Source organism: Ruminococcus sp. RTP21198st1_G1_RTP21198_201120 (assembly GCF_040924265.1).
In the GTDB taxonomy this organism is placed as follows: Bacteria; Bacillota; Clostridia; order Oscillospirales; family Ruminococcaceae; genus Hominimerdicola; species Hominimerdicola aceti.
The window spans coordinates 1-52,649 of the sequence record NZ_JBCOMH010000021.1 but is presented as its reverse complement, the minus strand read 5'-3'; the positions used below and the strand labels follow the sequence as shown (position 1 = coordinate 52,649).

Below are 52,649 nucleotides of genomic sequence, written 5' to 3'. Positions count from 1 at the left end.
TTGGTGGGAACAACAGGGCTCGAACCTGTGACCCTCTGCTTGTAAGGCAGATGCTCTCCCAGCTGAGCTATGCTCCCTTTTAGCTGGTTTGTTGTTTTCAGGACTTTGTTTTGTTGTGTCCCTCACAACAGTATCTATTATACACTATCCCACCCTGTTTGTCAACACTTTTTTTGATATTTTTTATGTTTTGTATCATTTTACAATGCTAGTCCGATATTTTTAAAAACTTATGTGCATTTGCAACATCAGAGCCGCATTTTTTGCCTTGAAATGGGCTTTTTTCATCAGGCTTCCCTCAAAAAAAAATCCGCCGAGCCACACGCCCGACGGATAATTTTTTTCAAGAATTATTTTTTATCAAGCTGTTTTTTGAGCTTTTCCTGCTCCTGCTCCATAAGCTTCATAAGTTCCTCCAAGGAAGCTGACGCTGTCTTTGTCTGCTGTGCAGGCTTTGCCGCAGGTTTTGCCTTTGGCACAGGCTTTTTCTCAGGCTCAGGGGCTACAGTATCCTCAGTTGAAGCCGCCTCGTCAAGAAGCTGTGAAGCTCTCTCGTAGTAAGAACGGTCTATCTCAGCACGCTCTTCCTTTTCCGCAGGTCTTTCAAATATAGTTTCCTCGACCTCTTCTACTTCCTCGATAACTTCCTCCGTTTCAGCCTTCTCTTCACCCTCAGGCTCAGCCTTGTGGTGAGAAGCTATCTCGTCGTCAACGTGCTTGCGATGTTTTGCGATCTGCTCGCCCTCGTTCTCGCCGCCGAACAGGAAATCGTCAAGAGTAACGCTCTCTGCAGGTTCTTCCTCGTCATCGTCCTCTTCCTCATCATCTGAAGAATGAGTAGCGATAGCAATTATAAGCTCGATAACAACGAGCAGGAATATAGGAACAACAGCACACACTATCATGCCGAATGTTGACGACATAAACGTAAGCACCTTGCCTGCTGTCATGTAATATGTAGAAGCTACGCCCACAACGTTCTTTGAGCTTATCTCATAAAGCTTTGCAGGGTCTTTTTCCTGATAAACAGTGTAAACAACGCCGTTGTTATCGTCAGTTGAAGTGATGTCATAAAGCCAGAACACGCTTGTTCCAATATCAGGCACGTTCTCGCACACAACTGCCTCGCCTATCTTGTCTGTGCTAGGGGTCATGTTCGATGTGATAACAAGTGCGCCGTCAGGAACTCTGTCACCCATGCCGTCACCATTCATTATGTACAGGCTGTAGCCTGCAATGCTCGGTGTAACGTTCTTGTTTTTGAAAACACGTCCCACTCCCACAACTATAAGCATTTCCAGAATAATAAAAACAATAAAGAATATCAGCACGTTCTTGCCTGCTGATGACTTCTGCTTAGTAGCACTGCTCATACTAAAAATAACATTCCTTTCCAAGATATATCCAAAATATCATATTTTATCGCACTAATACATTTATTATATCACAAAGCACCGCAAATTTCAACACATTTGAGCATATTTTTTGCTTTTGAGAAAATTATTCATTTTTGTAAAGTATTATCGTGACAGTACACAGTTCGTCATTTTTTATGACCGCATATTTCGAGGTAGACCAATCTCCCCCAGCCTGACTGTATGCACGCCTCAGCACGTCAAAGATAACACCGCTATTCTCATCAAAGAGAGTATCCACAGCCTTGTCATACATTTCACTGTCAGCACATTTTAGCCTTGCATATCCACTGTCAGCCATTGCTTCCGCCACAGAACGGCACATCATCTGAACGACATCATCACCGCTTTGAGCATATAGACCGTTTCTTCTGTAATAATTTGCCCCCGAGGAAAATGCCTCAGGATAGTTCAAAAACTTGTTATCGTCCGCTGTATGGTCTTTTGCACACTCGGCGTCAGTGATGCCAAAATAGTCATAGCGGATATAGTCCTCCCCTGCATCTGTCACAGGATCGTCCCAAGTGAGGTCAACGTTCGTCCATTCACCGTCTATCATGACCTTATTCCACAAATGTGGCTGAACAGCTCCGCCGTCATAGGCTTTGCCTGCCACAGGTATGCACTTTATACCTGCCTTGGTACAAAGTATCTGCATTGCCTTTGCATACCCCTCGCACACAGCCTTACCCTCTACAAGACAGCCATATGCAGAATAGCAATTTTTTGCTGTATCGTCATAGTTGCACTCAAGAATTATGCTGTCATGGAAATACAGCACCTTGTCATAATCCGACCAGCCCTGCTCAATGCCTGCAAGTATCTCCCCGACCTTTTTATCCAGCTTTTCTTTCTCTGCCTGCGCTTCCTCAGCGGTCTTGTCATATGTGACCTCCACAGATGTCACATATCCATCTCCGTCAATGCAGATAGTATACTGTGAACCCATATAGTCGATATAAGGACACGCCGAAGTAAGCATGGAGATAAACGCACCGATATCGTCCTTGCTTATAACTCCCTCAGCCAGCTCCACAGAGCTTTCAAATTCGCTCAGCCCTTTGTAAAGCTGTGAAAACACACGTTTTTCGTCAGTACAAAGAAAATCGGCGATATACTCTGCCGTGTCAGGTATCTCAAGTGCCGTAAAGCTCTCATTTCTGCTGTCAAGCCCTGTTTCAGTATGTCTTTCCGAACTGGCTTCAACATACGCATGAGTGTTCACAAAAGTATTTTTTGAACGGTTTTTATTTTTCTCTCCCGTTCCGCCTAAACTGCACCCCGATGTGCAGATAAGCACTGCCGCTGTGAGTGCGGCGACCATTTTCTTTTTTTTCAATTTTTGTCCTCGATTTTTACACAAAATTCTGTCTGTATCTTTCAGCCCTTAGTCCGTGATCTCTTCATTATCTCTTTTTATCACAGCCCTGAGCCGTTCTATTTTCTTTTCATGTATCGACAGCACCTTAAACTCAACGTTTTCCCAATGCACTGTCACCTTTTCGTTATCCTCAGGCACATGGCCCAGCAGGTCCATAACGAATCCGCCTATAGTGTCATAATCCACCTCGCCGTGATACTCCTTGCCAAGAGCCTCCATAACGTCGTCAAACGCTGCTGTGCCTACCATATCATAGCAATCAGAAGATACTTTCTGTATCTCCTCCGTTTCATCATCATATTCGTCCTGAATACTACCCACGATAGTTTCAAGCAGATCCTCCATAGTAATGATACCGGCTGTTCCGCCGTAATCATCCACCACAACTGCTATCTGTGTCTTATCTTCAGTGAACTCTTTGAAAAGCTCACCACACTTGTTGCTTTCAGGCACAAAGGTTATATCTCTCATGAACTCCTTTACAGGACGTTCTTTCTTATCCTCTTCAAAAACCAGCCTGAGCAAGTCCTTTGCGAATATAACACCGCTTATGTTGTCGGCATTGTCGCAGTAAACAGGTATTCTCGAAAAGCCCTCGCCTATAACAAGCTTCACAGCCTCCGAAAGCGTGGAATTTTCTTCTATGGCAACCATTTCTGTGCGGTGTGTCATAACTTCACGAACTTCGATATCGTCAAAATCAAAAATGTTGCTTATCATTTCCGCCTGACTTTCTTCGATACCGCCAGTTTCGTTTACAGCGTCCACCATCATGAGTATCTCTTGCTCAGTGACAGAGTCTGCCTTGTTTGTGGACTTAACGCCGAACAGCCTTAAAATTCCTGCCGAAACCGCTCCGCTCACAGCAGCCAATGGGCTGAATACCGCAAGAAACACTTTGTATACGCCGCAGTTGTTTAAAATGAACTTCTCGCCCACCTTGCCTGAAATGCAAAGCTTTTTCGGTATGCCTATGCCAAAAGTGCATATAACAAGGGCAAGCAGACAGCTTATTATAACAAATGAACATATGCCGCTAACATAATACGGTGCCTGATAGTTAAAAAGCGTATAAAGCCCGTCAGAAATCGGCTCGTAGAAGAATATGACTCCCACCACCGAAACTACGATTATCATAATAGAACGTGCAATGAGGTTTGTTGCAACTACCCTGCCCGTTCTTTTCAGCAAAGCCACAAGCCTTATTGCCTTCGGGTCTTTGTCCTCCTCAGCCATTTTCTTTAGCTTTGCGTCATTGAACTCCACAGCCGCATTTTCGCACAAGGTAAGAAAAGCCATAAGCAATATTACCGCCGCACAAACACCTATTCCCGTCCACAGTCGCCCGACATCGTCCATAAAAAAAATACCGTCCCTTTCACATAGGCGAAAAAGCTCGCCTTTTTATCATATACTATTTATTATAGGCAACATATGCTCCTTTGTCAATAGATATTGTCACAATTTTTCACATTCTGCCTGAATTTCATATGGACAATTTTAGTTATGAAAAAAGCAGACGAGCCGCAAAGCCCATCTGCTTACATCAAACAATATTATTTCTCTGCCGCACCTATCTTGGAAACTGCGTCCCTAGTAGTGTTTACGTCCTTAAGGCTCTTTGTAAGCACCTCAGCCGCCTCAGAAAGCGACTTGTTAAGATTTTCAGAAAGTGCCTCACGGATAGCCTTGTCCTTAGCCTTAGCCTGCTCAACGATATCAGCCGCCTGCTTGTTAGCCTCTGCAGCTATCTGCTTTGCATAGTCAGCCGCCTGCTTGATGATCTCCTCCTGAGCCACAAGCTTCTTAGCCTCGTCCTTAGCCTTCTTTACGATCTCCTCGGCTTCCTTGTTGGCCTCAGTAAGGATATTTTTCTTATCTCTTGTCATATCCTTTGCACGCTTTATCTCACCCGGAAGGTTAAGTCTTATGCTGTCGATGTATTCACGCATCTGCTCAACATCGATCATTTTTTTCTGTGAAAACGGTACGCTTGAAGACTTGTCAAGCAGTTCGTCCATAAGTTCAAGTATTTCCTCTACCGTCATTTTAAACACCCTTTCATTACTGATCTATATTATTGGCAGGCTTATAGAGCCTGTCAGTGATCTTGCTCTGTATCTGTTTCGGCACAAAGCCTGTGATATCTCCGCCGAAGCTTGCGATCTCCTTTACAACGCTTGACGAAAGGAACATATTCTCTCCCGTAGTGGTGAGAAACACCGTTTCAGCGTCATTGTAAAGCTTTTTATTTGCAAGAGCCATCTGGAACTCATACTCAAAGTCAGACACAGCCCTAAGTCCCTTTACGATAGCATTAGCTCCTGTTTTTTGCAGATAATCCGCCAGCAGACCGTTATAACAATCCACCACCACATTATCAAGGTGCTTTGTGACCTCGATTATCATTTCCATTCTTTCTGTAGGTGTGAAAGCAGCCCTTGATTTATTAGCATTAAAGGACACCAGCACTATCACCTTATCAAAAAGCTTTGAAGCTCTGTCGATTATATCCAGATGACCCAGCGTAACAGGGTCAAAGCTTCCCGGGCAAACAGCGATACGCATCAATAGTCCACTTCTTTCATTGGTATCTTATAGACCGTCAAAGCGGTCTTACCGTATTTATATCTCTTATGAAGCTTAAGTCTGCCGTAGCTTTCTCCAAGCTCAAGCTCCTTTTCATGCTCGCACACAATGATAGCACCATCATTGAGCTTGTTCTCCACAAGCTCCAAAGCCTTTTCAACTATACCCTTTCTGTAAGGCGGGTCGATAAAAACTATATCAAGCCCGGCTTTGGCAACTTTAAGATATTCCAGACTATCCATGCAAAGCACACGGGATTCCTTATTGAAACCGCATGAATCCACATTATCCTTGACGATAGCCACAGCCTCAGGATTGCTGTCCACGAAAACGCAGTGACTAGCCCCACGGCTGAGAGCGTCTATACCCATTTGACCGCTGCCTGCAAAAAGGTCAAGCACCGAACTTGCTGGTACATCAAACTGAATAATGGAAAAAACAGCCTCTTTTACCATATCTGTGGTTGGTCTTGTATCCAACGACTCCAAAGTTTTAAGCTTTTTTCCTCTGCATGAACCTGTAATAACTCTCATAAAAAATAACTCCAAAATAAAAGTATACAATCATTATACTATATTAATTACCATTTGTCTAGACTATTCGCCGATATTTTTTTATTTTTTATACCACACACAAAAAGGGACTTCACAGTGGAAGTCCCTTTAGTTATTTTAATTACGTACTCTAAGAAACAAGTCCTCAGTTAAGATTACTTTCTCTTAGAAACTACGATAGCTGCACCTGCGAGAGCGATACCTGCAAGAGCGATACCTGCTGTTGCGCCTGTAGCTGCTGTTTTGTCAGAAGCTGCGCTTGAAGATGTAGCATTTGTTGTGCCTGTTGTACCAGTCTTTGAAGAAGTTGTTGCGGCTGTGCTGTTAGCCTTTGAATCAGTCTTGCTGTCAGACTTAGAATCTGTCTTGGAATCATCCTTTTTGCTGTTTGAATCTGTGCCAGAAGTAGCAGGAGCAACAGGAACAGCGTTAGCAGCCCATATCCAGCCCTCGTTTGTTGAGCCGTCATCGAACTTCTGAGCCTCAGCGTTTACAGTACCTGACTGAGCGATAGAAATTGTGTAAGAGCCGTCGCCGTTGATAGCAGTATCCTGGCAGTCAACGTTTGTGTCGAATCCACCTGCGCCACCTGCGATACCTACGCACTTGTTAGGGAAGTAAGCTGGCTGTGCAACCTTATCCTTTTCTTTGTCATCTGGATTTCTGAAATCCCAAGTGCCGTCAGCTTGGAAAGATACACCAGCATTACCTGTTGTGTCACCAAGACCTTCAATTGTGAAGTCAATAGTGATGTACTCACCAGCGCCTGCTACAGTGTAGTCAGTGATCTCTGATGTGAACTTGCTGTTCCACTTGTTGATGATCTGGAAGCAGAGCTTGTCTGAATCAGACTTGCCAGGAGCAGCACTTACGTTAAACTCCTGTGAACCGATCTTTACCTTAAGATCCTTACAAGTAACGACCTGACCATTTACAAGAGCCTCATCGTTATCGTTGTACTCACATGGGATATCTGTAGCGATGAACAGATAGTTGTAAGCTGTTGAATCAGCTGCGAAAGCTGTTACTGCCATAGCTGTTGTAGCTATAGCTGCTGCAGCCATGCCTGCGAAAATCTTTGTAAGTTTCATTTCTAAAACTTCCTTTCTTAAATAACTTTACTTACATTGTACTTTATTTTCCGAAAAAATTCAATCGGCCGATTTACCAAATATGATAACGTTTTCTTATGCAATCACAACAATTTGTACTATTGATTTTTAGAAGTATAGCCCAATTTTCGCACTTTACAAAACTTTTTTATCTTATGTAAAAATACTAAACCGTCATTTATCAAGCTTTTTCTTCTGCACCTTTCCAGTCATTTTCAGCACGATACCTCTAGGAGCAAATTTAGCCCCTGCATAAAGTGCCTTTATAGACTTCTCAGGGATAATGATGAGCTTTCTGCCGAACATTCCCTCAAGAGCCTTTTTTGCACAAAACTGTGGTGTTATGGAGCTTACGCCGAACTTGCAGTTTGCAACGTCATTGAACTCCGTATCCACAGGACCCGGGCATACCGCACAAACGTGTACCCTGCTGTTTCTCGCCCTCAACTCCTCATATATTGCGCTGGTAAGGCTCACAACATAAGCCTTTGAAGCATAGTATGTTGCCATCATCGGGCCGCCGTACATAAGCCCTGCCGAGGAAGCTATATTCATTATATAACCCCTGTCAGCGGCAACAAAGTCTTTCAAAAACAGCTTTGTGAGCATATGCACCGCTGTAACGTTGGTGTCTATCATTTTAAGCTCAGTGTCCAGAGGAAGCTTGTCAAAGCTGCCCACTGCACCAAAGCCTGCGCAGTTCACAAGCACTGATATCTTCTCGTTCTTTGTTTCCTCATAAAGCCGCAGACATTCTTCCCTGTCGGAAACGTCGCAAACTATCACCCTTGTATTGTCACCAAGCTCCTCCGCAAGCTCTCTGAGCCTTTCCTCACGTCTTGCGCTGAGTATCACACGAAAACCCCTTGCAGATAGATCTCTCGCTATCTCTCTGCCAATTCCCGAGCTTGCGCCTGTTACCAAAGCCGTCTTAGCCATTTATATCATCCTCCACCCTTTTCAGGGATATTATTTGATTTTTGTCATATCAGTATATCACATTAGTATCACCCTGTCAAGTGTAAGAAAGATGTAAAATACGCAGAAAAGCATCGCAAAAAACTGAATAAAAATGTCAAAATCTCTTGACATTTACTTTAAAGTATGGCATAATGTTAATATAATTTTAAGAAATAGAATAAAATTAAACTGAGAAATCAAAGAACAAAGAACAAGGAGATAAAAAATTATGAGTTGTACCCTTTGCATACTTGCCGCAGGTCTTGGAAGTCGCTTCAAAGGCGGCATAAAACAGCTTGAACCTTTCGGACCAAACGGCGAGATAATAATGGATTATTCTATCTATGACGCCGTTGAGGCAGGCTTTGACAAGGTCGTATTCATTATAAGAAAGGATATCCGTGATGCCTTTGATAAAATGATAGGCGACCGTATCTCAAAATACGTCAAGATAGATTACGTTTATCAGGAGCTTGACTGTCTTCCGGAGGGCTATTCCGTACCTGAGGGACGTGTTAAGCCGTGGGGTCACGGTCACGCAGTCTGCTGTTGCAAGGGCGTTATAAATGAGCCTTTCGCAGTAATAAACGCTGATGATTTTTACGGCAAGGAAGCTTTTGTGAAGCTCCACGATTTTCTCTGCAATGAAAACTCAGATCGCAAAAAGCTTCATCTCGGCATGGCAGGCTTCATACTGAAAAACACTCTAAGCGACTTCGGAGCAGTGAACAGAGGCGTCTGTGAAGTGAAAGACTCTATGCTCACAGACGTTGTTGAAACCTACAATATCCGCCGTGAGAATGACGGCAAGGTCTATTCAGGCAAGGAAGAAACAGCCGAGCTTGACGAGAACTGCTATGTGTCAATGAATATGTGGGCTTGCCCTGACGGCTTTATAGATAAGCTCAATGGTATGTTCACAGACTTTATGAAAGAAAATAAAGACAGCCTGACAGCGGAGTTTCTCCTTCCTGCGGGTATAGACACAATGATAAAAACAGGAGTTGCAGACTGCAAGCTTCTGGAAACTCACGATAAGTGGTTCGGCGTTACATATAAAGAGGATAAGCCAACCGTTAAAGCCGATATCGCAAAGCTTATAGAGGCTGGCGTTTATCCTGAAAAGCTTTGGAAATAAAACTTTTTCAAACAAATAAAACAGAATAATTTGTCAACAATAAGTCGGGCAGAACAAATTCTCCCGACTTTTTTGCGTCTGTTTGTAAAAAGTGAAGAAAATCCTTAATTCGACTAAAAAGCACTTGAAAAAGGCTGTAAAATGTGTTATGATAATCTTTGAAACGGATCTGCATTTTTGCAGGTCAGGAGAGATAATATAAGAGGTAGTATAATGGAGAGCCAACACGGTAGCAATTTGAAAAATATAAGAAAAAAAAGAGCCACAGCACAGCAAAGCATAGTGTCATTGAGTTGTCTTGTGTGCATAGCATTTGCGGCAATATGGGGCTTCCATGCAGGAAGCGGCAACAGCAGGGCTGTGGAAGCAAAGAAGATGTCAGCTTCAAGCTCTGTGGCAGAGAACGAAAGCTCCGAGAGCAATGCAGACAACTCTTCTCAGGCAGAAAGCATGGTCGATGAGAGTAGCATAGATGAAAGCCTTACTGACAGCTCAGTTACCCATGATGACGCCGACGACCTTTCCGACGCAGTTTTCATAGGCGACTCACGAACAGTTGGTCTGCAAAACAACTGCGATAAACCAAAAGCAACGTTCCTTTGCTCTGTGGGAATGCACATCGACACCGTTATGACAGACCAGAACATCACCCTTTCAAACGGCAATGCAGGAACTGTTATCGACGCTCTTGGAGAAAGACAATATGGCAGAGTGTATATAAACCTCGGCACTAACGAGCTTGGCTGGCCTTATATCGACACCTTCAAGGATTATTATACACAGCTTATCACAAAAATTCAGGAGATACAGCCTGACGCTGTTATCTATGCTGAATCTATCCTCCCTGTAACAGCTTCAAGAAGCTTGCAGGGCGACGCCATAAATAACACAAATGTAGCCACATTCAATCAGGCTATCTCAGAGGTGGCACAGCAGACAGGTATAAATTATCTTGACTGTACCTCCGCTGTAGCAGGCGCAGACGGCACTCTTCCGGAGGAAGCCTCCTCAGACGGAATACACCTTATGAGTGAATACTGCGACAAGTGGCTCAACTATATAATCGACAACACATAAGAAAGGAAAGAAAAATTATGAAAACAAAGAAGATACTCTGCACTCTTATGGCAGTTATGTGCATAAGCACAGCAGCACTTACAGGCTGCGGTTCAGACTCTGACAGCAGCACAGCAAACTCCGCAAATTCAGCGGCAGCCGCTCAGACAAACGAAAGCGTTGACGTAACAGCCGTTGCGGACAAGCTCAAGGACGGCATAGAGTTCAAGGACGAGCTTGCAGAGCTTGACGAAGCAAAGATAGAAAAGATAATCGGCATATCAGCAGACAGCTATACAAAGGCTAAGGTCTATGTAAGCTCATCAGGAGGAACAGCCGAGGAGATAGACTGCTTTGAAGCCAAGGACGCAGACAGTGCAAAGGCTATCGCAGATACACTTACAGCAAGAGTCGAAAGCCAGAAAAAGGTTTTTGAAAACTATGTCCCTGAGGAAATGACAAAGCTTAATGACCCTGTTCTTGTAACCAACGGCAATTATGTTTACCTCTGTCTTTCAAACGATAACGATAAAGCAAAAGAGATAATAGGCTAGGAGTAATAAATATATGCTTTTTTCAAGTACAACATTTCTGTTCGCTTTCCTGCCTATTGTACTGATAACGTATTATATCGTCCCACGCATAACACGCAATCTGGTGCTGTTTATCTTCAGCCTTGTGTTTTACGCATGGGGCGAACCTGTTTATATCGTCCTCATGATAGCTTCCACTATCGTTGCGTATATAACAGGACTATTGGCAGACAAACAGCGTAAAAACGCAAAAAAATACACTCCGCTCATCGCAATGATAGGAGCGGTGGTGTGGAACATCGGGCTTCTTCTGTTTTTTAAATATACCGACTTTTTCATCGGTGCGGCAAACAGCATTTTCGGCACGCAGATAAAGGCCTTGGGTCTTGCCCTCCCTATCGGTATCTCATTCTACAGCTTCCAGACCCTTTCCTACGTTATCGACGTTTATAAGGGCGAAGTAAGAAGTCAGAAGAACTTCCTTGACCTTGCCACCTATGTTGCCCTTTTTCCACAGCTTATCGCAGGTCCTATCGTAAGATACATCGACGTTGCGGAACAGCTCAAAAAGCGTAACGAGAGCATAGAGCATTTTGCACAGGGCGTGTGGAGATTTTCCATAGGTCTTGGCAAAAAAGTCATTCTCGCAAATACTATCGGCGAGCTTTTCGACACTATCTCAAACTCAGCGCAATCCGAACTGAGCGTTGCCGCAAGCTGGCTTGGCATAATAGCCTATACCTTCCAAATATACTTTGACTTCTCAGGCTATTCCGATATGGCAATAGGTCTTGGCAAAATGTTCGGCTTCGACTTTCTCGAGAACTTCAACTACCCTTACATCTCCACCTCTATCACAGACTTCTGGAGACGCTGGCATATGTCACTTTCAAGCTGGTTCAGAGATTATGTCTATATCCCACTTGGCGGTAACCGCAAGGGCAAAGCAAGACAGTGCCTTAACATCATGATAGTATGGTTTCTCACAGGCTTCTGGCACGGTGCAAACTGGAACTTTATGCTATGGGGTGTGTACTTCGGTGTGATACTCCTATGTGAAAAGCTTTTCTTGGGCAAAGCCCTGAAAAAGATACCTGCATTTTTCCAGCACCTCTATGCACTTCTTTTTATAGTCATAGGCTGGGGAATATTCTCCTATGAAGATTTCGGCAAGCTCACACAGAACTTCAAAAATATGTTCGGTGCTGGGGGACTTCCTCTCATAAATCACCAAACAGTGTTCTGGCTCACACAGTATGCAGTAACAATAGTGATACTTGTGATAGCTTCAACACAGCTTCCAAAAAAGCTTTGCCTTAAGCTTCAGATCAAGTGTCCTGAGATATGCGGCTGTATACTCCAGCCGCTGTGCGCATTAACACTTTTGGCAGTTTCCACCGCCTACCTTGCAGGTAATTCATTCAATCCGTTCCTGTATTTCAGATTTTAAAGGAGGACGGCAGATATGAAAAAACAACTTAAAAACTATATTATGATAGTGTGCTTTCTGCTGTTCATATTTGGCTTTTCAGTGGCAAGCTTTATTTCCGAGGACCGTGAATTCTCAGAAAATGAGAACCGCTATCTCCAGCAAGCCCCTGAATTTTCATGGAAAAGACTTGAAAAAGGCGAGTTCACTTCCGATATCGAAAGCTATATGTCCGATCAGATATTTATGAAAGACCAGCTTGTGAGTCTTAAAACAGTCACCGACCGCACGCTTCTGAAAAACTATCAGAACGGTGTATATTTCGGCAAGGATGGCTATTATCTCCAAGACTATCAGGAAAACAGACCTCTTATCGAGAAAAATATAAGCTGTCTTAACGATTTTGCTGACAACCTTGATAAATCCGTCGACGTAAGCTTTCTTCTTGTGCCGAATGCAGTTTCCGTTATGTCAGACAAGCTCCCTGCGGTCACACAGACCGACGATCAGCTTGAAAGCAAAAAGTATATAAGCTCTATCCTCAGCGACAGGATAAACCTCTGCTTCCCATATGACCAGCTCAAAGACGCCGCAAAGTCCACGCAGGTTTTCTATAAGACCGACCACCATTGGACCGCCGAGGGCGCAAAAGTGGGATTTGACGCACTTATGACAGCCATGAATGAAGATATCCCACAGGCATCCTACAATATAGAAACTGTAAAGGACTTTCATGGCACACTTTATTCAAAAGCCCCAACAGACTTCTCCGCTGCTGACGAAATGCACTTCTACTCAAACCCTGACAACAGCGTAAAGGTAAATTATGTTCAAGAAAACAAACAAACAGACACCCTTTTTGACGATTCATTCAAGACCAAAAAGGATAAATACTCCACATTCATGGGCGGAAACTTTGCCCTCACGGAAATAGAGACAAACGGTGAAAACGACGAACACGTCCTTATTATAAAAGACAGCTATGCAAACACCGTCATGCCGTTCTTTGCCGACAAGTATAAGCACATCACAATGATAGATATGCGTTATTACCACATCATGGATAAGACCGTCAGTGAGTATGTAAAAGATAACGGCATAACAAAGGTCATTTTCCTTTATAATATGGACTTTGTGAACACCGATAACAACTTCATATGGCTTGAATAATTCAGCAACAATTAGGGGCGGCCATTGGTCGCCCGCTATTTTTATCACACCCATACAACACACAGAAAGAAGGACTTACAATGACACTTACCCCCTACAAAAGAAAAGCCTTTTATTATGAAACAGACCGCATGGATATAATCCACCATTCAAATTACGTCCGCTGGCTTGAGGAAGCCCGTGTTGACCTTATGGAACAGCTTGGCTGCCCTTTCCACGAAATAGAGGCAAGAGGGATAGTTTCCCCAGTGCTCTCCGTGGAAACACACTATAAATATCCCGTCCGTTTCGGAGACGAGTTTGAAGTGCGCTGTAAGCTGTCAAAGTTCAACGGCTGTGCCTACGAGCTTGACTACGAGATCTTTGACCTTACCACTCAGAAAACAGCCTGCCTTGCCCACACCTCCCACTGCTTCACCAACCCCGACCTTAAGCCTGTAAGACTAAAAAAACATTATCCCGATATCTACGAGAAATTCCTATCCGCATATCAGGCAAGTGAAGAATAAGCAAAAAAATGTACAGCTCCCGAGTTTCTTCTCAGGAGCTGTACTTTTGTGTAAAAAATGACAGACGTGACCTGTCACGAAGAAAGCAATCCGTCAACGCCCTCACGCCACTTTTCAAAGCTGCACAAACCAAGCTTTGCCCAGCGACATTCCGAGCATAGTATATCAAATACCTTTTTATCCATTTTGCTTCTCAGCCTTGTCAGCGCACTGCGATAATTCTCTACTGAGTGACATTCTATCTCAGAAAGTCTGCAAACCTCACTGTCTTTCTGTGCCACCGTTCCACCACAGCCGTCAAGCAAACAACCGTCCTCCGTCCTGTTTGGGCAGTGCTGACATATCATATCTCCGCTGCACACAAACCGCACCGCAGTGTCCTCGCTCTCCAATCTGTCTTTCACAGACTGCATATTCACCGAAAAACCGTCACTGTAGCCTTTCCCCTGAAAAAGCGGCAGGCACAGCAGATGATGAAATCTAAGCTCAGGCTCTCTTGTAAGCATAGCAACCTGTCTTTGCAAGTCTGCTTACAAGCTCGATGCTGATAAGGTAAGCAGCAACAACAGAGATAACGTCCTTTACAAGATAAGGAACAGAAACAAGAAGGATAGACTTGCCAATAGAGATATTAGCAACGATAGCGTACTGGATAGCACCGAGCAGGTGGTCGCAAGCAAGACCTGCGATACCAAGCACGATAGCGATGACCTTACCGCTTATCTTGTCAGAGCAGAACTTTGCGCCAAGACCGCAAAGAAGAGCCATAACGATAAATCCGTAAATGAATCCACCTGTATACCCTACGATAACGGAGAAACCGCCTGACCAGCCTGCAAACACTGGCACACCGATAGCGCCCAGCAGACCGTATACCAGTGCAGAGACCGCACCGCCCTTCCAGCCAAGGAAATATCCTGCGAGAGCCACAGCAAAAGTCTGGAGCGTAACAGGAACGTGAGTAGGAAGCGGAATAGTTATCTGCGAAAGCACAGCGATTATAGCCGTCATAACTCCGATACCGACTATTTGTTTTGTTTTGTTTTTAGCATTGTTATTCATTGTAAACCTATCCTTTACTTTTTATTTGACAATTAATATTGTATCACATACCAAGTCCATTGTCAACCAAAAATATTTATTTCGGTATACAATTATAAGGCATCGGTAAACGATAGTTTTATACAAATTTAATAACAAACAGCGAAAACACGGCATTGCCCTTCCGAATGGGCTGTCGCATTTCGGTGAAACAGAAATTGAGCCAAGCCCCTACAGTTTATTCGGGCAACTTCATACCACCGCAAAATCGCTACGCTCTTTGCGGATTTACATTTTGCTAAGGGATAGGGAAAACGGTGCAGATTTTGTACTCCGATACTACATCTATATAAAGCACAACTTCTGCGTGCTTTTTCTCATTAAATCTGCACCTAGTCGGCTGTCGCCGATTGAGGCTTTGCCTCAAACTTCACAAGGGACTCTGTCCCTTGACCCTGCAAGCCCTCTAGCGCCGGGCTTGAGCCTGCGTTTTATCTCTCGCTACGCTCGGTGCTGTCTTTTACTTCGTACTTGAGCACTACTCTGTTCAGCTTTGCCAATTCCTCATTCCTCACTCCTCATTCCTCACTCCTCATTCCTCACTTCCCCTTGTGCATTTTGCCCTTAAATCCTACTAAATTGATAGAATTAATATCAGTTTTCACAAAAATGCGAAAAATCATCTTAAACCTATTGACATTCCTCTATGGGTGTGGTATAGTATAGATACGCTAAAACATACTAAACGACTAGGATTAATATGAATTTGAAATGAGGCGTTGAAAATGAGTGTAAAAATACTGAAACTGAAAACAGCGTACGATTCACGAATGTGTATATGCTGTATGTGTTGCTGTTAAAATCAGCATAAAGTTCAGTAACAAAAAATTTTTATCGGATTTAAAAAAACATTAATTTAATGAAAGAGGTAATTTAAAATGAGCGCAATAAACGAAAGAAATCTTAAATTTGAAACACTCCAGCTCCACGTTGGTCAGGAAACAGCAGACTCTGTAACAGACGCAAGAGCCGTTCCTATTTATCAGACATCATCATACGTTTTCCATAACTCACAGCATGCCGCTGACAGATTTGCTCTTAAGGACGCAGGCAACATCTACGGCAGACTTACAAACCCAACTGAGGACGTTTTTGAAAGACGTATCGCAGCTCTTGAGGGCGGCACAGCAGCTCTTGCAGTTGCATCAGGCGCAGCAGCAGTAACATACGCTATTGAGAACGTAGCCCTTGCAGGCGACCATATCGTAGCTGCAAAGAACATCTATGGCGGCACATATAACCTGCTTGCACACACTCTTGTTGATTACGGCATCACAACAACATTTGTCGATCCGCTTGACCCAGCTAACTTTGAAAAAGCTATCAAGGAGAACACAAAGGCTCTCTATATCGAAACTCTTGGCAACCCTAACTCAGACGTAGTTGATATTGAAGCTATCGCAAATATCGCACACGCACACAATATCCCACTTCTCGTTGACAGCACATTCGCTACTCCATATCTCGTAAGACCTATCGAGTACGGCGCAGATATCGTTATCCATTCTGCAACAAAGTTTATCGGCGGTCACGGCACAACAATCGGCGGAGTTATCGTTGAAAGCGGCAAGTTTGACTGGAAGAAATCAGGCAAGTTCCCACAGCTCACAGAACCAAACCCAAGCTACCACGGCGTAAGCTTTGCAGACGCAGCCCCTGGCGCAGCATTTGTAACTCGTATCCGTGCGATCCTTCTTCGTGATACAGGTGCAACACTTTCACCTATCCACGCATTCATCTTCCTGCAGGGTCTTGAAACACTGTCTCTGAGAGTTGAACGTCATGTTGAGAACGCACTTAAGGTAGTTGACTTCCTTAACAAGCACCCAAAGGTAGAAAAGGTAAATCACCCTTCAGTATCAGACGATCCAAGCCAGCAGGCACTTTACAAGAAGTATTTCCCTAACGGCGGTGGTTCTATCTTCACATTCGAGATAAAGGGCGACGCAAAGACAGCTCAGAACTTCATCGACCACCTGAAACTCTTCTCACTCCTTGCAAACGTAGCAGACGTTAAGTCACTGGTTATCCACCCAGCATCAACAACACACGCAGAGCTTAACGAAGCAGAGCTTGCAGATCAGGGTATCAAGCCAAATACTATCAGACTTTCTATCGGCACAGAGCATATCGACGATATCATCTACGATCTCAGCGAAGCATTCGACGCTATCTAATAAAAACCTTGCCATTACGGTTTTTACCTAAAAATACAAACCTCAATATAGAAACGGCTGACAGGCGAAAAGCTTGTCAGCCGTTTTTGTACCCATAAAAAAAGCAGGGCAACAACAAGCCGCCCTGCTCCATAAAGCAAAAAGTCAGAAAAAAATCCTTCGCCACAAGGCGATACCTTAATTCCTCACTCCTAACTCCTCACTACTTCTCCAGCTCAGAGATCTTATCCACTCTCCTCTGATGTCTGCCACCCTCAAACTCCGTTTCAAGGAAAACGTCCACCAGCTCGATAGCCAAGCCTGCCCCCAGCACTCTCGCACCAATGCAAAGCACATTTGCGTCATTATGCGCTCTTGTATACTTAGCAGAGAAATAGTCTGAACAGCAAGCCGCTCTTATTCCCTTTATCTTGTTTGCGCTCATTGACATTCCAATACCAGTTCCGCATATGAGTATTCCCATTTCGTATTCGCCCGAAGCCACTTTCTCGCAAACTTCCTTTGCCTTGTCAGGATAGTCCACTTTCTCTCCTGCCTGAATACCAAAATCAGTGTATTCCACACCCTTTTCGTCCAAATGTGCCAATATCTCCGCCTTAAGCTCAGGACCTGCATGGTCACAGCCAATAGCAATTTTCATATTAATTTCCTCCTATTTATCCCTATGTGCCTTATCCTTTTCCGCCTTTGTAGCCTGCAAATATGATACCTCCAGCCTGTCCGCCGAAACCATTATCTCAGGCTGAGCCTCCACCGCAAGACACAGTGACGAAGCCCTCTGCAGCCTGTTCACATAGCTTGCAAGCTGAACATTTTCGTTGTCAGCGAAATATTTCGCCTTTATCTCTGCCGCACAGTCACCCACAAGCATTGTTTTTTCAGAAAACTCTCCCGAAAAAACTTCCTCTTCAGGGCAAACTCTGTCAGCGGATATCCTCGTGATAACGCCGTTTTTGCACTGAAACTCGCCTGCGTAAACTATCTTAGGCCTTGCCCTCATAACAGAAATTATCCTGCCCTCAAAATCTATGCAGTTGTACGCCAGCGAAAGCAGAGTGGAAACTCCTGCGCTTTTTAAACTCTCACAGCCAAAGCACATTCCCTTTACAGCCGCCACGCCTATCCTAAGTCCCGTGTAAGACCCCGGACCCTTTGCAATAGCCGCACAGTCAAGGTCAGCGTAAGTAAGCCCTGTTTCCTCAAGAGCCTGCTTCACCATAGGCAATATCACCTGCGAATGAGTGAGCTTTGTGTATACAGACTTCTCCCAAAGAAGCTTCTCTCCGTCCGTCACCGCCACTGAAGCGACCTTTCCGCTTGTGTCAATAGCTAATATCTTCAAATCTATCATCTCCCTCAGGTGCAGTTATGCTTATCTCCCTGCTGTCCTCGTCAATGCGCTGAATATCTATCCTCAAAGCGTCCTCAGGAAGCTCCTCAGCAATATTCTCCGACCATTCCACCGCAAGCACAGTGTCTTCGTCCATGTAGTCAAAAAAGCCTGTAGTTTCCAGATCGTCCGCCGAATTTATGCGGTACATATCAAAGTGTATAAGGCTGAGCCTGTCCCCACGGTATTCGTTCACCAGTGCGAACGTGGGCGAAGTCACCTCGTCGCCAAGTCCCATGCCAATAGAAATTCCCCTTGTAATAGTAGTCTTTCCTGCACCAAGACCACCGCTGTAAGCGATAAGATCGCCGCCTTTCAGCCGTCTGCCTATCTCCTCACCCAAAGCGATAGTTTCCGCCGCAGATGATGTTTTGTATACCTTTGTCAACCTATCACCTCATTTGACCGTCATCTTCCGTGTAGCCCACAATAAAAAGGCTGTTTTTATTCATAAGCTGATAAATGCTCTCCACCTCTGTCTTGTCCGCCGCTGAATTGTAGCAGTTGTAAACATACAGCCTGCCCTCCTCTTTAACAGCGAAAACCGTGTGGATACCGCTGAAAATATTCAACCCGCTATGGAAAGAAGCTATCACAGGCTTGCCCTCTTCAACAGCCGCCTGAGCCTCATCAGCCTTATAAAATCTCTTGTATCCCACTCCCATTGCCTTAAAAAGACCGCTTATTTTTCTAGGATTAGACCCCAGCGAGCCGTCCGCCGCAATAAGAGCATTCTTTTCAAAATCATAAGCAAGCTTTGCCATGTCAGGCTCAAAGCCCTCGTATGTGAGATAATTATAAGCCGCAATGACCTCACAGCCTACCCCTGCGAACCTGGTTTCGCCAAGCATCAGATCGCACACAGGGGGATTTTCCTGCCCGTATTTCACAAAGCCCTCTATATTTATGCCCTTGTTGTGAGCATAATTTTCCGCAGCCCTGCCGCTGTCAGTTTCCTTATAAGTGTCCTCAAAAAGCCGCCACTTCATATCGTCCTCCGAGCTGTCGCCCTGAATATCGCTCTCATTACCGACCTGCGAGCTTTCGTCAACTTCCATGCTGTCACTATCCACCACAGAGCTTTCCGCAGTAGTGGTAAAAGCCGAATCATTGAGCCTTTCACTGTCCGCCTTGTTTCCGCATGAACTGAGCATTATCCCGAGAAACAGAATGACCGCAAGAATTTTCATCACAGCTCACCCTTGTCCTTGAAGTAGTTTAGCATAAGATCCACCATTCTGCCATAGGACTGCTTGCCATCCTCAACGCCATTGAGCTTCAGAGATTTTTCCATTGCCTTGTCAGATATCTCCCCCACCGCCTCGCTGTCGAAAACAGTGTCCTTAGCCTCGTCAACGCTCCGCCAGTAGTCCCAGTTTGCTTCCATATCAGCCCACACCTCGTCGCAGATAGAGCTGTCAAATTCTATCTTCTTATCGTCAGAAGCATAGTCAAAAATCTTGTTTCTAACCTCGCCAAGCGCCGCCAGATAGCCCGAATAGCGGTAATCAGCATTGTCCGATCTGTCGCACGCCATAAAAGCGATAAAATTCGCCTCGTCCTCCTGAATGTAGCCTTTCGTATGAGCAAGCTCATGACAAATGGTGTCAGGAAGCTTCGCCTTATACATATCCTGATTGTAGTTAGCCTCCATAGAGAACGGGAAATAGATGCCCATAAGGTCCATCTGGCTCATAAAGAACGAGCATTTTATAGCTTTCGGAGTGACATAAAATCCCCCGAGATTTTTAAACTCGCTCCCAAGCCCACGCATGGCCTCCTGAGCCGTCTTGTCAAGGTCAGCGGTCAGCACGAATTTTCCCTCGCTGTCACGCTCCACCTCTTTGCTAAGCGCATTTATCTCCGTAACAAGCTTGTTGCCAAGAGCTTCAAGCTCCGTCCTGGTGTGCTGTTCCGTTGGTATGCCGTTAAGCTCTGCAAAGCTTGAACAATGATAAATAACAAAGCAGTTAAAGGTCTGCACCGTCACCACAAAAGTGACTATCCACATATAAACAAGCCCGAAAATTTTCGCAGTTTTCTTTCTCTTGCCTTTTCTGACTATCACAAGCACCAGCATAGCCACCAGCGAAAGCGGAATACCAAAAACCGCCACCGCAATAAGCAGTTCCCCGAAGGAAAACGGCAACAGCGAAGTGAGCCTGCCATATGTATTTTCCCAAATTGGAAAAACGTGAGCCGTATACCAGTCGCAGAACGCCGTACTTTTCCAGGCGATCACGTTCAGCACCACGCTGACTGCCACAAGGCAAACGCAGGCAATGACCTGCCAAGAGAGATGTTTTTTCTTGCCGTTCTCAGGCATTTTCACACTTTCCGCACTCTTTTTCACCGCTGTATCTGTCACTGCCGCTCACCTCGGTTCATGTATTTTACTCTGCTATCTCAACGCGCCTGTTTACCCGACTTATTATCTGCTTACCTACAAATTATCTTATCGCACAAATCGTGTAGGGGCGAACAGCGTTCGCTCGTCTTGGTCGCCTACATGGTTTGTATAAATTCAAACCTCGTCGCTCCCAAAAACGGGACGTCGAGGGCGCCGTCCCCTACATTTGCCACGCCGCAAAATCGCTCCGCTCGGTATTTACTCTATCAAAGTGACTTGTTCGGTCGGCTATGCCAATTCCTCACTCCTCACTTAAACGGCTTAGAACAATCCGTAGATATTGCCCTCATTATCGCAATCGATATTATAAGCCGCAGGCTTCTTAGGCAGACCAGGCATTGTCATAATATCGCCCGTATAAGCTACCACAAATCCTGCACCGGCTGAAAGCCTTACATCTCTTACTGTTATCTCATAATTCTCAGGCTTGCCAAGCTTTGTCGGGTCGTCAGACAGTGAATACTGCGTCTTAGCCACGCAAACAGGGATATCCCCGAATCCAAGGTCAGTGATCTCCTTTATAGCCTTTTCAGCCTGCTTTGTATAGATCACGCCGTTTGCACGGTATATCTCTTTCGCAAGTATATCAAGCTTATCCTTGATAGGGAGCTTCTCGTCATAAAGTGGCTTGAACTCAGACGGCTTTGTTTCGATAGTCTTGCAAACCTTTTCCGCAAGGTCGATACCGCCCTCAGAGCCTTTTGCAAAAATCTCAGCCAGTGAGAACTCAACGCCCATTTCACCGCAAACTCTCTCGATAACAGCCAGCTCAGCCTCAGTATCAGTATGGAATCTATTTATAGCCACAACTACAGGCACACCGAACTTGTGCATATTCTCAATATGAGTTTTCAGGTTTACGATACCCTTTTCAAGAGCCTCAACATTTTCGTTAGTAAGCTCAGTTTTCGGAACACCACCATTGTATTTCAATGCCCTTACAGTAGCCACCAGAACTACGCAACTTGGTTTAAGACCAGCGTATCTGCACTTGATATCAAAGAATTTCTCAGCGCCAAGGTCAGAGCCGAAGCCAGCCTCAGTGATAGTGTAGTCAGCAAGCTTCAAAGCAAGCTTTGTGGCTCTTACTGAGTTACAGCCGTGAGCGATATTAGCGAATGGACCGCCATGGATAAGAGCAGGATTGTTCTCAAGCGTCTGAACAAGGTTAGGCTTCAAAGCGTCTTTCAGCAAAGCAGTCATAGCACCGCAACCGCCTATATCCTTAGCATAAACAGGCTTTCCGTCAGTTGTGTAAGCAACGAGTATCTTCTCAATTCTAGCCTTAAGGTCAGCCAGATCGGAAGCGAGGCAAAGAATAGCCATTATCTCAGAAGCGACAGTTATCTGGAAAGAATCCTCTCTAGGAATACCATTCACCTTTGAGCCAAGACCGATAACGATATCTCTCAGCGCTCTGTCATTCATGTCAAGGCAGCGCTTGAAAAGTATCCTTCTCTGGTCAATGTGAAGCTCATTTCCCTGCTGCATATGGTTGTCGATAAGGGCGCAGAGCAGGTTGTTAGCCGCAGTTATAGCGTGCATATCTCCCGTGAAGTGCAAATTGATGTCTTCCATAGGAACGACCTGAGCGTATCCACCGCCAGCCGCACCGCCCTTGATACCAAAAACAGGGCCAAGAGAAGGTTCTCTCAGAGCGAGTATAGCTTTCTTACCTATCTTGTTCATAGACTCAGCCAATCCAACGGAAATAGTGGTCTTGCCCTCTCCTGCAGGTGTAGGGTTTATAGCGGTAACAAGAATAAGCTTACCATCTGGATCATTTTTAGTTTTAGCATAAAGCGACTCAGAAAGCTTAGCCTTGTAGTGACCATAAGGCTCATATTCATCTTCTGAGATGCCGAGCTTAGCAGCGACCTCCCCAATTTTGAGCATTTTCGCCTGCTTTGCGATTTCGATATCTGACAGCATTTAGATCAAGTCCTTTCGGAAAAATTTTTAGTATATCGGTAAAGACCCATATAAAATATCATACGCTATGTATTATATCACATATCCGTGATGATTTCAATATTTCATATGTAAACAAACTATATAAACCGACACATTTCCGAACATCGCCCCACAAAAAAGAGCCGCCCCGCATTCCGCAGGACGGCTCAAAATAACTATAAGAATTATTTCTGAATATCGTTATCGTTAAATGGATCTCCACATTCTGGGCAGAACTTAGGAGGATTTTTCGGATCTTCAGGCTCCCAGCCGCACTTGTCACACTTGTAAAGCGGCTCTGATGCAGGCTTTGGCTTTCCGCACTCAGCGCAGAACTTGCCCTTGTTCACTGCTCCGCATGAGCAAGTCCAGCCTACTGGCTGCTCAGGCTTTGGTGAACCGCAGTTTGCACAGAACTTTCCTGTGTTCTCTGTGCCGCATGAACACTTCCAGCTGTCTGCTGCCGGCTTTGGCTCAGGCTTAGGCTGTCCGCAGTTAGCACAGAATTTTCCTGTGTTTTTTGTTCCGCAAGCACAAGTCCAGCCGTTCTCAGGTGCAGCCTGTGTTGGTGCAGCCGCTGGAGCTGCCTGCTGTGGAGCTGCCTGTGCAGCCTGCTGATTCATCATGTTCTGCTGCATCTGCTGCTGATACATTGTTGCGTCCATTGGCTGACCCATCATGCCGCCTGCCATGCCCATGCCCATAAAGCCTGCCATAACACCGTTTGAGTTGCTTGCCGCTGCCTCTCTTGCCTTGTTGATAGACATTCTGTCCATAGCATAGAGCATTGAAGGATCACTTCCAACAGTTTTTGCCTCCTGGAATTTTGCGATTCTCTGCTTTGACTCTTCGTCCACGTTCAGCTCAATAGCAAGGCTTGTTATCTTAACACCCTTTGTAGCCCACTTTTCTTCAAGCTCTGCATTCATTGCTTCAGCAAGCTCATCAGGATAAAGACCAAGCTGATCGTATGGTATTTTCTGAGCGGATATCCTTGTAAGAGCCTTCTGGAACTTAGGTGTCATATCAGCCTTAAGCTGGCCGAGAACTGCCACGCCGTCAGGGCTGTCAACAGTAAGTACCTTATTTACGTTCTGAACAACGTTCTCATAGAAGTTCATAGGGTTTACGATCTGAAGCTCATACTGACCATGACCCTGTGCGTTAAGAGTGAGGTTCATTTCGCCGTCTCTGAAAGGTATCTTGCCGAAGCCTATCTTGTTTCCAGGCAGAGGTCTGAGGTTTATGTAGATAAGACGCATGGTGTTCATAGCCTGACCACCTGCTGTAAATCTTCTGCCTATCTCCTTGATAGAAGCGCCAAGGTCACCCCAGCCGCCGCCAAGAAGTGACGGAGATACAGTTGAATCATACTTATACTGACCCGCTGTTTCCTGTGTACCAATAACAAAATCGTGTACTCTGCCATTCTCGATAAGCAAAGCCGCCTGATTTACCGCAACGTCAAAGCGTGAACCGTTTGAGATAACGCCCTCTGTGCCGTTGTTCACAGTCTTTCCTCTCTTAACAAGAGTAGCCGGCTGGCAGAGTATCTTAGTTGACATATCCTCACATCTGAAGTACTCTACTACCTGATCGGCAAATGTTGAGCCGACTGCTGATGTAAACATCTTAATAAGTCCCATAGTTAAATTCCTTTCGTTGTCTGTATTATTTCACCCCAAGGGGTTTTAAACTTGTCTATCTCAGCATGGATATCCTGCTGACTTTCCATGTGCGCTCTACAGAGCTGTGTATCTCAGAACCGCAGTAAGGACAAACTGAGCCTGCGGTGTCCACAGGTGCTCCACAGAACTGACATATAAGGCTGGCGTTTTCGCCCTCTATCCCCATTGAAAGATAGTATGAATAATCCGCCTCATAAATGTGCTGTGCCTTTATCCCGTTGAGCTTGTATTCAAGAGATACCTGAAACTTTGCCGTTGCAGCGTCATGATCTCTATGATAAGACGCCACCTGCGACTTGTGGATATGTATATCATCATAATGCTTTGGCGTAACCGTTGACAAGTTGTCTTTTGCCATCGTGGCTGCTCTCTGCTTGAACGCTTCGGTACAGTATTCAAGCTGATTCTCGCTTGCTTCTCCGTTTATAACAAGAAAATATTTCATCACAGTGTTTTCCACTATGCTCCTTGCTATATTTTCATCATAGTCAGGAAAATCTCTCTTTATGTTGTTCACCACATTAGGATCAACATAAGTAAACTGCATGGCGTTGTTCTGTCTTTCCTCAGTTGCGTCATTTATGGTCCTTAGCAGGTCGTTGGCACGGCTCAGTTGTCTGCCAATGGTGTTCGATACCGCTTTTTTCACAGAATATATCACCGCTATACCACCGCCTATAGCGACCACTATAACTATTATTTTTATTATAAGTGCCGTTGATATTTCAGGCATTTAGCTGATACCCCCTACTAGAATATTCCCATTATCTGAAGTATAGCTCCGATAATATATCCGCCCACGCCTCCAAGAAGCGAGTAAGCCACAAGCTTTCCCTTGCTTATAGGCAGGTTTCCGATAAATTTACCTGTCTGACCATTCATTGCAAAGAAATAAGGCTTATCCTGATAGGTTGTATACAAAAGCCATGTTGGAAGCATAGCGTATTTAACGTCCTTTATCTCGGTGTGCTTTTCATATGACTGAACGTTTACGCTGTTGTAGTTACAAGTATTTCTAAGTTCGTCACGAGTTGTGTTCTCGATACGTTCTTTAGCCCTAGGCAGGCACTTATCCTTATCCTCGTCATATCTTTCTGCAAGATATCCCGAAAGATAACCTGGGTTGAACGCTGTCATTTCCGAGTAATCAAAAGGCTCGATAGAGTCCATAGCGTCATCGTCAGTCTTTGAAGAAGCATCCACAGGAACAGCTTTGAAATTGAGATTTCCGTTTCTGTAAACTGAATAATACTTTTTCTCTGTGTATCTGTAATTTCCCGAAGTCCATGTTCTTGTGTTTATACCCTCTGCAGTAATAGAGCCTTCGCAGTTTCCTGAATAGAGCCAAAACGGGATATAAACACCCTGCATCTTGTCCACTACCCTATCGCAGTTGAAATCTTTCGGTGTAAGAGGCTTCTTGCTGAATTTTTGGAAAGTGTCCATTACCTGATTTTTCGGCACTTTAAAAGGTATAACATAGTCAGGGGAGAAATTGTCTATTATCTGCTCTCCCATTATTACCGCATTTCCGCAGTAAACGCAAACTGTTGCTGCAGTTGAGCGGTCGGTGATTATCTCCGCTCCGCAGTGTGAGCAGGTATACTTTACAAGGTCATTTCCTACAGTTCCGTCATTTGACATACTGTATTCGTCCTTATCGACCTCTTCATGCTTTTCAACGTTATCCTTGTTGAGTTCCTCCGCCTTTTTAGCGTCACCGCCTGCTTCTTCAAGGTCTTTTAAAGTAAACTGTCCGTCGCAGTATTCACATGCCCAGCAGTTTTTGTCAGCACTCCAGAAAAGCTCCGCTCCGCAGTTAGGGCATTTATAAGAAATATTAACAGCCATTTTCCGTACCCCCTATCAATCGTCTTTTATCTTAGTCTTATCAGTGGTGGTACGCAGATAGGTGTCGTTACGCCCATTGAGTTTAAGATTACTCTTTATGTATTTATCTGCCTTGGTAGCTTTCTGTTTTGTGCGGCTCATTGAAACAAGCACAAAACCTGTTATAAGTCCTCCCGGTATAGCAAAGCACATATTTGTTCCCACGCTCACACTGCTGTCGGCATATGCCATGACAGGGGTGAAAAACAAATTGCAGGAAATAAGTGCAAAGCCTAATGTGCGGTATAGCTTTTTCAACATTTTTTCTCCTCCCAACTCCATATTTTACATAAAAGTAAAATATGTTCACATATATTTATGATAACAGAAAACGCTTTTTATGTCAAGAAATATGTCATACAACGTTCAAAAAAAATTCTTTTTTGTCCATTTAAACATATTTTTATACCTTTCATTGGTGTTTTTAACGATTAACAGCCGTTCTGTCAGGAATCGGCGTTATTCAGCGGTTTTCTGCTCGTCAAGGTCAAAAGATATCAGAGGGTTTGCGTCATTGGCTACCTTAGGCAGAACGCCGTCCCACTTATCGATGGTCTGATACTTTATAAGCTCGTTTGAAAGAGATTCAGAGATAGTCTTGTTGGCTTCTGCCTGAGCTTCAGCCTTGGTCTTTATGGAAGTTGCCTCAGCGTCTGCGGCAATAACCTTTTTCTTAGCCTCCGCCTCAGCTACAACTATAGCCTGCTCCTGCTCGGTCTTTGTTTTCAAAAGATTCTGCTCTGCTACCTGCTTTGCCTCTATGGCTTCATTAAATTCAGATGAGAAATCAAAATTCACAATGTTGAATTTCTCTATCTCGATACCATATTCATCCACCTTTGAAACGAGCTGTGCCTTTATTTCCTCGCCCACCTGCGCTCTGTCAGTGATAAGCTGTTCAGCCGTATATTTTGCACATACCGACTTCATACATTCCTGCACCGTTGGCATAAGGATAACGTTCTCGTAATCTGAGCCGATATTCTTGAAAATGCTTGCAGAAGAAGCCGACTTTATTCGGAAGTTCACCGCTATGGTAGAGTTCACAGTCTGCAAGTCCTTTGAAACTGCGTCAGCGTCAGCCTGATAAACTTGTATCTTGTTTGACACTGTTGTTACACGCTGTGCAAAAGGCACTTTCAGATGCAATCCTTCGTTGAGTGCAGTGTCTGATACCTTGCCGAAGGTCGTCACAACGCCCGTACAGCCTGCCGGAACTATGGACACGGATGATACGACCACTATTATAGCCGCAACTGCCGCCGCACAAATGCCAACGATCTTTCCTGTTTTTCTTGTTGAAATGTCAATGACCTTTTCTTTGCTCATGATTTATTCCTTTCGTATAAAACAAAGTCTTTCGACTTGCCGTCTAACCAAAGGCTTTCTGCCATTTGGTTTAATATGATTATATCATAAGCCTTACAAATTAGCAAAGTCCGACAAAGTTCGGGGAAGTCAGCGGAAGTCAGCAGTGAACAGATTTTTTGATTTAGCTCACTGTATCTCTCGCAATCTCGCCTATTCTCGTTCGTTCAAATCCGCTTGTTATTTATGGGCGAAAAAATTTGGCACAGGTCTATAGCCATATTTCAATATATGTAAAAGCTAATATGTTTATATCATTGCCTGCAAAAAAGGCATAAAAAAATCGGACTCATTTTACTGCGTCCGAATTTTTTATCAATGTATTGATGAAAGAGCGGGCGACCCAAGGCCGCCCCTACAGATAGGTTTGTTAGCTCTTTTTCTTTGCACTGGATTTTACCGCTGTGAAACTCCACACAAGTCCAGCCGCGATCCAGAAGTATGGTGATGAGGTAACAGAACTTATGTTGAAAAATGCCTGTATCAGATAGCAAAGAACCGCCGCTGATACTGCACAGCCTGTCCAGCCGTTTTTGTCTTTCATAAAGCCTGCTACGAGCTTGCACATTTTTACTATAGTCATAATAAGGAATACTATTGTAAGTGCGAAAATGATGAGTCCTCTTGACTGCAAAAGGTCGATATACTCATTATAAGAGCGGTCTATTATAGCACCCGACTCGAATATCGTTCCCCAGTTGTCTGGGCCGGTTCCCCAGATAAGGTTTTGCTCGGCAGTATACATTCCGTCGTCCCACAGATAAGGATATATCCACTGTTCGGTATCATCGCCTCTGCCAGTGCCTGTGATAGAAAGTCTGTCGAAGCTGTCATGGAAGATTATTTTCTCGTCCATAAGTCTGAACTCGTTTGAGGCGAAAAGTCCAGCAAAGATCCCTCCTGCGACTATAAAAGCCACAAGGCAGGCTATAAAAGGTTTCTTATCCTTTGCAAAGCCCGACTTTACAGCGGCAATAATAAGAGATATAACATAAACCGCACCAAGTCCCAAGATAGCAGGGACAACGCAGGCGAGGATATCAGCCGCTGTCATAAGGGCAAGGGAGATAGCATAGAATATCTTTCTTACCTTTTTATCATCATAGAGCATACCGTTAAGCGCAAAGGCAGATATCACTGTAAGCACTGCCGCCAATGCAAAAGGCGTACACAAAAAGCCTGTTGCGATATATTCTTTTGTATAGGTCATACCGCCTGATGAGAAGCCCGAGAATATCTCTTTGAAATAGTTTGGAACTATTTTTGCGGTAGCAGGTATAGCCTGCAAAATTCCCACGATAGCTTCAAATGCGCCTATTCCTACGATAAAGTCTGAAAGCTTTATCCTGCGGTCGTCAGCCGTAACTGTCATTCCTGCGGCAAAAAGTCCCCAATAACCAAGTATGGTGAGCATACCCTCGGAGCGGTCGAGATAGCCGTAGAAAGATGTGAAAATATCCGCTGAAAGCAAGCAAGATATCACCGACAGAAGCACAACCGCAAGTGGTACGATAAGGCTCTTGTTGTCTTTAAGCTCCACCTGCTTTTTCATGTTGGCAATAAGGAAAATGATAAATCCAACAAAGCCGACCGCAAGCACAGCGGCAGATATAAAGAATATAAATTTTTCGTTTAGATAAAGAGTACGGTTGACGCTTTCGTCCATACCGTATTTGATATTCTGTGTGAAATAATACGGAATTGTGATAACGCACAGAACAAGCACAGCAATAATGCTGTAAACTCCGCACAGCTTTTGTGCAGACTCGGCAGACATATTCAGAATAAAATCCGACTTTTCCGAACTGCCGAAAAGGTGCTTTTTACCTTGATTGGTAGTGACCTCTTTTTTCTCTTTTGCTTTTGACATAAAAAATCCCCCAAAAAGCATAGATATTTTATTATTTTATAATTGAAAATTAAAAATACATCGCCGCAGGCGATACCTTAATTCCTCATTCCTCACTCCTAATTCCTCACTAAAAGCGAAGCGGAGTGTGGTGGGGAAATAAAAAAAGCAGGCAAACCCTAAAGTCTGCCCGCTGTTTACACAATTTACTTTGCGTATTCGATAGCTCTGCTCTCACGGATAAGATTGACCTTGATCTGTCCCGGATAATCCATTTCAGTTTCGATCCTCTTAGCGATCTCACGAGCAACGAGCACCATTTTTTCATCGTTGATCTTCTCAGGCTGTACCATGATACGAACCTCACGGCCTGCCTGTATAGCAAAGGATTTCTCAACGCCCTCGTAGGACGTGCAGATCTCCTCAAGCTTCTGGAGCCTCTTGATATAGTTCTCATAGTTCTCGCTTCTTGCTCCCGGTCTAGCGGCGCTTATTGCGTCTGCCGCCTGAACAAGTGCCGCAACAACAGTTCTTGTTTCAACGTCGCCATGGTGAGCCTCGATAGCATGAATAACTTCAGGGCTTTCCTTGTACTTCTTACATACGTCAACACCTATCTGAACGTGCGAGCCTTCTATCTCATAGCTGAGAGCCTTTCCTATATCGTGGAGCAGTCCTGCTCTTCTTGCCAGATTTGCGTCAACGCCAAGCTCTGACGCCATCATTCCTGCAAGGTGAGCGACTTCAATAGAGTGGTTAAGCACGTTCTGTCTATAGCTTGTTCTATAGCGCAGACGTCCAAGAAGCTTAACAAGCTCGTGGTTCACACCGTGAACATTGGTTTCGAGAATAGCTCTCTCGCCCTCCTGCTTGATCTTCAGCTCGACTTCACGCTTAGCCTTTTCTACCATTTCCTCAATGCGTGTAGGGTGTATACGTCCGTCCTGGATAAGCTTTTCAAGTGCGATCCTTGCGACCTCTCTTCTCACCTGATCAAAGCACGAGATGGTGATAGCCTCAGGGGTATCGTCAATGATAAGATCAACGCCTGTGAGAGTTTCGATAGTTCTGATATTTCTTCCCTCACGTCCGATTATCCTGCCCTTCATCTCATCATTAGGCAATGCAACGACTGACACTGCTGATTCAGACACCTGATCGGCAGCACACCTTGAGATAGCAAGCGAGATATACTGTCTAGCCTTAGCCTCACAGTCCTCCTTCACCTGATTTTCAAAGTTTGTGACCCTCACAGCCTTTTCATGCACCAGATCCTCGTCCAGCTTTGAAAGCAGATAATCCTTAGCCTGATCAACAGTGAACTGAGATATCTTTTCAAGCATATCGAGCTGTGACTTCTTGATCCTGTCAGCCTCAGCCACCTTTTCGTCAGCATTTTTCAGCTTGTTCTGGAGAGTTTCTTCCTTTTTCTCCAAATTATCGAGCTTTCTGTCGATAGACTCCTCTTTCTGCTGAACACGTCTTTCCTGTCTGGAAACTTCGATCCTTCTCTCTTTAAGCTCTTTTTCCGTTTCCTGGCGTGACTTGTGGATCTCGTCTTTCGCCTCGATTAATGCCTCTTTTTTCAGAGTTTCAGCGTTTTTCTTTGCGTCGTCAACGATACGCTCTGCTTCCTTTTCCGCAGAGCCTACAGCAGCTTCGGCTGTCTTTTTGCGATAGCTTATACCCTGTTTGAAGCAGATAAATCCGCTCACACCGGCACCAAGAACAAGAGCAACTACACATAGTAGAATAGCAATACCTGGTTCCATGTATAGCTTTCCTCCTTCTTAGAAAGTATGGATATCCATATTTTGTGCGTAAAAAACGCATGAAAAAAAGATATCCACCTGATATTAAATTGTAAAGATACAAAATTGCAAAATTTATTTTATAAAAAACATCAGAATAATACAAAAAACTATACTTCATCTTTCAGTTATATAAAAATTATAATGCACAATATTATTGTATAATAAAACTTCTCTGTTGTCAAGAATTTTTTTAGTTAAATCCACAAAATTATATATTTTCTAACAAACCCCTTGACAAGCGGGTGAAGAGGTGTTAAAATGTTAACTGAAGTAAAAGATAAAGTCTTTTGCAGTTATACTTGAAAGCTTTGACGGGGAAGCCCCTCGGCGAAAGGTCTTTTCAGAGAGCGCCGCACGTTTTTATACGAGCTGTGAGCGGTGCAGGACTATGCAGAGTGAGGATACCGCCCCTGAGTGCGTTTAATACACGCCGCAGGCTCAGCGTTAAAGGAGCAACTAATGAGTTGTGCAGGAAACTGCGCATGAAGTTGGGTGGAACCACGATATCATCGTCCCATAGGATATTTGTGTCCTATGGGACTTTTTTGTTATGTAAGAGGGTGATGATACTATGAAAGACAGGAAAGCCATGAAAACAAGGCGTATCCTTGCGATCATTTGCTATACCATTGGGTTTTGCGCTTATGGTGCAGCGGGATATGTTTGCTGGTTATCATGGAGCGGGACTATATCCGACAAGCAAGGGTTTCTCACCTTTCTGCCCATATGGATAGTATCATACTGGTTCAACACATTTTTCTCTCAGCTTGTTTGCAGGGTGAAAAAAGACGGCTCCAGACAATGGGCTATCAAAAAAAGGGCAAGGCACGTTTTGAGCGACATTTCAACGGTGCTGAGCGTAGTGCTTCTTTGCTTCTGGATATATGTGTATGTTTCGCAGTATACAGAACTGCTGAACTTCAAATAATATGCCTGTAGGGGTGACCTGAGGTCGCCCGAATTATAAAAGACCATACGCAAGAAAACGCAGGGTGATATGCGGGCGAACGCTGTTCGCCCCTACAATGGACGAATTTCAAATAAAAAAGACGTGTAATTTACACGTTATAATAAAGAATTACAATATTATATAAATCGGAGGAATCAAAAATGATCAAGCTGAAATTAAAAGACGGCTCTGTCCGTGAGATCGAAACGGCAATGCCTGCAAGCGAGATAATCAAGGATATCGGCATGGGACTTTACAAGGCTGCCTGCTGCGTAAAGCTGGACGGCGAAGTTTTCGACATGAGAACTGTCGTTGACCATGACTGCCATTTTGAGGTCATGACTTTTGACTCAAAGGCTGGTAAGGAAACTTTCTGGCACACAGCTTCTCACCTTATGGCACAGGCTGTAAAAAATCTTTATCCTGAGGCAAAGCTTGCAAGAGGCCCTGCTACAGACACAGGCTTCTACTATGATTTTGAGGTAGAAAAGCCTTTTACGCCTGCTGACCTTGAAAAGATACAGGCTGAAATGAAGAAGCTTGCGAAAGAGGGCTATGCTTTGGAGCGTTTCGAGCTTTCTGCTGACGAGGCTATAAAGCTCATGGAGGAAAGACACGAAGATTACAAGGTAGAGCTTATCCACAAGCATGACGATAAGGGCGAAAAGCTTTCATTCTACAAGCAGGGTGATTTTGTTGACCTTTGCGCAGGTCCGCACATAATGAGCGTTGCACCTATCAAGGCTGTTAAGCTTCTTTCATGCACAGGTGCATACTGGGGCAAGGCAGAGGACGGCAAGCAGCTCTCAAGAATTTACGGAACTGCATTCCCTAAGGCTTCAATGCTCGATGAGTTCCTTAAACAGCAGGAGGAAGCTAAGCTTCGTGACCACAACAAGATAGGCAGAGAGCTTGAATATTTCACAACTGTTGATTGTATCGGTCAGGGACTTCCTGTTATGCTTCCAAAGGGCGCAAGAGTTATCCAGCTTCTCCAGCGTTGGGTAGAAGATGTGGAGCAGGCAAAGGGCTGTCTGCTTACAAAGACTCCGCTTTTCGCAAAGAGAGATCTTTATAAGATATCAGGTCACTGGGATCACTATCTTGACGGAATGTTCATTCTTGGCGACCCATATGACGAGGAAAAAGAGTGCTTTGCACTTCGTCCGATGACTTGTCCGTTCCAGTATCAGGTATTTCTTAACAGACAGCGTTCATACAGAGAGCTTCCAATGAGATTGACAGAGACTTCTACGCTGTTCAGAAACGAGGACAGCGGTGAGATGCACGGTCTTATCAGAGTAAGACAGTTCACTATCTCTGAGGGTCACTACATTCTCAGACCTGACCAGCTTGAAGAGGAGTTCAAGGGCTGTTTGGAGCTTGCTAAGTATTTCCTTGACACTGTTGGTCTGCTTGATGACTGCACATTCAGATTCTCACAATGGGATCCTGCTAACCCTAAGAACAAGTATGAGGGTACGGCTGAGCAGTGGGAGCACGCACAGGCTGCAATGAAAACTATTCTTGACGACCTTGGCGTTGATTACGATATCGGTATCGACGAGGCTGCGTTCTATGGTCCAAAGCTTGACATTCAGTACAAGAACGTTTACGGCAAGGAAGACACGCTTGTTACTATCCAGATAGATATGCTTTTGGCTGAAAGATTTGGTATGTACTATGTTGACAAGGACGGTCAGAAGAAGCTTCCTTACATCATTCACAGAACTTCACTTGGCTGCTTTGAAAGAACACTTGCTTATATGCTTGAGCATTTCAACGGCGTTCTTCCTCTGTGGCTCGCTCCTGAGCAGGTAAGACTTCTTCCTATCAAGGAGGGTCATGCTGAATACGCTCAGAAGATAGCTGACAGAATGACGGCTATGGGCATGAGAGTTACTGTTGACAACAGAGATGAGAACATTGGTACTAAGATCAAGGCTGCAAGACTTGAGAGGATTCCTTATATGCTCATCATTGGCGACAACGAGGTAAACAGCAACACTGTTACTGTTCGTTCAAGAAAAGAGGGCGAGCTTCCTGCAATGCCTGTTGACGAGCTTATCGCTAAGCTTGATGAGGAGATAAAGACTAAGGCTAAGTAATCGGCTTTGTTATACAGACGTTTTATGCGATACCGCACAGGGGGAGTTTCTCTTGTGCGGCGTTGCCGTTTATAAAATATGGGGCGGACAGGATAAAATCCGCTTCGGGAAAGAGGTAATAGATGAAATCAGATATGATCTGGACGCTTGTGGCATTTGCATTCTATTTGGCAGGAATGCTTCTCATAGGTGCTGCATATATGAAGAAAACAAAAAGCTCCGAGGACTTTTTCCTTGGTGGCAGAGGACTTAACGGCTGGGTAGCGGCACTTTCTGCTCAGGCTTCTGATATGTCAGGCTGGATGCTCATGGGTCTGCCTGGCGCTGTTTACGCATTCGGAACGGGGCAGATATGGATAGCTGTAGGTCTGCTTATCGGCACTATACTTAACTGGGCGATAGTTTCGGGCAGACTGAGAAGATACACTATAAGAGCGAACAACTCCTTGACGCTTCCTAAGTATCTTGAAAACAGATTTGAGGACAAGCACAAGATAATGCTTTTGGTATCGTCGGTGGCAATCGTCATATTCTTCCTTGTTTACACAGCGTCTGCTCTTTCGGCAGGCGGAAAGCTTTTCAACTCTATATTCGGTATCGACTACAAGATATGTCTTACTATCGGTGCGGTAGTAATTTTGGGATACACTTTCATGGGTGGATTTATGGCAGTATGTGTAACGGACTTTGTTCAGGGTCTGCTCATGCTGGCAGGAGTTGTGACTATACCTATCATCGCATTTTTCCTTGTTGGAGCAGGAAACGTTATGGACAACATCACCGCAAGCGGTGTTGAGGCACATCATTATCTTAACATATTCAATGATGAAAAGGGTCAGACCCTTTCAGCCATCGACATAATCTCTCAGCTCGGTTGGGCGCTTGGTTATTTCGGTATGCCGCACATTCTGGTAAGATTCATGGCTATAAGCTCTGAAAAAGAGGTAAAAAAGTCAAGAGTCATAGGCTGTGTATGGTGTGCTATATCACTTTGCTTCGCTTGCTTTATAGCTATCGTGGGCAGGGCTTATCTTGTGCCTGCACTTGCAAACAACAAGTCTGAGAATGTTTTCATCGAGATGATACAGAAGGTATTCAACTCCGATATCGGTCTGCCATTCGTCGGCGGAATTTTCCTTTGCGGAATACTGGCTGCCATAATGTCAACGGCTGATTCGCAGCTTCTTGTAACTGCCTCATCGGTATCGGAGGATATTTACCACTCATGTATTGCACCTAAGGCGGAGAGCAAGAAAGTCCTGCTTGTGAGCAGGATAACGGTTCTTGCTGTAGCGGTAGTAGCATACATAATAGCACTTGACCCTAACAGCAGTATAATGGGTCTTGTTTCAAACGCATGGGCAGGACTTGGAGCTTCGTTTGGTCCGATAATACTTATGTCCCTTTATTGGAGGAGAACAAACCTCGCAGGTGCGGCGGCAGGCGTTGCCAGCGGTGCGTTGTCGGTAATAATATGGGATTACATACCGCTTATAAACGGACAGACTTTAGGTGACAGGACCGGGCTTTACTCATTGGTAGTAGGTTTTGCGGTAAGTCTTATACTTATCATTATTGTGAGCCTTTGCACAAAGAAGCCGTCCGAGGAAATGCTGAAGGCATTTGATGATGTTAAGAACGGTGTGAACTGCGGTTGTGATGACAATGCGGAGAGGGCTTAGGTTCAGGTGACATAAATGTGGATAATAAAAAAACACGGTGAGTTTATCGCCGTGTTTTTTATTGTGTTAGGTTGTACTAGAATACGGGTTGCTAAGTGGATTCTTATAATTTGCTATTTTCTTAGCCGTTATATTCTTCTAGATTTTTGCACTTGAATTTTGTGAACGTAGCTTTTCCGCCTTTATCCTCGCTCTTCTGTGCATACAATCCTATAACCACGCCTGTGAAATTACCTGCAAGCTCAGTAGACAAAAACTTCGTTTGTGCTCCGCCCAAGTCTATATCTCCCGAATGCGTTTTCGCCGAGAAATTGTATGTAAAGTTGGAGGCATTACAGCAAAGCATAGCCGAGCTTTCTCCCTGCGGCAATACTATGACATGATCCTCATGGCGAATATCGCCTATGCAAAGTCTGCGGAACAGCTCGACACCTTTATCCGTGCGTCTTAATGCTATCTCATAATGCTGATCGGGGGTCATGTAGAACACCAATCCTGCTTCGCCCTCGGTTATCTCGACTTTGCACTCCACTGATAAATTCATTTCTTTTTGTCTTATGCAGACAAAAGCTGGCGAGCCGTCTGCCTCAAAGATCGTATGCTCGTTAGGGGTAAGCTCAAAACGGTGATCATCAAGATAATAAAGCCCCATGTCAGGGTTTTGCATAAAGCACCACTCACGTCCGACTTTGGTATTCTCAAAAGTGTATTCCTTCCAAAACTCCTGCCTGATATCCCTGAGTTTGTCAGTTTCGACTTCCTTGCGAGTTGTGCCATTATCGCCCATTGTGAACCAGCCGTTCTCGTCGAAAGTCACTGGTACGAGATAGACTTCTCTGCCTGTAATGTGGTGCATCACCCACATATTTATCATTCTGAACGCAAGGTGGACGCACCAGAAGTTGCCGTTTTCGTCCTCCACAAGATCACCGTGACCGCACCCTTGTATCTCGTATCCACCGAGATTTCTGTTTGTGAGGACTGGGTTGTGAGGATAATTCTCAAAAGGACCGTAAGGGGTCTTGCCCTTGGCGTAGACTATCATATGACCGTATTCCGTACCGCCCTCAGCCGCCATAAGGTAGTATTCGCCCTTTATTTTGTAGAGGTGTGGGCTTTCAAGGAAACGTCCGCCTGCACCTGTCCATATGGTCTTGCTTGGCGTGAGCTTTTTGCCTGTTTCGATATCTATTTCGCACTGTGTAACGCCATGGTTGCCCTCATCGTCTTCACCATTGGACATAAAGTAGGCTTTGCCATTCTCAAAATACAGTGACGGGTCGATACCGCCCTGCTGAACATAAACAGGCTCAGACCATTCACCGTGGATATCGTCAGTATAGACATAGAAGTTTCCGCCATTTGTGACGTTAGTCGTTACCATGTAAAATCTGCCGTTATTGTATCTGATAGTTGGGGCATAGATGCCGCCCCAAGAGCCTGCGCCCTCCAATGGGAGCTGACTTTTTCTTGTGAGAACATGACCTATCTGCTTCCAGTTCACAAGGTCGTCGCTTTCATATAGAGGAACGCCCGGAAAAAACTGAAAAGAGCTGCAAACAAGATAATATTTGCCCTCAGCCTTACAGATGCTAGGGTCAGGATAAAAGCCTGATATGACCGGATTTATGTACTTCATATTGTGACCTCCGTTTATATTATACAGACATTATAATCTATTTCAGATGGCTTTTCAATATCTTCTCGTGCAGGATCGGTGAATTTTTGTGCAAATGAAAAACAAATTTCACTTTACGATCTTTGCGTTTGGGTAAAGCGATCAATTGATACGGATATCTAAGTGGGATAGTAGCTTTGACGGGAGAACGATGTTCGCCCCTACAGTTTTTTGCTGGGATATATGTAAATTTAAACGTTTTTGATAGCGTGTTAAGTATAAAAGTTACAAATTGTAATTTTTGCTCCGACATTTGTTCGTATGGCATATAACAGTCTATATTTCGGGGATATATCTGAATATAGAACTTGTGTTCCCTGTGAAAACAAACAAATATTTTAGTCATTTCGGCAAAAAGCGATAAAATCTGTTGCCAAATTGTAACCTTTATGATATTATGAAGTTGATATACGAAAACGTATAAGATAATTCTGTCAGTTAGGGGGCGTTTGGAATGGAAAAGGGGCTGAAAAAAGTTTTTTCGGCTATGGGCGCAGTATTTTGTGCTGTTATGATAATCATGCTTTGTCAGGTGACAAATGCGGTGAGCTACAGCGAACAGACCGTCACCGTGGACTATGATTATCAGGTCATAGACTCTTTTGAGGGCGTTGACGCTAAATACGTTCTCGGCTATTCCGACACCGGTTATTACTGCTGTGCAGGATATGTTTCACGTTTTTATGAAGAAAAGTTCGGTGTTACAGTATACAACATAAACATGGTGGACGACAAGCCTAGCGTGTACTGCTACGGCAAAAAGGCAGAGCTTCGTGAAGTGAAAACTCCGCAGGCCGGGGACATAATGCAGGACAAGGATTACTCTCATGTTGCCATTGTAAAGGACTGTCAGGGTACGACGGCTACTCTTATCGAGCAGAACTACAAATGGACTTGGAACGACACTGTTTACACTGTGAAAAACAGAAAGGTGCTTACTAACAATCACTATTTCTACAGACTTTACATAAACGGCGTTGCGCAAAGTCTTGACATCGACACAACAAGACCTGTTATCGCAAACGCAGGCTGTGAGAACATTACTGGAAAAGGCTACACTGTTAAAGCGGATATTTATGACAACAGGGCTGTGGCTTCGGTAAAGGTATCCACTTATTTTGAGGGCAACAAGACAAAGACTATAAGCCGGGTTTACACATCGGTGGTGAACTCGCTTTCACACTCAGTAAAGGTAACTGACCTTGGGAGCAAGGACGGATATTATATTACAACCATAACGGCTACTGACGAGGCCGGGAACAGCTCTGAGCAGGTCATAAAGACTTATGTTGACACAACTGCGCCGACCATATCGGGGGCAAAGGTGGAGAACATCACAGCAAAGGGCTTTGATGTTTCTTGCAATGTGAGCGACAAGAGCGGAGTTTCAAAGGTGGTCTTCCCTGCTTACCCTACAAAAAATGGTGAAAGTGCAAAGAAATACGCAAGCGTAAAGCTTTCGGGTGGCAAGGCTTCAGCTTATGTTTCTGCTGAGGACTATTCAGTAAAAAGCGGTGAATTTACCGTTAAGATAACGGCTTATGACAAATACGGAAACAGCTCAACAAAAACTATAAAGGCTAGCATAAAGCCTGCGGCTTCGGTAACATTGGATAAGGCTTCACTGACTCTTGACAAGGGCAAAAGCAGTGTTATTTCTGCAAAAATGGGTGGCGGAAGCGGTCTGACGGACTTTGTTTCCTGGAAGTCTTCTAACAGCAAAATTGCTTCTGTGTCAGACGGAAAGGTCACTGCAAAAGGGGTTGGCAGAGCAACTATCACGGCATACACAACAGGAGGAAAAAATGTTAAATGTACCGTCACTGTAAAGGGTAAAATCAGTGACAGCAGTATTTCGGCTATAAAGACGCAAAGCTACACAGGGAAGGCGGTTTCTCCTGCGCCTGCAGTGACATATGGCGGCAAAAAGCTTGTAAAGAACACTGACTACACTGTGAGCTACTCAAAGAACACAGCCATAGGTCAGGCAAGCGTAAAAATAACAGGCAAAGGCTTATACAAAGGCACAAAAACTGTGAACTTCAACATTCGTCCTGCCACAGTGACGAAGCTAAAAGTTTCTTCCACCGGTGAAAAAAGCGTTAAGCTTTCTTGGAAAAAGGTTACGGGTGCTGACAGCTACGCTATATACAGATATGACAGTACAAGCAAGAAATGGCAGAGGATAAAAACTGTAAAGGCTGTAAGCTTCACTGACAGCGGACTTGCTCGTGCAAAGGGGTACAGCTACAAGGTAAAGGCTGTGAAAAAATCCGGCGGAAAAGAATACATTTCGGCTAGCTACTCAAAGGCTATAGAGGCTGTCACAAAGCCTGCAAAGGCTTCATGCACGGCTAAATCAGCAGGCAGCGGCAGCATTGAGGTATCATGGAAAGCTGTTGGGGGTGCAAGCGGATATGAGATATACTCCTCTTCAAATGGCAGTGATTATGTGAAGTCGGCAAAGGTGGGTGGCTCTCAAAAGAGTGCTATCGTATCAGGATTTGAGCCTTACTCACTTAGAATGGTAAAGGTAAGGGCTTACAAAACTGTGAACGGAAAGACTTCTTACGGGGCTTTTTCGCAGGCGGCTATGGTTATTGTTAGGTAGGCTGGATACAGAAACATATGATATAAAATAAGCAGGCGATAGGTGATATGCGGGCGACCAAAGGTCGCCCCTACGATAGTTCAAGCATTGTAGGGGAGCGGCGCAATTTCTGCTTTGCAGAAATACGACGTCCCGATTTCGGAACGTTACCATTTGTAAGATTGCAAAGAACTTGTGTAATTTCGCCATATATCAGTCGCCACTACGATACATGACTGGTACGCTACACAATTGAGGTAAACCAAACGAGCGAATGATGTTCGCCCCGACATTTTTTATTGCTACACAAAAAAGGACAGCACTTTGGAAAAATGCTGTCCTTTTTCTATATTCATATAGGTCTATCTTTCCATTTTCCAGAACTCTACAGAGTATGGCTTAAGCTCGCTGCCACCACCAAAATCATGGATAGTGCCTGTGAGAAGCTCCTCTGCCTGACCGCAGCCTGCGTCAAAGTGAGCTGTGAAAGGCTGATCGTCAGCGTTTATTGCAACAAGGACACGCTCACCCTCGAACTCACGCTCGATTATACACTGCTTATTGGTAAGAACAGGTATTTTGATAGAGCCATAGCAGAGAGCCTTGCTGTTTTTGTGTGCCTCTGCCATTTTTGAGATAAGCTCTGTAAGGTCGTTCCACTCAGGCTTTTCAAAGCTTACACGGAGCGCAGGGTCGCCCTCGCTCTTGTTTGCCTTTGTTCCCCACTCTGAGCCGTAATATACACATGGGATACCAGGCATACCAAAGAGCATTCCATAGATAAGTGGCAAATGACGCTCATTTGTGAGCTGGCTTGCTATTCTTGATACATCATGGTTATCAACAAAACACAGCAGGTGCATTCCTCTGTATCTGCACCAGTTCTCAGGTCCGAACTGATTTTTCAGAGAATGGCATATCTCAAACATATTCATGCAGTTGAAGCTTGAATAAAGCCCCTTATAGCACTCGTAGTTCGTGCAGGAATGGAGCATTTCAGGATTTACCCACTGAGCGTAATCACCATGTAGAAGCTCGCCAATAAGGACGAAATCCTGCTTGAGCCAATCGCAATGCTGTCTGAGGCGCTTCAAGAAGTTCTTATCAAGGCAATATGCAACGTCAAGGCGAAGTCCGTCTATATCAAACTCCTTGACCCAATTTGTTATGCATTCCAAGATATGATCCACTACCTGTGGATTATTAAGGTTTAGCTTAACAAGGTCAAAGTGACCCTCCCAGCCCTCATACCAAAGTCCATCGTTATAGTTGCTGTTGCCGCCGAAATTGATATGGAACCAATCTTTATATGGTGAGTTCTCACGGTTTTTCAGAACGTCCTGAAAAGCCCAGAAGCCTCTGCCGACGTGATTGAAAACGCCGTCCAAAACTACCTTTATGCCGTTTTCGTGAAGCTCTTTGCAGACCTTTGCAAAGTCCTCATTTGTGCCAAGGCGACAATCTATCTTGCGGTAATCTCTGGTATTATAGCCGTGAGTGTCGGAATCGAACACCGGTGAAAAATAGATAGCGTTGGCACCAAGCTTTTTGATATGAGGTATCCAATCTATTACCTTTAATATCCTGCTTTCCTCTTTGCCGTCATTCTCAAATGGCGCACCGCAGAATCCAAGAGGATAGATCTGATAAAATACACTTTCGTATGCCCACATAATATTATCTTCCTTTCTGATACTAATAGAAAATGTTGTTCGCAGATGAAATATGATTTGCTGAGAAAAAAGCGGGCGAAAGCTGTTCGCCCCTACAGGGTAGCGTTGCGTTATTTGTACACCAATTTCTTCAACTCATTCATATTTTATTGGTTATCTGCGAAACTATAGTTAAACTGTACAAAATACAACATTACTATTATATCAAACTTTGGCATATTTCTCAATACTCATTTTTCATTAATATAATCCACACTTTTGTGCATTTTATACAACTATTGACAAATCAATCGTGAAATGATATTATATTTATAACAAATATCAAGGGTTGATTTTTGGTAAAGGCAGGGATAAAAATATGAAGAAGATACTTGTGCTTTTCACCGGGGGCACTATCGGAAGTGCCACAAATGACGGCATAATAGATGTTGAGCGTGAGGGAAAATACGCTGTTGTGGAAGCTTACAAGAGTGCATACGGCGATGATGTGGAATTTGAATGTCGACAGGTACTTAATATACTCAGCGAAAACATGGGGTTTTCGGGGTGGGAGAAAATGATACACGAGATAAACAGCATTGACACGGCTTTATACTCGGGAGTTATCCTCACCCACGGAAGCGACACCCTTGCTTACACTTCGGCTATGCTTGGAATGTATTTCAGGCATTTTGATATACCCCTTTTTATTATCGCAAGCAACAAGCCCATTGGCGAGAAAGGGTCGAACGGGCTTTTCAACTTCACCTCGGCGGTGGGGCTTATAAAAGAGGGTAAATACAAGGGCATTTTCACGCTGTACGAGAGGGTCATGCTTCCTACTAGAGTGATACCTGCAGACACCTGTCGGGACAGGTTTGGGGTATATGGTTATGACGGCTTCAATGATTTTTCGGTTTTCAGCGGAGTGAGCGAGAATATGCTGTCACGCCCTAGGGAACGGATTTTCCATAATGATGTCAAATTTGGGAAGCGTGTTCTTTTTATAGAGGGTTATCCTGCAATGGACTTTGGGTGCTTTGTGCCAAACGAGGACACGGCGGCGGTGCTTTACTCACCTTATCACAGTGCGACGGCTTGCACTGACGTTTCAGAAGGGAAAAGCTATGCACTGACGGAATTTATCAAGGGGTGCATAACAAAGAACATTATGGTGTATATTTGCGGTCTGAAAAGAAAAGTGCCTATCTACTCGACGGTGGAGGAGATAATAAAGGCAGGCAGCATACCAATATACACCACCTCAGCGGTGGCGGCTTATATGAAACTTCTGCTTGCTTACAATCAGGAGGAAATGCCTGTGAAAGAAGTCATGGGGAAAGACCTTTTCTTTGAGGAGGTAAAATTCTCATAAACATTGTTTCAGTTATTGACAAAATGCTGAGCTTGTGATAAAATCAAAGTATATTAAAATAGTATATTTAGAAAAAAGTACAACGGAGGTAATAAAAATGGCAGACACAAAAATTTCAGACTCAGTTATTTATATTGGTGCAGACGATCATGACATTGACCTTTTTGAGAGCCAATATGTTGTGCCGAACGGCGTTTCGTACAACTCTTATGTTATCATTGACGAGAAGATAGCGGTAATGGACACTGCTGACCCTAGGGTAACGGACGTTTGGTTTGACAATCTTGAAAAGGCTTTGGGCGGCAGAAAGCCTGATTATCTTGTTGTTCAGCACATGGAGCCTGACCATGCAGGAAACATCAAAAAACTTGCGGAGAAATATCCTGAAATGAAGATAGTGGGAAACGCAAAGACTTTCCCTATGATGAAGCAGTTTTTCACCATTGATGGACTTGACGATAGGTCTGTTGTGGTAAAAGAGGGGGACACGCTTTCTCTTGGAAGCCACACGCTTCAGTTCGTAATGGCGCCTATGGTACACTGGCCTGAGGTAATGGTGACATACGAGCAGAGCGAAAAGCTGTTGTTCTCTGCTGACGGATTTGGAAAGTTCGGCGCACTTGATGTTGAGGAGGACTGGGCTTGCGAGGCTAGAAGATACTATTTCAACATTGTGGGCAAATACGGTGCACAGGTACAGGCGCTTCTTAAAAAGGCGGCTGCCCTTGACATAAAGATGATACTGCCTTTACATGGCCCTATACTCAAAGAAGATCTTGGTTACTATCTTGGACTTTACAACACATGGTCAAGCTATCAGCCTGAGAGCAAGGGCGTATTCGTAGCGTATGCTTCAATACACGGTAACACTGCAAAGGCGGCTGAAAAGCTTGGTGAGATGCTGAAAGAAAAGGGTGCTGAGAAGGTAGTTATCAGCGACCTTTCAAGAAGCGACATGGCAGAAAATATCGAGGACGCTTTCAGATATGACAGAATAATACTTATGGCAAGCAGTTATGACGGCGGTGTATTCCCTGTTATGGAGGATTTCCTTATGCACCTTAAGTCAAAGAACTATCAGAACAGAAAGATAGGTCTTGTAGAGAACGGCTCATGGGCGCCTACTGCGGCAAGGGTCATGAAGGGATATGTGGAAAACTTCAAGAATGTTACCATTGCTGAGCCTGTTGTGACTATCCGCTCTACGCTTAATGAAGCTTCGGAAAAGGCTTTGAGCGAGCTGGCTGAGGTCATGGCTAAGGGTGAATAAATTTCGCTCAGTCAGATAAATCAGACAAAAAAATGCGGGCGGCCAGAGGTTGCCCCTACAGCGTTTGCAAAATAAGTAGGATTTGTCGTGTAAACAAAAACACGGGCGAACAGTGTTCGCCCCTACAATAATGTTTTGCGGTTATCTTAAATCGCTAATTAATACAGATATGAAAAAGGCAGGACGTGCGAAACGTCCTGCCTTTTGTGTTATATCACATTGCCGTCTGTGGTGATTATTCTTACTGCCACGGGGATATTTTTGCCGCTGTCAGTGACTGCTTTTCTTACTGCGTGTTCTATTCCGCCACAGCATGGAACTTCCATTCGGGCTACTGTTATGCTGCGGATATTGTTTCTTTTCACTATCTCGCCAAGCTTTTCGGAATAGTCTGTGGCATCAAGCTTCGGACAGCCTATGACGGTTATTTTGCCTGTCATGAAATCGGAATGGAAGCTTCCGCAGGCATAGGCTGTGCAATCCGCAGCGACAAGCAGGTCTGCACCGTCAAAGTATGGTGCGTTCACAGGTACAAGCTTTATTTGCACAGGCCACTGCATAAGCTGTGACGGAGTTTTTGCTGACGGGGTATCTACCGGGGCTGGCTTTTTGGCAAAGGTTTTCATCATTGAGCCTGGACAGCCATGGAAAACAGGTTTGCCAAGACGCTTTTTGTTTTCTTCCACTGCCTTTTCGTCATAGGCGGCGGCTTCTCGCTCAACAAAGGATATGGCATTCGTTGGGCAGGCTGGAAGACAATCTCCAAGACCATCACAATAATCGTCACGCATAAGCTTTGCTTTGCCGTTCACCATGCCTATTGCACCTTCGTGGCAGGCTTTTGCACAAGCACCACAGCCGTTGCACTTTTCTTCGTCTATTTGTATTACTCGTCTTATCATATGGTTACCTCCGTATTTTTATTGATATCTTTCGTTTCGGCATAAAGCTCTTGACTTTATGCTATGATTATAATATAATCTTATCGCAAAGTCTGTTGTAATTACAACAAAAGCATAAAATTATTTCGTAAAAATGAGGAAGATAAAATGGATAATAAATACATCAAAATAATAAAAGATACTCCCCTTTTCCAGGGCATGAGCGACGAGGAGATAGCTCAGTTTCTCAGACCTGACGGCAGTGGCATAAAAAGCTTTCGCAAGGAAAGCTATATTTTTCACGCAGGAGACAAGACCGCTTATTTCGGCATACTTCTGGAGGGCAAGGCACTTATCGAACGTAACGAGCTTTGGGGTGGCAGGAGCATAATAGCTTCTTTAGAGGCAGGACAGCTTTTCGGAGAGGTCTATGCCTGCACAGGTGAACCGCTTGGGGTGAGCGTATGTGCAAAGGAGCAATGCACAGTGCTGTTTTTATCCCCTGAGTCTATTATAAAGGAAAGTTCGACGCTGACGGCTAGGCTTCTAAAGATAACGGCTATGAAAAATCTCAGGCTCAACGAAAAGATACAAGTGATAACACCAAGGACTATAAGAGAGCGTGTTATGGTTTATCTTTCTTCGCTTGCAAAGAAAAGCGGATCGCACATTGTCACGACGAATTTCGACCGTCAACAGCTTGCAGATTTTCTCTGCGTTGACCGCAGTGCGCTGTCAACAGAGCTTGGAAAAATGCACCGTGAGGGGCTGATAGATCTAAATGGTCGGGAGTTTATACTGCCTGAAAACTGCTCTCGCGGAACGTGATTTGTTAATTTATATGTAAATAATAAGTCATTTAACCATATTCATTTTTTCCGCTCTTTTTAAAGAAAAATTGCATATTTTATATTGACACAACCTGCTTTGTGTTGTATAATATATATAGTGCCGCCGTGGCAGTTCATAATTACTTAAACGTTTATTGCGGAAATGTATTTATTTACAAATAGTCACGGTATTGGGAAATTGATTGAAAGGATTGATTGCTTTGGCAAAGAAGAATGAAAGCATAAGCGACAAGATCGTTCGTTTGTATAAGGAGGGCTACTCCATTCCTGAGATAGCAAAAGAAATGGAGATGCCTAAGGATAATGTTCCGAGAATACTTGAAAAGCACTTCCCTGACTATGCAAGCTTTGAACAGCCTGTAAGAGAGGGTGCTGATGAAAACGGCAACGGAAAGAAGAGCGTTTTCAATATGTCTGTAAGCGAACTTTTCGGAAAGAAGAACAAAAAGCAGGAGAATGTTGAGCCTGCAAAGATAACTGTAAATCTGGCTATGGACGATGACGGATTTGTTGATCACAGTGTTGCGGCTATCGCCTCAATGCTTCAGAAAGGCAGAAGCGTAAATGATATCGCAGGATTCTTTAATAAAGATCCTGAGGATATCAAGGCTGTTCAGGGCTGCATGGACGAGCATTTCAAAAGAATGAATACATACAAGGGTCCAAAGGTCGAGCCTGCGTCTGAGCCTAAGGAAGAGCCTGCTCAGAACATAACTGATCCGCTGGCGGCAAGCCTTGCAAGCGGCATTGCAAAGAGAAAGAGCAATATGTATGCAACAGGTATCGAAACACCTGCAAAGGCTGAACCTGCTTCCGCTCCTGTTCCTCCTGAGGACAATAGCGTTCACCTTGTTACTCCTGAGGCTCTCAAAGAGGCTGAGGAAAAAGCTAAGGCAGAGGAAAATGCAAAGGCTGAAGCTGCTGTGGCTGAGGAAGTTCCTACAATGGACGAGGTTGAGATGCCGTCAATCGAGCCTATAAGCCTTGATGACACAATGGTGGTTTCACCTGCCCCTGAGTCTACTATGCCGTCTATAGAAGACGAGATAGCTGAAAAGAAAGCTGCGGAAGCTGAAAATACAAATAATAATGAGGAGGGCGAGAATATGGGTATGAGTCCAATGGAAAAAATGCGTATGTTTGCGCAGGAGCAGATCGAGCTGAACAACAAGAAGATCGACGAGCTTAAGGCAAGCATTGCTGAAACTGAGGCAAAGTCTTTGGATCTTGGTAAGCAGGCAAGCGATATCTACGAGGAGATCGTTAAGCTTCAGGAAAAGGCTAAGGCACTCAACGCTGAGAAGGAGCAGGTTGATATTCAGATCAGTCAGGTAAACGCTGAGATCGAAGGCATCAGAAAAGAAAACAACGAATTCAAGAGCTATATGTAATAGCATCTTATTCAAATCATATAAGGCAGGAGGCTTCGGTTTCCTGCCTTTTTTATTTGCGAGGAATGAAGTGGAAAATAGCACAGATGATAAACGAAAGAAGCAGTACGTCGCATTTCTGCCAAGCAGAAATTGCGCCGCTCCCCTACAGGTGGTGGCAGGCTGATGTTTTTTGATTAAAGTCAAACTTTTTTACCTGAAAGTATTGAAAAATAACGGCAAATATGGTACAATGCTTTTATAAACCTTGAAAGGATATTTTATATGAGCAATATACTTATTCTGGCATTCCTGTTCTTTGCAGGGTGTCTGATAGGCTGGGGGATAGAAGTTATTTTCAGACGATTTGAGCCTAACAACAAAGCAAGAAAATGGATAAACCCCGGCTTTCTTATTGGTCCTTATCTGCCTTTATACGGCTTCGGACTTTGCACCCTTTATCTGCTGGCAGGACTTGAAAAATTTATACACACTGACAACACGGCTTTGCAGAAGTTTATACTTTTTTTGCTTATGGCTATTGCAATGACAGTGATAGAGCTTAATGCAGGCGAGATATTCATTGTGAAAATGCATGTCAAGCTGTGGGACTACACTGGAAACAAATTCAACTATAAAGGCATAATATGTCCGTTGTATTCGCTCATATGGGCAGCATTGGGCGCGGTCTATTATTTCTTTATACACCCATACATTCTTGACGCACTCAACTGGCTTGCGAATAATTTGGCGTTCTCGTTCTTTATTGGATTTTTCTATGGTGTTTTTGCTATCGACCTATTCTATTCCCTGAAGCTGGCAGAGAAGATAAAAACGTTTGCGGAAGAGAACGATATGGTCATCAGATACGAAGAGTTCAAACGGCACATCAGGGAAAGTTCAGAGGAGAGAAAAGAGAAATACAGATTTATGCTTTCCATGGGCTCAGGTGCAAGGCTTGGCGAGCATTTGAGAAAGTATCGTGACAAACAGCGTGAGGAGCAACGTGGACACAGGCTCAATGGCTTTATATCAAAAATAAAAAAGTCGGATACATGAAAATTAACAAAATAACCATTGACAAAACATCAGCATGGTGATATACTGATTTCATATGTAAAAAACGTTGACGAAGACAGTAGGCTTTATGCGAAAATCTCAGCGAGCCGCCGACAGTGAGAGGGCGGTATGATTAGCTTTAGGCTGAATATCACTTCCGAGTTGCAGGCTGAAAATCAGTATGATAAGTAAGCTTCGCCGCTTTTCCTGCGTTAAAGGGAACGCATATGTCAGTATGCTGAAAAGGTGGTTTGCGAATGGCTTTACGGCTTTCGTCCTGTTTCAGGGCGGAAGCCTTTTTTATTGCATTTTATCTTTATGCGTAACTGATCGTTTATTACAAAATCAGAAAGGATTGATCTTCGTGTACAAAAAGGTTGACACCAATCTGAACTTCGTTCAGAGAGAAAAAGAAGTGGAAAAGTTCTGGGACGATAACAATATCTTTGAAAAAAGTATTGACAGCCGTAAAAAGGGCGAGTCCTATGTTTTCTATGACGGACCTCCAACGGCTAACGGCAAGCCGCATATCGGTCACGTTCTCACTCGTGCTATCAAGGATATGATACCAAGATACCGTGCTATGAAAGGCTATCAGGTACCTCGTAAGGCTGGCTGGGACACACATGGTCTGCCTGTTGAGCTTGAAGTAGAGAAAATGCTTGGTCTTGACGGCAAGGAGCAGATCGAGGAATACGGTCTTGAGCCGTTTATCAAGAAGTGTAAAGAATCTGTATGGAAATACAAGGGTATGTGGGAGGACTTCTCAGGCACTGTTGGCTTCTGGGCTGACATGGAACACCCTTATGTTACCTATGACAACAACTTTATAGAGTCTGAATGGTGGGCTTTGAAGCAGATATATGAAAAGGGCTTGCTTTACAAGGGCTTCAAGATAGTTCCTTACTGCCCACGCTGCGGCACACCGCTTTCTTCTCACGAAGTTGCTCAGGGCTACAAGACAGTTAAAGAGCGTTCTGCTATCGTTCGTTTCAAGCTTGTTGGCAAGGACGAATACTTTCTTGCATGGACGACAACTCCTTGGACGCTCCCTTCAAACGTTGCCCTTTGCGTAAACCCTGATGAAACTTACTGCAAGGTTGAAGCCGCTGACGGCTACACTTATATTCTTGCCGAAGCGCTTCTTGACACTGTTCTCGGCAAGCTTGCAACTGAGGACAAGCCTGCATACAAGGTGCTTGAAACTTACAAAGGCAAGGATCTTGAATATATTGAATACGAGCCGCTTTATGAGTGCGCAGGCGAAAGTGCAAAGAAGCAGGGCAAAAAGGGTCACTTTGTTACCTGTGACAGCTATGTAACTATGTCAGACGGTACAGGTATCGTTCATATTGCGCCTGCTTTCGGTGAGGACGACTCTAAGGTCGGAAAGAAGTATGATCTGCCTTTCGTTCAGTTCGTTGACGGCAAGGGCGACATGACTGCTGAAACTCCATATGCCGGAATGTTCGTAAAGGACGCTGACCCTGAGGTACTCAAAGACCTTGACAAGTCAGGCAAGCTTTTTGCCGCTCCTAAGTTCGAGCATGATTATCCGCACTGCTGGAGATGCGGCTCACCTCTTATCTACTATGCAAGAGATACTTGGTTCATCAAAATGACAGATGTCAAGGACAGACTTATCGCAAACAATGACACTATCAACTGGATTCCTGAGAGCATTGGTAAGGGACGTTTCGGTGACTGGCTGAAAAACGTTCAGGATTGGGGCATTTCAAGAAACAGATATTGGGGTACTCCGCTGAACATTTGGGAGTGCGAGTGCGGTCACAGACATTCTATCGGCTCTATCGAAGAGCTGAAGTCAATGTCAGACAACTGTCCTGATGATATCGAGCTTCACAGACCATACATCGACAATGTAACTATCAAATGCCCTGAGTGTGGAAAACAGATGCACCGTGTATCAGAGGTAATAGACTGCTGGTTCGACTCAGGCTCGATGCCTTTTGCACAGCACCACTATCCATTTGAGAACAAGGAGCTTTTCGAGTCACAGTTCCCTGCTGACTTCATTTCAGAAGCTGTTGACCAGACAAGAGGTTGGTTCTATTCACTCCTTGCTATCTCAACGCTTATATTTGACAAGGCTCCATACAAGAACGTTATCGTACTTGGTCTTGTTCAGGACGAGAACGGTCAGAAGATGTCAAAGTCAAAGGGCAACGCTGTTGACCCATTCGAGGCACTGGCTAAATACGGCGCAGACGCTATCAGGTGGTATTTCTACACAAACTCTGCTCCATGGCTTCCTAATAAGTTCCATGACAAGGGCGTAACAGAGGGTCAGAGAAAGTTCATGGGCACGCTTTGGAACACATATGCGTTCTATGTGCTTTATGCTGAGATAGACAAATTCGACCCTACAAAGCATGAGATAGAATATGACAAGCTTTCTGTTATGGACAAGTGGCTGCTTTCAAAGATGAACTCTATGATAAAGGCTGCTGACGACAACCTTAACAACTACAGGATACCTGAGGCTGCAAAGGCTATGCAGGAGTTTGTTGATGATCTTTCCAACTGGTATGTAAGAAGAGGCAGAGAGAGATACTGGGCTCAGGGTATGTCACAGGACAAGATAAACGCTTACATGACTCTTTACACTGCTATCATTACGCTCTGCAAGTGTGCAGCACCTATGGTGCCTTTCATCACTGAGGAAATATATCAGAATCTTGTTAGAAGCGTTGACAAGGACGCTCCTGAGAGTATCCACCTTTGCGATTATCCTGTTTGCGACGAAAACATGATAGACGAAAAGCTTGAAGCTGACATGGAAGAGGTTCTGGAGATAGTTGTTCTGGGACGTTCTGCAAGAAACGGTGCGAGCCTTAAAAACCGTCAGCCTTTGAGCGTGATGTACGTTGCAGCAGACCACCCACTTGACAGCTACTATATCGACATCATCAGGGACGAGCTTAACCTCAAGGACGTTCAGTTCTCAAATGATGTATCTGCATATATTGATTATAAGTTCAAGCCACAGCTCAAGACACTTGGACCAAAGTACGGCAAGCAGCTTGGTGAGATAAGAACTCAGCTTTCACAGCTTGACGGACACAAGGCTATGGGCGAACTGAACGAAACTGGCAGCCTGAAACTCACGCTTTCAAGCGGTGAGATAGCACTTGACAAGGATGATGTTCTTATCGAGTCTGAGCAGAAAGAGGGCTTCTACACCCTTTCTGAAAACGGTGTAACTGTAGCTATCAGCACTGTTCTCACTCCTGAGCTTATTGAAGAGGGCTTTGTAAGAGAAGTTATCAGCAAGGTTCAGACAATGAGAAAGGATTCGGGCTTTGAGGTAATGGATCACATCACTGTTTCTGTAAGCGGCAGCGAAAAGGTTATGGCTGTTGTTGACAAGAACAGAGAGGCTATTTCTCATGACGTTCTTGCAGACGATATCGTACTTGGCGAAAATGTCGGCAACGAAAAGGATTGGGACATCAACGGCGAAAAGGTTTCTATCGGCGTAAAGAAGAACTAATTCTGAGATATAAAAAATCAAGCAGGACAGCTTTCAGGCTGTCCTGCCTTTTTTGTTTTGGGTTATAAGCCATGCACAGCTCCCCCCTACATAAAACACAAAAAAATAGGGCTGTAAAAAAACGCGCAATAAAAAAAGACTGCAACCACCCTTAAAAGGGTAGGAAAGCAGTCTTTTTTGTGGT

General features: G+C 44.3%; 43 protein-coding genes and 1 tRNA gene. 17 read left to right on the top strand and 27 right to left on the bottom strand.

All coding sequences use genetic code 11. The features are described 5' to 3' along the window. Nucleotide 1 precedes the first annotated feature (1 nt). From AB5627_RS12730 to AB5627_RS12690, 9 genes are all read right to left on the bottom strand, one after another. Nucleotides 2–77: transfer RNA gene (locus AB5627_RS12730), tRNA-Val, on the bottom strand. 273 nt (nt 78–350) lie between these two features. Beyond that, nucleotides 351–1,373: a hypothetical protein gene (locus AB5627_RS12725; RefSeq protein ID WP_117957727.1), complete on the bottom strand. Its 1,023-nt coding sequence runs from the start codon at nt 1,371–1,373 to the stop codon at nt 351–353. Nucleotides 1,374–1,500: 127 nt separating this feature from the next. Then, on the bottom strand, nt 1,501–2,754 hold the full coding sequence (locus AB5627_RS12720) for a transglutaminase domain-containing protein (protein WP_022288086.1): 1,254 nt from the start codon (nt 2,752–2,754) through the stop codon (nt 1,501–1,503). A gap of 48 nt (nt 2,755–2,802) precedes the next feature. Then, a complete protein-coding gene (locus tag AB5627_RS12715; RefSeq protein ID WP_022288085.1) occupies nt 2,803–4,155 on the bottom strand; it encodes a hemolysin family protein in 1,353 nt (450 codons plus the stop codon). Between the two features lie 197 nt (nt 4,156–4,352). Next, nucleotides 4,353–4,844, bottom strand: coding sequence for a hypothetical protein (locus AB5627_RS12710; RefSeq protein ID WP_022288084.1), 492 nt, complete (start codon nt 4,842–4,844; stop codon nt 4,353–4,355). A 16-nt stretch (nt 4,845–4,860) separates the two neighbouring features. Continuing rightward, nucleotides 4,861–5,364 (bottom strand): pantetheine-phosphate adenylyltransferase, encoded by a 504-nt coding sequence (gene coaD / locus AB5627_RS12705; RefSeq protein WP_022288083.1) that lies wholly within the window; start codon nt 5,362–5,364, stop codon nt 4,861–4,863. Continuing rightward, on the bottom strand, nt 5,364–5,918 hold the full coding sequence (gene rsmD / locus AB5627_RS12700) for a 16S rRNA (guanine(966)-N(2))-methyltransferase RsmD (RefSeq protein ID WP_022288082.1): 555 nt from the start codon (nt 5,916–5,918) through the stop codon (nt 5,364–5,366). The genes coaD and rsmD overlap by 1 nt, the downstream gene beginning before the upstream one ends. A 176-nt stretch (nt 5,919–6,094) precedes the next feature. Continuing rightward, nucleotides 6,095–7,030 carry an NPXTG-anchored protein gene (locus AB5627_RS12695; protein WP_022288081.1) on the bottom strand — a complete coding sequence of 312 codons (936 nt, stop codon included), beginning with the start codon at nt 7,028–7,030 and terminating at the stop codon, nt 6,095–6,097. Nucleotides 7,031–7,225: 195 nt separating this feature from the next. Next, entirely contained in the window at nt 7,226–7,990 is a 765-nt protein-coding gene (locus AB5627_RS12690) for an SDR family oxidoreductase (RefSeq protein WP_022288080.1), read from the bottom strand. 250 nt (nt 7,991–8,240) lie between these two features. Between AB5627_RS12690 and AB5627_RS12685 the strand changes: the two genes are divergently transcribed. The 6 genes from AB5627_RS12685 (at nt 8,241) to AB5627_RS12660 (ending at nt 13,846) form a co-directional block, all read left to right on the top strand. After that, on the top strand, nt 8,241–9,149 hold the full coding sequence (locus AB5627_RS12685; protein WP_022288079.1) for a hypothetical protein: 909 nt from the start codon (nt 8,241–8,243) through the stop codon (nt 9,147–9,149). Nucleotides 9,150–9,362: 213 nt separating this feature from the next. Beyond that, nucleotides 9,363–10,226, top strand: a complete 864-nt coding sequence (locus AB5627_RS12680) for a GDSL-type esterase/lipase family protein (RefSeq protein ID WP_022288078.1) — start codon at nt 9,363–9,365, stop codon at nt 10,224–10,226. A 17-nt stretch (nt 10,227–10,243) separates the two neighbouring features. Further along, nucleotides 10,244–10,759, top strand: a complete 516-nt coding sequence (locus AB5627_RS12675; protein ID WP_022288077.1) for a DUF4358 domain-containing protein — start codon at nt 10,244–10,246, stop codon at nt 10,757–10,759. A 13-nt stretch (nt 10,760–10,772) separates the two neighbouring features. Next, nucleotides 10,773–12,188, top strand: a complete 1,416-nt coding sequence (locus AB5627_RS12670; RefSeq protein WP_022288076.1) for an MBOAT family protein — start codon at nt 10,773–10,775, stop codon at nt 12,186–12,188. 15 nt (nt 12,189–12,203) lie between these two features. Then, nucleotides 12,204–13,337: a DHHW family protein gene (locus AB5627_RS12665; protein WP_022288075.1), complete on the top strand. Its 1,134-nt coding sequence runs from the start codon at nt 12,204–12,206 to the stop codon at nt 13,335–13,337. A gap of 80 nt (nt 13,338–13,417) precedes the next feature. After that, the gene (locus AB5627_RS12660) at nt 13,418–13,846 is read left to right on the top strand and encodes a thioesterase family protein (protein WP_022288074.1); all 429 of its coding nucleotides are present in this window, start codon (nt 13,418–13,420) and stop codon (nt 13,844–13,846) included. Nucleotides 13,847–13,920: 74 nt separating this feature from the next. On the opposite strand, the gene AB5627_RS12655 is transcribed toward AB5627_RS12660, so the two are convergent. Then, nucleotides 13,921–14,352 (bottom strand): DUF1284 domain-containing protein, encoded by a 432-nt coding sequence (locus AB5627_RS12655; protein ID WP_022288073.1) that lies wholly within the window; start codon nt 14,350–14,352, stop codon nt 13,921–13,923. Next, nucleotides 14,333–14,908, bottom strand: a complete 576-nt coding sequence (locus AB5627_RS12650; RefSeq protein ID WP_022288072.1) for a biotin transporter BioY — start codon at nt 14,906–14,908, stop codon at nt 14,333–14,335. Before AB5627_RS12650 ends, AB5627_RS12655 begins: the two co-directional genes overlap by 20 nt. A gap of 917 nt (nt 14,909–15,825) precedes the next feature. On the opposite strand from AB5627_RS12650, the gene AB5627_RS12645 reads away from it, so the two are divergent. Further along, nucleotides 15,826–17,124, top strand: a complete 1,299-nt coding sequence (locus tag AB5627_RS12645) for an O-acetylhomoserine aminocarboxypropyltransferase/cysteine synthase family protein (protein ID WP_022287991.1) — start codon at nt 15,826–15,828, stop codon at nt 17,122–17,124. 202 nt (nt 17,125–17,326) lie between these two features. Here AB5627_RS12645 and rpiB read toward each other — a convergent pair whose 3' ends face one another. From rpiB to rny, 13 genes are all read right to left on the bottom strand, one after another. Then, complete coding sequence (gene rpiB, locus AB5627_RS12640) at nt 17,327–17,764, bottom strand: ribose 5-phosphate isomerase B (protein ID WP_022287992.1); 438 nt, start codon at nt 17,762–17,764, stop codon at nt 17,327–17,329. Between the two features lie 12 nt (nt 17,765–17,776). Beyond that, complete coding sequence (tsaB, locus tag AB5627_RS12635) at nt 17,777–18,466, bottom strand: tRNA (adenosine(37)-N6)-threonylcarbamoyltransferase complex dimerization subunit type 1 TsaB (RefSeq protein WP_022287993.1); 690 nt, start codon at nt 18,464–18,466, stop codon at nt 17,777–17,779. Beyond that, entirely contained in the window at nt 18,447–18,902 is a 456-nt protein-coding gene (gene tsaE, locus AB5627_RS12630; protein WP_022287994.1) for a tRNA (adenosine(37)-N6)-threonylcarbamoyltransferase complex ATPase subunit type 1 TsaE, read from the bottom strand. Before tsaE ends, tsaB begins: the two co-directional genes overlap by 20 nt. A 4-nt stretch (nt 18,903–18,906) precedes the next feature. Then, a complete protein-coding gene (locus AB5627_RS12625; RefSeq protein ID WP_022287995.1) occupies nt 18,907–19,704 on the bottom strand; it encodes a hypothetical protein in 798 nt (265 codons plus the stop codon). Further along, entirely contained in the window at nt 19,704–20,882 is a 1,179-nt protein-coding gene (locus AB5627_RS12620; RefSeq protein ID WP_265290909.1) for a DUF3810 domain-containing protein, read from the bottom strand. Before AB5627_RS12620 ends, AB5627_RS12625 begins: the two co-directional genes overlap by 1 nt. Before the next feature lie 303 nt (nt 20,883–21,185). Next, complete coding sequence (locus tag AB5627_RS12615) at nt 21,186–22,856, bottom strand: formate--tetrahydrofolate ligase (RefSeq protein WP_022287997.1); 1,671 nt, start codon at nt 22,854–22,856, stop codon at nt 21,186–21,188. A 206-nt stretch (nt 22,857–23,062) separates the two neighbouring features. Then, nucleotides 23,063–24,523, bottom strand: a complete 1,461-nt coding sequence (locus AB5627_RS12610; RefSeq protein ID WP_022287998.1) for an SPFH domain-containing protein — start codon at nt 24,521–24,523, stop codon at nt 23,063–23,065. A gap of 55 nt (nt 24,524–24,578) precedes the next feature. Then, on the bottom strand, nt 24,579–25,298 hold the full coding sequence (locus AB5627_RS12605; RefSeq protein ID WP_195220418.1) for a hypothetical protein: 720 nt from the start codon (nt 25,296–25,298) through the stop codon (nt 24,579–24,581). A 17-nt stretch (nt 25,299–25,315) separates the two neighbouring features. Further along, nucleotides 25,316–26,416, bottom strand: a complete 1,101-nt coding sequence (locus AB5627_RS12600) for a hypothetical protein (RefSeq protein WP_038670692.1) — start codon at nt 26,414–26,416, stop codon at nt 25,316–25,318. A 15-nt stretch (nt 26,417–26,431) separates the two neighbouring features. Then, complete coding sequence (locus tag AB5627_RS12595; RefSeq protein ID WP_038670690.1) at nt 26,432–26,716, bottom strand: hypothetical protein; 285 nt, start codon at nt 26,714–26,716, stop codon at nt 26,432–26,434. 198 nt (nt 26,717–26,914) lie between these two features. Beyond that, on the bottom strand, nt 26,915–27,784 hold the full coding sequence (locus AB5627_RS12590) for a prohibitin family protein (protein WP_117891239.1): 870 nt from the start codon (nt 27,782–27,784) through the stop codon (nt 26,915–26,917). Nucleotides 27,785–28,193: 409 nt separating this feature from the next. Next, on the bottom strand, nt 28,194–29,693 hold the full coding sequence (locus tag AB5627_RS12585; RefSeq protein ID WP_117957745.1) for an O-antigen ligase: 1,500 nt from the start codon (nt 29,691–29,693) through the stop codon (nt 28,194–28,196). Between the two features lie 185 nt (nt 29,694–29,878). Next, nucleotides 29,879–31,444 carry a ribonuclease Y gene (gene rny, locus AB5627_RS12580; RefSeq protein WP_022288004.1) on the bottom strand — a complete coding sequence of 522 codons (1,566 nt, stop codon included), beginning with the start codon at nt 31,442–31,444 and terminating at the stop codon, nt 29,879–29,881. A 613-nt stretch (nt 31,445–32,057) separates the two neighbouring features. Here rny and AB5627_RS12575 point away from each other — a divergent pair. The 3 genes from AB5627_RS12575 (at nt 32,058) to putP (ending at nt 36,225) form a co-directional block, all read left to right on the top strand. Beyond that, nucleotides 32,058–32,414, top strand: a complete 357-nt coding sequence (locus AB5627_RS12575; RefSeq protein ID WP_195551823.1) for a hypothetical protein — start codon at nt 32,058–32,060, stop codon at nt 32,412–32,414. 182 nt (nt 32,415–32,596) lie between these two features. After that, entirely contained in the window at nt 32,597–34,543 is a 1,947-nt protein-coding gene (thrS, locus tag AB5627_RS12570; protein ID WP_022288006.1) for a threonine--tRNA ligase, read from the top strand. 122 nt (nt 34,544–34,665) lie between these two features. Continuing rightward, entirely contained in the window at nt 34,666–36,225 is a 1,560-nt protein-coding gene (gene putP / locus AB5627_RS12565; RefSeq protein ID WP_265290908.1) for a sodium/proline symporter PutP, read from the top strand. 121 nt (nt 36,226–36,346) lie between these two features. Here putP and AB5627_RS12560 read toward each other — a convergent pair whose 3' ends face one another. Further along, nucleotides 36,347–37,864 (bottom strand): family 43 glycosylhydrolase, encoded by a 1,518-nt coding sequence (locus AB5627_RS12560; RefSeq protein ID WP_368369877.1) that lies wholly within the window; start codon nt 37,862–37,864, stop codon nt 36,347–36,349. A 493-nt stretch (nt 37,865–38,357) separates the two neighbouring features. Between AB5627_RS12560 and AB5627_RS12555 the strand changes: the two genes are divergently transcribed. Continuing rightward, nucleotides 38,358–40,514: an Ig-like domain-containing protein gene (locus AB5627_RS12555; protein WP_022286668.1), complete on the top strand. Its 2,157-nt coding sequence runs from the start codon at nt 38,358–38,360 to the stop codon at nt 40,512–40,514. Between the two features lie 341 nt (nt 40,515–40,855). Here AB5627_RS12555 and AB5627_RS12550 read toward each other — a convergent pair whose 3' ends face one another. Then, nucleotides 40,856–42,166: an alpha-amylase family glycosyl hydrolase gene (locus AB5627_RS12550; protein ID WP_022286667.1), complete on the bottom strand. Its 1,311-nt coding sequence runs from the start codon at nt 42,164–42,166 to the stop codon at nt 40,856–40,858. A 358-nt stretch (nt 42,167–42,524) separates the two neighbouring features. Between AB5627_RS12550 and AB5627_RS12545 the strand changes: the two genes are divergently transcribed. Next, complete coding sequence (locus tag AB5627_RS12545; RefSeq protein ID WP_265290905.1) at nt 42,525–43,520, top strand: asparaginase domain-containing protein; 996 nt, start codon at nt 42,525–42,527, stop codon at nt 43,518–43,520. A gap of 97 nt (nt 43,521–43,617) precedes the next feature. Further along, nucleotides 43,618–44,790: an FprA family A-type flavoprotein gene (locus tag AB5627_RS12540; protein ID WP_022286664.1), complete on the top strand. Its 1,173-nt coding sequence runs from the start codon at nt 43,618–43,620 to the stop codon at nt 44,788–44,790. A gap of 209 nt (nt 44,791–44,999) precedes the next feature. Here AB5627_RS12540 and AB5627_RS12535 read toward each other — a convergent pair whose 3' ends face one another. Next, entirely contained in the window at nt 45,000–45,692 is a 693-nt protein-coding gene (locus AB5627_RS12535; protein ID WP_022286663.1) for an ATP-binding protein, read from the bottom strand. A gap of 147 nt (nt 45,693–45,839) precedes the next feature. On the opposite strand from AB5627_RS12535, the gene AB5627_RS12530 reads away from it, so the two are divergent. The 4 genes from AB5627_RS12530 to ileS all read left to right on the top strand — a co-directional run bounded on the left by AB5627_RS12530 (nt 45,840) and on the right by ileS (nt 52,465). Continuing rightward, a complete protein-coding gene (locus AB5627_RS12530; RefSeq protein ID WP_022286662.1) occupies nt 45,840–46,499 on the top strand; it encodes a Crp/Fnr family transcriptional regulator in 660 nt (219 codons plus the stop codon). 223 nt (nt 46,500–46,722) lie between these two features. Next, a complete protein-coding gene (locus AB5627_RS12525; RefSeq protein ID WP_022286661.1) occupies nt 46,723–47,913 on the top strand; it encodes a hypothetical protein in 1,191 nt (396 codons plus the stop codon). A gap of 264 nt (nt 47,914–48,177) precedes the next feature. After that, entirely contained in the window at nt 48,178–48,951 is a 774-nt protein-coding gene (locus AB5627_RS12520) for a hypothetical protein (protein WP_368369876.1), read from the top strand. A 364-nt stretch (nt 48,952–49,315) separates the two neighbouring features. After that, nucleotides 49,316–52,465 carry an isoleucine--tRNA ligase gene (gene ileS / locus AB5627_RS12515; protein ID WP_022286659.1) on the top strand — a complete coding sequence of 1,050 codons (3,150 nt, stop codon included), beginning with the start codon at nt 49,316–49,318 and terminating at the stop codon, nt 52,463–52,465. Nucleotides 52,466–52,649: the final 184 nt, after the last annotated feature.

Bases quoted from the DNA above. Each gene is read 5' to 3' on its own strand.
- AB5627_RS12725 (WP_117957727.1), bottom strand. From the start codon at position 1,373: ATGAGCAGTGCTACTAAGCAGAAGTCATCAGCAGGCAAGAACGTGCTG.
- AB5627_RS12715 (WP_022288085.1), bottom strand. From the start codon at position 4,155: ATGGACGATGTCGGGCGACTGTGGACGGGAATAGGTGTTTGTGCGGCG.
- AB5627_RS12710 (WP_022288084.1), bottom strand. From the start codon at position 4,844: ATGACGGTAGAGGAAATACTTGAACTTATGGACGAACTGCTTGACAAG.
- coaD (WP_022288083.1), bottom strand. From the start codon at position 5,364: ATGCGTATCGCTGTTTGCCCGGGAAGCTTTGACCCTGTTACGCTGGGT.
- rsmD (WP_022288082.1), bottom strand. From the start codon at position 5,918: ATGAGAGTTATTACAGGTTCATGCAGAGGAAAAAAGCTTAAAACTTTG.
- AB5627_RS12695 (WP_022288081.1), bottom strand. From the start codon at position 7,030: ATGAAACTTACAAAGATTTTCGCAGGCATGGCTGCAGCAGCTATAGCT.
- AB5627_RS12690 (WP_022288080.1), bottom strand. From the start codon at position 7,990: ATGGCTAAGACGGCTTTGGTAACAGGCGCAAGCTCGGGAATTGGCAGA.
- AB5627_RS12685 (WP_022288079.1), top strand. From the start codon at position 8,241: ATGAGTTGTACCCTTTGCATACTTGCCGCAGGTCTTGGAAGTCGCTTC.
- AB5627_RS12680 (WP_022288078.1), top strand. From the start codon at position 9,363: ATGGAGAGCCAACACGGTAGCAATTTGAAAAATATAAGAAAAAAAAGA.
- AB5627_RS12675 (WP_022288077.1), top strand. From the start codon at position 10,244: ATGAAAACAAAGAAGATACTCTGCACTCTTATGGCAGTTATGTGCATA.
- AB5627_RS12670 (WP_022288076.1), top strand. From the start codon at position 10,773: ATGCTTTTTTCAAGTACAACATTTCTGTTCGCTTTCCTGCCTATTGTA.
- AB5627_RS12665 (WP_022288075.1), top strand. From the start codon at position 12,204: ATGAAAAAACAACTTAAAAACTATATTATGATAGTGTGCTTTCTGCTG.
- AB5627_RS12660 (WP_022288074.1), top strand. From the start codon at position 13,418: ATGACACTTACCCCCTACAAAAGAAAAGCCTTTTATTATGAAACAGAC.
- AB5627_RS12655 (WP_022288073.1), bottom strand. From the start codon at position 14,352: ATGCTTACAAGAGAGCCTGAGCTTAGATTTCATCATCTGCTGTGCCTG.
- AB5627_RS12650 (WP_022288072.1), bottom strand. From the start codon at position 14,908: ATGAATAACAATGCTAAAAACAAAACAAAACAAATAGTCGGTATCGGA.
- AB5627_RS12645 (WP_022287991.1), top strand. From the start codon at position 15,826: ATGAGCGCAATAAACGAAAGAAATCTTAAATTTGAAACACTCCAGCTC.
- rpiB (WP_022287992.1), bottom strand. From the start codon at position 17,764: ATGAAAATTGCTATTGGCTGTGACCATGCAGGTCCTGAGCTTAAGGCG.
- AB5627_RS12625 (WP_022287995.1), bottom strand. From the start codon at position 19,704: ATGAAAATTCTTGCGGTCATTCTGTTTCTCGGGATAATGCTCAGTTCA.
- AB5627_RS12615 (WP_022287997.1), bottom strand. From the start codon at position 22,856: ATGCTGTCAGATATCGAAATCGCAAAGCAGGCGAAAATGCTCAAAATT.
- AB5627_RS12610 (WP_022287998.1), bottom strand. From the start codon at position 24,523: ATGGGACTTATTAAGATGTTTACATCAGCAGTCGGCTCAACATTTGCC.
- AB5627_RS12605 (WP_195220418.1), bottom strand. From the start codon at position 25,298: ATGCCTGAAATATCAACGGCACTTATAATAAAAATAATAGTTATAGTG.
- AB5627_RS12600 (WP_038670692.1), bottom strand. From the start codon at position 26,416: ATGGCTGTTAATATTTCTTATAAATGCCCTAACTGCGGAGCGGAGCTT.
- AB5627_RS12595 (WP_038670690.1), bottom strand. From the start codon at position 26,716: ATGTTGAAAAAGCTATACCGCACATTAGGCTTTGCACTTATTTCCTGC.
- AB5627_RS12590 (WP_117891239.1), bottom strand. From the start codon at position 27,784: ATGAGCAAAGAAAAGGTCATTGACATTTCAACAAGAAAAACAGGAAAG.
- AB5627_RS12585 (WP_117957745.1), bottom strand. From the start codon at position 29,693: ATGTCAAAAGCAAAAGAGAAAAAAGAGGTCACTACCAATCAAGGTAAA.
- rny (WP_022288004.1), bottom strand. From the start codon at position 31,444: ATGGAACCAGGTATTGCTATTCTACTATGTGTAGTTGCTCTTGTTCTT.
- AB5627_RS12575 (WP_195551823.1), top strand. From the start codon at position 32,058: ATGAAAGACAGGAAAGCCATGAAAACAAGGCGTATCCTTGCGATCATT.
- thrS (WP_022288006.1), top strand. From the start codon at position 32,597: ATGATCAAGCTGAAATTAAAAGACGGCTCTGTCCGTGAGATCGAAACG.
- putP (WP_265290908.1), top strand. From the start codon at position 34,666: ATGAAATCAGATATGATCTGGACGCTTGTGGCATTTGCATTCTATTTG.
- AB5627_RS12560 (WP_368369877.1), bottom strand. From the start codon at position 37,864: ATGAAGTACATAAATCCGGTCATATCAGGCTTTTATCCTGACCCTAGC.
- AB5627_RS12555 (WP_022286668.1), top strand. From the start codon at position 38,358: ATGGAAAAGGGGCTGAAAAAAGTTTTTTCGGCTATGGGCGCAGTATTT.
- AB5627_RS12550 (WP_022286667.1), bottom strand. From the start codon at position 42,166: ATGTGGGCATACGAAAGTGTATTTTATCAGATCTATCCTCTTGGATTC.
- AB5627_RS12545 (WP_265290905.1), top strand. From the start codon at position 42,525: ATGAAGAAGATACTTGTGCTTTTCACCGGGGGCACTATCGGAAGTGCC.
- AB5627_RS12540 (WP_022286664.1), top strand. From the start codon at position 43,618: ATGGCAGACACAAAAATTTCAGACTCAGTTATTTATATTGGTGCAGAC.
- AB5627_RS12535 (WP_022286663.1), bottom strand. From the start codon at position 45,692: ATGATAAGACGAGTAATACAAATAGACGAAGAAAAGTGCAACGGCTGT.
- AB5627_RS12530 (WP_022286662.1), top strand. From the start codon at position 45,840: ATGGATAATAAATACATCAAAATAATAAAAGATACTCCCCTTTTCCAG.
- AB5627_RS12520 (WP_368369876.1), top strand. From the start codon at position 48,178: ATGAGCAATATACTTATTCTGGCATTCCTGTTCTTTGCAGGGTGTCTG.